Annotated in this window: 56 protein-coding genes and 1 tRNA gene (2 of these 57 running past the window's edge); 27 read left to right on the forward strand and 30 right to left on the reverse strand. The window is 68.2% G+C overall.

Features of this window, described 5'->3' with window-relative positions; translation table 11 throughout:
• Positions 1 to 285 carry the 5' portion of a DUF3576 domain-containing protein gene (locus J2W22_RS03280; RefSeq protein ID WP_307116828.1) on the reverse strand. The gene continues 153 nt to the left of window position 1, outside the view, so only the first 285 of its 438 coding nucleotides appear in the window; the start codon lies at positions 283 to 285; its stop codon lies beyond the left edge, outside the window.
• 225 nt (positions 286 to 510) lie between these two features.
• Here J2W22_RS03280 and J2W22_RS03285 point away from each other — a divergent pair, with 225 nt between their 5' ends.
• Positions 511 to 1242, forward strand: coding sequence for a hypothetical protein (locus J2W22_RS03285; RefSeq protein WP_307116829.1), 732 nt, complete (start codon positions 511 to 513; stop codon positions 1240 to 1242).
• Between the two features lie 157 nt (positions 1243 to 1399).
• Here the strand turns inward: J2W22_RS03285 and J2W22_RS03290 are convergent, their stop codons facing one another.
• Complete coding sequence (locus J2W22_RS03290) at positions 1400 to 1891, reverse strand: thiamine phosphate synthase (RefSeq protein WP_307116830.1); 492 nt, start codon at positions 1889 to 1891, stop codon at positions 1400 to 1402.
• 58 nt (positions 1892 to 1949) lie between these two features.
• Between J2W22_RS03290 and J2W22_RS03295 the strand changes: the two genes are divergently transcribed.
• A complete protein-coding gene (locus tag J2W22_RS03295) occupies positions 1950 to 2618 on the forward strand; it encodes a YggS family pyridoxal phosphate-dependent enzyme (RefSeq protein ID WP_307116831.1) in 669 nt (222 codons plus the stop codon).
• Complete coding sequence (locus tag J2W22_RS03300) at positions 2615 to 3277, forward strand: HAD family hydrolase (protein ID WP_307116832.1); 663 nt, start codon at positions 2615 to 2617, stop codon at positions 3275 to 3277. The genes J2W22_RS03295 and J2W22_RS03300 overlap by 4 nt, the downstream gene beginning before the upstream one ends.
• A 142-nt stretch (positions 3278 to 3419) precedes the next feature.
• Here the strand turns inward: J2W22_RS03300 and J2W22_RS03305 are convergent, their stop codons facing one another.
• The 6 genes from J2W22_RS03305 to J2W22_RS03330 form a co-directional block, all read right to left on the reverse strand.
• Positions 3420 to 3860, reverse strand: a complete 441-nt coding sequence (locus J2W22_RS03305; protein ID WP_307116833.1) for a hypothetical protein — start codon at positions 3858 to 3860, stop codon at positions 3420 to 3422.
• A complete protein-coding gene (locus J2W22_RS03310) occupies positions 3860 to 4597 on the reverse strand; it encodes a hypothetical protein (RefSeq protein ID WP_307116834.1) in 738 nt (245 codons plus the stop codon). Before J2W22_RS03310 ends, J2W22_RS03305 begins: the two co-directional genes overlap by 1 nt.
• 3 nt (positions 4598 to 4600) lie before the next feature.
• Positions 4601 to 5644 (reverse strand): GTP cyclohydrolase II, encoded by a 1044-nt coding sequence (ribA, locus tag J2W22_RS03315; protein ID WP_307116835.1) that lies wholly within the window; start codon positions 5642 to 5644, stop codon positions 4601 to 4603.
• Complete coding sequence (locus J2W22_RS03320) at positions 5641 to 6423, reverse strand: exodeoxyribonuclease III (protein WP_307116836.1); 783 nt, start codon at positions 6421 to 6423, stop codon at positions 5641 to 5643. The genes ribA and J2W22_RS03320 overlap by 4 nt, the downstream gene beginning before the upstream one ends.
• A gap of 224 nt (positions 6424 to 6647) precedes the next feature.
• On the reverse strand, positions 6648 to 7265 hold the full coding sequence (locus J2W22_RS03325; RefSeq protein WP_307116837.1) for a LolA family protein: 618 nt from the start codon (positions 7263 to 7265) through the stop codon (positions 6648 to 6650).
• 100 nt (positions 7266 to 7365) lie between these two features.
• Positions 7366 to 9708, reverse strand: coding sequence for a DNA translocase FtsK (locus tag J2W22_RS03330; protein ID WP_307116838.1), 2343 nt, complete (start codon positions 9706 to 9708; stop codon positions 7366 to 7368).
• A 176-nt stretch (positions 9709 to 9884) separates the two neighbouring features.
• On the opposite strand from J2W22_RS03330, the gene J2W22_RS03335 reads away from it, so the two are divergent.
• From J2W22_RS03335 to J2W22_RS03345, 3 genes are read left to right on the forward strand one after another with little or no spacing between them, the layout of a single operon-like run.
• Positions 9885 to 11102, forward strand: coding sequence for a UbiH/UbiF/VisC/COQ6 family ubiquinone biosynthesis hydroxylase (locus tag J2W22_RS03335; protein ID WP_307116839.1), 1218 nt, complete (start codon positions 9885 to 9887; stop codon positions 11100 to 11102).
• On the forward strand, positions 11099 to 11611 hold the full coding sequence (locus tag J2W22_RS03340) for a hypothetical protein (protein WP_307116840.1): 513 nt from the start codon (positions 11099 to 11101) through the stop codon (positions 11609 to 11611). The genes J2W22_RS03335 and J2W22_RS03340 overlap by 4 nt, the downstream gene beginning before the upstream one ends.
• Positions 11612 to 11629: 18 nt before the next feature.
• Positions 11630 to 12259 (forward strand): hypothetical protein, encoded by a 630-nt coding sequence (locus tag J2W22_RS03345; RefSeq protein WP_307116841.1) that lies wholly within the window; start codon positions 11630 to 11632, stop codon positions 12257 to 12259.
• Here J2W22_RS03345 and J2W22_RS03350 read toward each other — a convergent pair.
• Genes J2W22_RS03350 through J2W22_RS03360 form a run of 3 tightly spaced genes read right to left on the reverse strand, consistent with a single transcriptional unit; the run spans position 12256 to position 14170 of the window.
• Complete coding sequence (locus J2W22_RS03350; protein ID WP_307116842.1) at positions 12256 to 12651, reverse strand: hypothetical protein; 396 nt, start codon at positions 12649 to 12651, stop codon at positions 12256 to 12258. The genes J2W22_RS03345 and J2W22_RS03350 overlap by 4 nt on opposite strands.
• A complete protein-coding gene (locus J2W22_RS03355) occupies positions 12648 to 13271 on the reverse strand; it encodes an LON peptidase substrate-binding domain-containing protein (RefSeq protein ID WP_307116843.1) in 624 nt (207 codons plus the stop codon). The genes J2W22_RS03350 and J2W22_RS03355 overlap by 4 nt, the downstream gene beginning before the upstream one ends.
• Entirely contained in the window at positions 13268 to 14170 is a 903-nt protein-coding gene (locus J2W22_RS03360; RefSeq protein ID WP_307116844.1) for a tetratricopeptide repeat protein, read from the reverse strand. The genes J2W22_RS03355 and J2W22_RS03360 overlap by 4 nt, the downstream gene beginning before the upstream one ends.
• 177 nt (positions 14171 to 14347) lie before the next feature.
• Between J2W22_RS03360 and J2W22_RS03365 the strand changes: the two genes are divergently transcribed.
• The 5 genes from J2W22_RS03365 (at position 14348) to J2W22_RS03385 (ending at position 19645) form a co-directional block, all read left to right on the forward strand.
• Positions 14348 to 14422 (forward strand) — tRNA-Gly (locus J2W22_RS03365).
• 131 nt (positions 14423 to 14553) lie between these two features.
• Positions 14554 to 14955: a DUF2147 domain-containing protein gene (locus tag J2W22_RS03370; protein WP_307116845.1), complete on the forward strand. Its 402-nt coding sequence runs from the start codon at positions 14554 to 14556 to the stop codon at positions 14953 to 14955.
• A 96-nt stretch (positions 14956 to 15051) separates the two neighbouring features.
• Entirely contained in the window at positions 15052 to 15474 is a 423-nt protein-coding gene (locus tag J2W22_RS03375; RefSeq protein ID WP_307116846.1) for a DUF2147 domain-containing protein, read from the forward strand.
• A gap of 116 nt (positions 15475 to 15590) precedes the next feature.
• Positions 15591 to 16403, forward strand: coding sequence for a DUF72 domain-containing protein (locus tag J2W22_RS03380; RefSeq protein ID WP_307116847.1), 813 nt, complete (start codon positions 15591 to 15593; stop codon positions 16401 to 16403).
• Between the two features lie 278 nt (positions 16404 to 16681).
• Positions 16682 to 19645: a TonB-dependent receptor domain-containing protein gene (locus J2W22_RS03385; RefSeq protein WP_307116848.1), complete on the forward strand. Its 2964-nt coding sequence runs from the start codon at positions 16682 to 16684 to the stop codon at positions 19643 to 19645.
• A 60-nt stretch (positions 19646 to 19705) separates the two neighbouring features.
• Here J2W22_RS03385 and J2W22_RS03390 read toward each other — a convergent pair whose 3' ends face one another.
• The 6 genes from J2W22_RS03390 to hemC form a co-directional block, all read right to left on the reverse strand.
• Positions 19706 to 20815 (reverse strand): CaiB/BaiF CoA transferase family protein, encoded by a 1110-nt coding sequence (locus tag J2W22_RS03390; RefSeq protein ID WP_307116849.1) that lies wholly within the window; start codon positions 20813 to 20815, stop codon positions 19706 to 19708.
• A complete protein-coding gene (locus tag J2W22_RS03395; protein ID WP_307116850.1) occupies positions 20812 to 21330 on the reverse strand; it encodes a GNAT family N-acetyltransferase in 519 nt (172 codons plus the stop codon). The genes J2W22_RS03390 and J2W22_RS03395 overlap by 4 nt, the downstream gene beginning before the upstream one ends.
• Positions 21330 to 22514: an acyl-CoA dehydrogenase gene (locus J2W22_RS03400; RefSeq protein ID WP_307116851.1), complete on the reverse strand. Its 1185-nt coding sequence runs from the start codon at positions 22512 to 22514 to the stop codon at positions 21330 to 21332. Before J2W22_RS03400 ends, J2W22_RS03395 begins: the two co-directional genes overlap by 1 nt.
• A gap of 90 nt (positions 22515 to 22604) precedes the next feature.
• Positions 22605 to 23438, reverse strand: a complete 834-nt coding sequence (locus tag J2W22_RS03405; protein WP_307116852.1) for a hypothetical protein — start codon at positions 23436 to 23438, stop codon at positions 22605 to 22607.
• A 33-nt stretch (positions 23439 to 23471) separates the two neighbouring features.
• The gene (locus J2W22_RS03410; RefSeq protein ID WP_307116853.1) at positions 23472 to 24140 is read right to left on the reverse strand and encodes a uroporphyrinogen-III synthase; all 669 of its coding nucleotides are present in this window, start codon (positions 24138 to 24140) and stop codon (positions 23472 to 23474) included.
• Entirely contained in the window at positions 24137 to 25051 is a 915-nt protein-coding gene (gene hemC / locus J2W22_RS03415) for a hydroxymethylbilane synthase (RefSeq protein ID WP_307116854.1), read from the reverse strand. Before hemC ends, J2W22_RS03410 begins: the two co-directional genes overlap by 4 nt.
• Positions 25052 to 25294: 243 nt before the next feature.
• On the opposite strand from hemC, the gene tsaD reads away from it, so the two are divergent.
• From tsaD to J2W22_RS03430, 3 genes are read left to right on the forward strand one after another with little or no spacing between them, the layout of a single operon-like run.
• Positions 25295 to 26320 (forward strand): tRNA (adenosine(37)-N6)-threonylcarbamoyltransferase complex transferase subunit TsaD, encoded by a 1026-nt coding sequence (tsaD, locus tag J2W22_RS03420; RefSeq protein WP_307116855.1) that lies wholly within the window; start codon positions 25295 to 25297, stop codon positions 26318 to 26320.
• Positions 26317 to 27294, forward strand: a complete 978-nt coding sequence (locus J2W22_RS03425; RefSeq protein WP_307116856.1) for an NAD(P)H-dependent glycerol-3-phosphate dehydrogenase — start codon at positions 26317 to 26319, stop codon at positions 27292 to 27294. The genes tsaD and J2W22_RS03425 overlap by 4 nt, the downstream gene beginning before the upstream one ends.
• A gap of 11 nt (positions 27295 to 27305) precedes the next feature.
• Entirely contained in the window at positions 27306 to 27827 is a 522-nt protein-coding gene (locus J2W22_RS03430; protein WP_307116857.1) for a DUF1697 domain-containing protein, read from the forward strand.
• A gap of 205 nt (positions 27828 to 28032) precedes the next feature.
• On the opposite strand, the gene J2W22_RS03435 is transcribed toward J2W22_RS03430, so the two are convergent.
• A complete protein-coding gene (locus J2W22_RS03435; protein WP_307116858.1) occupies positions 28033 to 28185 on the reverse strand; it encodes a DUF1674 domain-containing protein in 153 nt (50 codons plus the stop codon).
• A 35-nt stretch (positions 28186 to 28220) separates the two neighbouring features.
• On the opposite strand from J2W22_RS03435, the gene J2W22_RS03440 reads away from it, so the two are divergent.
• From J2W22_RS03440 to purH, 4 genes are all read left to right on the forward strand, one after another.
• Positions 28221 to 29504, forward strand: a complete 1284-nt coding sequence (locus tag J2W22_RS03440; RefSeq protein ID WP_307116859.1) for an RsmB/NOP family class I SAM-dependent RNA methyltransferase — start codon at positions 28221 to 28223, stop codon at positions 29502 to 29504.
• A 39-nt stretch (positions 29505 to 29543) separates the two neighbouring features.
• A complete protein-coding gene (rpe, locus tag J2W22_RS03445) occupies positions 29544 to 30200 on the forward strand; it encodes a ribulose-phosphate 3-epimerase (RefSeq protein WP_307116860.1) in 657 nt (218 codons plus the stop codon).
• Positions 30197 to 31930, forward strand: coding sequence for a heparinase II/III family protein (locus tag J2W22_RS03450; RefSeq protein ID WP_307116861.1), 1734 nt, complete (start codon positions 30197 to 30199; stop codon positions 31928 to 31930). The genes rpe and J2W22_RS03450 overlap by 4 nt, the downstream gene beginning before the upstream one ends.
• Before the next feature lie 136 nt (positions 31931 to 32066).
• A complete protein-coding gene (gene purH, locus J2W22_RS03455; protein WP_307116862.1) occupies positions 32067 to 33638 on the forward strand; it encodes a bifunctional phosphoribosylaminoimidazolecarboxamide formyltransferase/IMP cyclohydrolase in 1572 nt (523 codons plus the stop codon).
• 46 nt (positions 33639 to 33684) lie between these two features.
• Here the strand turns inward: purH and J2W22_RS03460 are convergent, their stop codons facing one another.
• The 6 genes from J2W22_RS03460 to nadB form a co-directional block, all read right to left on the reverse strand.
• Positions 33685 to 35202 (reverse strand): lipopolysaccharide biosynthesis protein, encoded by a 1518-nt coding sequence (locus J2W22_RS03460; RefSeq protein ID WP_307116863.1) that lies wholly within the window; start codon positions 35200 to 35202, stop codon positions 33685 to 33687.
• Positions 35203 to 35210: 8 nt separating this feature from the next.
• Positions 35211 to 37967 carry a DNA polymerase I gene (polA, locus tag J2W22_RS03465; RefSeq protein ID WP_307116864.1) on the reverse strand — a complete coding sequence of 919 codons (2757 nt, stop codon included), beginning with the start codon at positions 37965 to 37967 and terminating at the stop codon, positions 35211 to 35213.
• Positions 37968 to 38017: 50 nt separating this feature from the next.
• Positions 38018 to 38710 (reverse strand): 2OG-Fe(II) oxygenase, encoded by a 693-nt coding sequence (locus tag J2W22_RS03470; RefSeq protein ID WP_307116865.1) that lies wholly within the window; start codon positions 38708 to 38710, stop codon positions 38018 to 38020.
• Positions 38711 to 38765: 55 nt separating this feature from the next.
• Positions 38766 to 39953, reverse strand: a complete 1188-nt coding sequence (locus J2W22_RS03475; protein WP_307116866.1) for a serine hydrolase — start codon at positions 39951 to 39953, stop codon at positions 38766 to 38768.
• 167 nt (positions 39954 to 40120) lie between these two features.
• Entirely contained in the window at positions 40121 to 41554 is a 1434-nt protein-coding gene (locus J2W22_RS03480) for a hypothetical protein (protein WP_307117983.1), read from the reverse strand.
• Complete coding sequence (nadB, locus tag J2W22_RS03485; protein WP_307116867.1) at positions 41551 to 43155, reverse strand: L-aspartate oxidase; 1605 nt, start codon at positions 43153 to 43155, stop codon at positions 41551 to 41553. The genes J2W22_RS03480 and nadB overlap by 4 nt, the downstream gene beginning before the upstream one ends.
• Positions 43156 to 43220: 65 nt before the next feature.
• On the opposite strand from nadB, the gene J2W22_RS03490 reads away from it, so the two are divergent.
• Positions 43221 to 44129: an alpha/beta hydrolase family esterase gene (locus tag J2W22_RS03490; protein ID WP_307116868.1), complete on the forward strand. Its 909-nt coding sequence runs from the start codon at positions 43221 to 43223 to the stop codon at positions 44127 to 44129.
• A 2-nt stretch (positions 44130 to 44131) separates the two neighbouring features.
• On the opposite strand, the gene J2W22_RS03495 is transcribed toward J2W22_RS03490, so the two are convergent.
• Complete coding sequence (locus J2W22_RS03495; RefSeq protein WP_307116869.1) at positions 44132 to 45199, reverse strand: sialidase family protein; 1068 nt, start codon at positions 45197 to 45199, stop codon at positions 44132 to 44134.
• A 13-nt stretch (positions 45200 to 45212) separates the two neighbouring features.
• Positions 45213 to 46136 (reverse strand): ABC transporter ATP-binding protein, encoded by a 924-nt coding sequence (locus J2W22_RS03500; protein ID WP_307116870.1) that lies wholly within the window; start codon positions 46134 to 46136, stop codon positions 45213 to 45215.
• A 64-nt stretch (positions 46137 to 46200) separates the two neighbouring features.
• Between J2W22_RS03500 and J2W22_RS03505 the strand changes: the two genes are divergently transcribed.
• From J2W22_RS03505 to J2W22_RS03515, 3 genes are all read left to right on the forward strand, one after another.
• The gene (locus J2W22_RS03505) at positions 46201 to 46434 is read left to right on the forward strand and encodes a zinc-finger domain-containing protein (protein ID WP_307116871.1); all 234 of its coding nucleotides are present in this window, start codon (positions 46201 to 46203) and stop codon (positions 46432 to 46434) included.
• Between the two features lie 18 nt (positions 46435 to 46452).
• Positions 46453 to 47880 carry a metalloprotease TldD gene (gene tldD / locus J2W22_RS03510; RefSeq protein ID WP_307116872.1) on the forward strand — a complete coding sequence of 476 codons (1428 nt, stop codon included), beginning with the start codon at positions 46453 to 46455 and terminating at the stop codon, positions 47878 to 47880.
• A 63-nt stretch (positions 47881 to 47943) separates the two neighbouring features.
• Positions 47944 to 48462 carry a hypothetical protein gene (locus J2W22_RS03515; protein ID WP_307116873.1) on the forward strand — a complete coding sequence of 173 codons (519 nt, stop codon included), beginning with the start codon at positions 47944 to 47946 and terminating at the stop codon, positions 48460 to 48462.
• 32 nt (positions 48463 to 48494) lie between these two features.
• Here the strand turns inward: J2W22_RS03515 and J2W22_RS03520 are convergent, their stop codons facing one another.
• Together J2W22_RS03520 and J2W22_RS03525 are read right to left on the reverse strand one after the other, a co-directional pair.
• A complete protein-coding gene (locus J2W22_RS03520; RefSeq protein ID WP_307116874.1) occupies positions 48495 to 48791 on the reverse strand; it encodes a CcdB family protein in 297 nt (98 codons plus the stop codon).
• The gene (locus tag J2W22_RS03525; protein ID WP_307116875.1) at positions 48791 to 49036 is read right to left on the reverse strand and encodes a type II toxin-antitoxin system CcdA family antitoxin; all 246 of its coding nucleotides are present in this window, start codon (positions 49034 to 49036) and stop codon (positions 48791 to 48793) included. The genes J2W22_RS03520 and J2W22_RS03525 overlap by 1 nt, the downstream gene beginning before the upstream one ends.
• Before the next feature lie 44 nt (positions 49037 to 49080).
• Here J2W22_RS03525 and J2W22_RS03530 point away from each other — a divergent pair, with 44 nt between their 5' ends.
• Genes J2W22_RS03530 through J2W22_RS03540 form a run of 3 tightly spaced genes read left to right on the forward strand, consistent with a single transcriptional unit; the run spans position 49081 to position 50764 of the window.
• On the forward strand, positions 49081 to 50007 hold the full coding sequence (locus J2W22_RS03530; RefSeq protein WP_307116876.1) for a DUF5996 family protein: 927 nt from the start codon (positions 49081 to 49083) through the stop codon (positions 50005 to 50007).
• A gap of 8 nt (positions 50008 to 50015) precedes the next feature.
• Positions 50016 to 50564 carry a pyridoxamine 5'-phosphate oxidase family protein gene (locus tag J2W22_RS03535; protein WP_307116877.1) on the forward strand — a complete coding sequence of 183 codons (549 nt, stop codon included), beginning with the start codon at positions 50016 to 50018 and terminating at the stop codon, positions 50562 to 50564.
• Positions 50564 to 50764: a putative signal transducing protein gene (locus J2W22_RS03540; protein WP_307116878.1), complete on the forward strand. Its 201-nt coding sequence runs from the start codon at positions 50564 to 50566 to the stop codon at positions 50762 to 50764. The genes J2W22_RS03535 and J2W22_RS03540 overlap by 1 nt, the downstream gene beginning before the upstream one ends.
• Before the next feature lies 1 nt (position 50765).
• On the opposite strand, the gene J2W22_RS03545 is transcribed toward J2W22_RS03540, so the two are convergent.
• Both J2W22_RS03545 and J2W22_RS03550 read right to left on the reverse strand, forming a co-directional pair.
• The gene (locus tag J2W22_RS03545) at positions 50766 to 51257 is read right to left on the reverse strand and encodes a hypothetical protein (protein WP_307116879.1); all 492 of its coding nucleotides are present in this window, start codon (positions 51255 to 51257) and stop codon (positions 50766 to 50768) included.
• Between the two features lie 163 nt (positions 51258 to 51420).
• A complete protein-coding gene (locus tag J2W22_RS03550; RefSeq protein ID WP_307116880.1) occupies positions 51421 to 52020 on the reverse strand; it encodes a TetR/AcrR family transcriptional regulator in 600 nt (199 codons plus the stop codon).
• Between the two features lie 61 nt (positions 52021 to 52081).
• On the opposite strand from J2W22_RS03550, the gene J2W22_RS03555 reads away from it, so the two are divergent.
• Both J2W22_RS03555 and crtY read left to right on the forward strand, forming a co-directional pair.
• Positions 52082 to 52696 (forward strand): glutathione binding-like protein, encoded by a 615-nt coding sequence (locus J2W22_RS03555; protein WP_307116881.1) that lies wholly within the window; start codon positions 52082 to 52084, stop codon positions 52694 to 52696.
• Positions 52697 to 52830: 134 nt separating this feature from the next.
• Positions 52831 to 53764, forward strand: partial view of a lycopene beta-cyclase CrtY gene (crtY, locus tag J2W22_RS03560; RefSeq protein ID WP_307116882.1) — the 5' portion only. Its footprint extends 230 nt past the window's final position; 934 of the gene's 1164 nt are visible here — the first part of the coding sequence; it begins with the start codon at positions 52831 to 52833; the stop codon falls past the right edge of the window.

Consider the following 53764-nt stretch of genomic DNA (forward strand, 5'->3'; position numbering starts at 1 on the left):
GCGGAGATCCTGGTCGAGGATCGTCACGGTCACCTTCATCCGCTCGGTCTGGACGTTCGGGTTCACATACCAGTCGGTCACGATCACGCCGCCATTGGAGTCCGTCTGGAGCAGCGGCATGAAGCTCAGCGTGTCGAGGCTGGCGCGCCACAGATAGGAATTCACGCCGATCGTGGTCACCTTCGAAGCGGCGAGATCGGCTTCGGGGCGCTTGTTGTGACCGCCGCACGCGGTGATCGAGAGAGCGAGCGACCCAAGGATCGCGGTGCGCAACAGGCGGTTCATCGTCACATTCCTACCAGGCGAGAAAAGTCGGGAGCATCTATAGTGGCGCATGTGGCGGGAGCAAGGCGGGAAGCCATGGCCCGAGTCGCACGTTTGAAACACTTCTGGTGAAAGGGCGCGCAACCGATTCTGTGGGTCTGATGCAACACTGGCACGAAATTTATGCCACCGGTGGAACGCATCTTCGGAATCGTGGTAGGACAAATTATCTAGGGGTGCATGAGAATGCGAGTCGGACGGACAAAGGCGGGAATTGGACTGGGGGCGCTGTGCGCTGCCGGCCTCCTGCTTGCGCCGGCGATTCAGGCGCAGACCAGCAAGGCTGACCGCGCCCTGGCCGCGAAGCGCAGCGCCGTTCCGGCGCGCGGCGGCATTGGCATCTTCACCCCGGCGGCGGCCGATCCGAAGCTCGCCGCGGTGCTCGCCCGCTCAGGCCTGCCCGAGGGCGCGTTCCGCTTCACCCCGGCCGAATCGCGCGGCAATGCCCGCGGCGTCACGGTCGCGGTCCGTGCCAGCTCGAGCCGCGCGCTACGCAGCCGCGACGTGACCCGCGAAGTCGCTGCCGCGGCGACGCCGGTCAACCTCGCGCCGATCTCCTACAATCTCGGCGTCTCGGTCGGCTGGAAGCGTCTCGCCGTCTCGGGCGACGTGACCCGCGTCGAGCTGGTCGACCAGCCCGGCAGCCGCGAGCGCGCCGATATCGGCGTCAGCTATACCGGCAAGCGCCTGAGCGGCCGCCTGAGCGCCACTTCGGACCGTCCGCTGGGCAACACCCCGGTGCTGATCGGCGACAAGCCGAGCTATTCGATCGACGTCGGCGGCAGCTATTCGCTGACCCGCAACCTCGATGTGACCGCGGGCGTGCGCTATCGCAGCGAGGAAGATCGCCTGCCCAAGCTCAACGAGAGCCGCCGCGAGAGCCAGGCGGTCTATGTGGGCACCGCCTTCCGCTTCTGACGGCTGAGGCGTAGTTCCCAGCCATCAGGCCTCACCGGCTTCCATCATGAGACAGGTTGTTCCCCGGCGAAAGCCGGGGCCCAGGGTCACAGGCGATTCGGACGAGAAACCCTGGGCCCCGGCTTTCGCCGGGGAACCAAGAAGGATTGGCGGGGGGTCAGCGCTTGCCTTTCGTCCAGGCGTCGATTGCCGCCCAGCCGTGAATCCCGAACGGCCTCAAGCTCTTCGCCCTCCGCGCGTCCATCCCGCCCAGCGCGATCACCGGCACCTCCAGCCCCCGCACAAGCTGCCCGAAACGCGACCGGCCAAGTGCCCGCGCGCCGGGGTGCGAGCGGGTGGCGAAGACCGGCGAGACGAACAGGGCATCGGCACCCGCGCGGATCGCCGCCACCGCCTCGCGGCGGTCATGCGCCGGCGCCGTACGGAGCCCGCGCCCGCGCCGGCCATGCACGCCGGCTTCGCCGCGCATCGGCGCGAGTCCCGCTCGGACCACCACCAGCCGCCGCCGTTTCGCTGCCCGGAGCACCCTGGCGAACAAGGCGCGCCGCTCGGCCGGCGGCAGGCCATAGTGGCGGAACACCACGCCGCTTCCCCGCGGCAGGCGGGCAAGCGCCTCCCAAAGGCCGTCGCCCATGCGTTCGTCGGTCATCAGCCAAAGGCGCGGCAGGGGGTGGCGGCGGGGCATCGCCCTGCCTATAGCGCGCTCCATGCCGATAGACGAAGCCAGCCAGCGCCTTGCCGATGTGCGCGCCCGAATCGCGCGTGCCGCGAAGATCGCCGGCCGCAAGCCCGACAGCATCACGCTGATCGCCATCTCCAAGACGCACGACGCCGACGCCATCCAGCCGCTGATCGACGCGGGCCAGCGGGTGTTCGGCGAGAATCGCGTGCAGGAGGCCGAGGGCAAATGGCCGAAGTTGCGCGAGACGACTCCTGATGTGGCGCTCCACCTGGTCGGCCAGCTCCAGTCGAACAAGGCCGAGGATGCCGTCGCGCTGTTCGACGCCATCCATTCGGTCGACCGGCCCTCGCTGGTCGCGGCGCTGGCCAGGGCGATGGACAAGGCCGGCAAGCGCCCCGCCTGCTTCCTCCAGGTCAATATTGGCGACGAAGACCAGAAGGGCGGCTGCCCGGTGCTCGAACTGCCGGCGTTGCTCAAGGAAGCGCGCGCCGCCGAGCTGCCGGTGCAGGGTCTTATGTGCGTGCCGCCGCTCGAGCTGGAGCCGGCGCCCTATTTCGCGCTGCTCGCCAAGATCGCGCGTGACCATGGCCTGGAGGGGCTCAGCATGGGCATGTCGGGCGATTTCGAGACCGCAGTGACGATCGGCGCGACCCATGTCCGCGTCGGCACCGCCCTGTTCGGAGCGCGCGCATGAAGTACGACGCCATCCTCTTCGATTTCGACGGCGTGCTGCTCGAAAGCGAATATGCCGGCAACAAGCAGATCGCCGCGTACCTCACCAGCATCGGCCATCCGACGAGCCCCGAGGACTCGATGGCCAATTTCATGGGCCTGTCGGGTGCCGACTTCCTGGGCGCGATCGAGAACTGGATCGGCCGCGCGATCCCCGACGACTTCCACACCAGCCGCGCCGAGGAAGATGCCCGGGTGCTGGAGGAGGGGCTTCCGGCGGTGGCCGGTGCGATCCGCTTCGTCGAGGGGCTGCCCGCCGGGCTGCCCCGCGCGATCGCCTCGTCGAGCTCGACCGAATGGATCGACCGGCATCTGCGCCATCTCGGCATCCGCGCGGCGTTCGGCGAGCATATCTATAGCGGCCGCGAGCATGTCAGCCGCGGCAAGCCGGCGCCCGACCTCTATCTCCACGCCGCCGCGGCGATCGGGGTGCCGATCGAGCGTTGCGTGATCCTCGAGGATTCGCCGGTGGGCGTCACCGGGGCGGTGGCCTCGGGCGCCGACGTAATCGGCCTGTGCGCGGGTTCGCACTGCGCGCCGGACCATGCCGAGCGACTGCGCGCACTGGGCGTGAAGCTGATCGCGCATGATTTCGACGAGGTCGAGCGGCTGCTCGGCTGAAGCGTCGGCGAGTACCATATCTCTCGTCACCCCGGACTTGTTCCGGGGTCCACCGTGCCGCGCGTGCTGGCCTGGAAACTCCTGTCCTGTGCTCAGCCTCCCGGTGGATCCCGGCACAAGGCCGGGATGACGGGGAAGGGGACTAGAAGCCCCGCGCTTCCCGGGCGAGCAGATAGTCCCGCAGCGCCATGGCGTCACTCAATGCATTGTGCGGCCGCTTGCTCAGCGCCGCGCTGTCGAAGCCGAAGGCGTCGCACAGCTCGAAGCGGATCCGGTCGATCGGATGGCGATGGCCGGGCGCGGCGATCAGCAGCGTCGCGGCATGGGCGATGTCCTCGGGCCAGTCGGCGACCAGCAGCGGATCGGGATCATTGCCCAGATAGGCGGCGAAGGCCCGCCCCATTTCCTCGCGACTGATCGGCACGGTATCGAGTGCCGGCAGGATATGCTCGGCGACCCAAAGCGTGGGATCGGGGCAGGGCAGCGCGGCGTAGAAGGGCGCACTGCCATCCTCGGGCACCAGCGCCAGCGCAATCAGCGGCCCGCCGAATCCGTTGAACTCGGTGTCGAGGAAATAGCGCATCAGGATTTCCGATCCAGTTCGGCCAGCGCGGTGTCGAGCAACCAGCGGTCTTCCTCTGCGACGCGTGACATCGCCTTTTCGAGCAATGCCCTGGTCTCGTCGGACAGAAGCAGGCCGGCGAAGGTGCGGCGGGCGTCGATGTCGACATCCTCCCAGAAAGCGCCGCGCACTTCGCCGTGCCGATAGAGCTGCTTGCCCTCCCATTGCAGCACAAGCGCGATCTGGAGCGCGGCATTTGGAGAGGGTTCGGCACGCCAGGCTTTGAAAAGCGGGGCAATCGGCTCGCCCAGAATGGCGAGCGCGGCGAGCCAATAGCTCGCATCTTCGCGTTCGTCGGAAGAGCGCACCCGCGTGAGGACGAATGCGGTGTGGAAGAAGCCGAGCACGGCCCGCCGGCGCTCGACCGGCCAGTCGTGCCAGCCCGCCATGACGAGCTTGTCGGCCATGATCGTCGGCTCGAACCCTATACCGCCGGGCTGATCGATCGAAAGCTCGAATATCCGCGGCACGAAGTGGCAATAGTCCCGCGCGTCGCCCACCGTGGTGATCGCCCAGCCGGCATAGGGGCCGATCTGCCCCTCGCCGAGCTGGCGCAGGGGCGCTGCGGTCAGCGTGCGCAGGATCGCCTTCGCATCGCGCAGCGGTGAGGCATCCAGTTTCCGCGGCGCCGGAAATTCGGCGAATGCGCGGTAACAGGCCTCGATCGCGTCGCGCAGGGCGGTCTCGGCTATGGCCATGCTCTAGAGCTGGTGCCCCGTGCGGTCGCGCTTGGTGGCGAGATAGCGCTCGTTGTGGGGGTTGGGCGGCAGGAAGTGCGGCACGCGCTCGGCCACCGTCACGCCGGCGGCTTCGAGTGCCGCGACCTTCTCCGGATTGTTGGTGAGCAGACGGATGCGGCGCTGGCCGAGCAGCGACAGCATCTTCGCCGCGGTGGCGAAGTTGCGGGCATCGATCGCGAAGCCGAGCCGGGTGTTGGCGTCGACCGTGTCGAAGCCCTGGTCCTGCAGCGCATAGGCGCGCAGCTTGTTGATCAGCCCGATCCCGCGCCCTTCCTGGCGCAGATAGAGCAGGATACCCCAGCCGCTCGCCCGGATCTCGCGGATCGCGGCTTGGAGCTGCGGGCCGCAATCGCATTTGAGGCTGCCCAGCACGTCGCCGGTCAGGCATTCGCTGTGCAGGCGGACGAGCGGCGGCTGGCCATTGGGCTCGCCGATCAGCAGCGCGACATGCTCGCCCGGCATCTCGTCGGTGCGGAAGGCGACGATTTCGCTGTCCTCGGCATCGAGCACGGGCAGGCGCGCGCGCGCGACGATGCGCAGGCGATCGGCATCCTCATGCGCGTCGATATCTTCGGGTGTGATCGCCTCCTCGCCGGCGGCCTTGCGGACGAAGAAGGCGGGCAGCAGTCCCGCCACCCGGGCGAGGCGCAGCGCAGCGGCGGCCAGCTCCGGCGCGACCAGCGGAATCGCGCGGAACGGACCCTTGAGCGGGGTGGCGAGGTCGAACTGGGGATCGGCCAGCGCGGTCGCGGTGTCGAAATCGAGCCAGGGCGCGCGCTCGACCAGCACCGGGGCGTCGGGCGTCGCGGCGTCGCGCTGGTTGGCCAGCTTGAGGGTGGCGGCGCGGCCGGCGGAGAGGAGGAGATCGGCCTGGCCGCCCTCGTCGAACGCCGCCAGCCGCCTGGCGTCAGCCGTTTCCACCGCCAACAAAGCAAGGTCACCGATTGCCACGGGCCAGCCCCGGCGCAGCGCATCGACGGCGCGGGCGGCGGCATGCGCGCTCAAAAGTCGAACTCGGTGACGATGGGGACGTGATCGGAGGGCTTGAGCCAGGAGCGGCAGGGCTCGCAGACCTTGTGGCTGGTCGCCTTCTCGGCGACGTCGCGGCTGGCCCACATATGGTCGAGCCGGCGGCCGCGGTCCGATGCGGCCCAGTCCTTCGCGCGGTAGCTCCACCAGCTGTAATAGCGCGCCGGGGCGGGGACGAAGTGGCGGCCGAGATCGACCCAGTCGTTCGCCGCCTGGAGCCGGCCGAGCGTCTCGACTTCGATCGGCGTGTGGCTGACCACGTCGAGGAGCTGCTTGTGGCTCCACACGTCGCTCTCCAGCGGCGCGACGTTGAAGTCGCCGGTGAGGATCGAGGGGACGCTCAGCCCCTCGGACCAGGCGATCATCCGCTCGAGAAAGTCGAGCTTCTGGCCGAATTTGGGATTGAGCTCGCGGTTGGGAATGTCGCCGCCGGCGGGGACATAGACATTCTCGAGCCGCACGCCATTTGGCAGCCGCACGCCGACATGGCGCGCCTCGCCATTGGCCTGCCAGTCGAACCGGTCATCCTCGACCACCGGCACGCGGGCGATGATCGCCACACCGTGATGCATGCGCTGGCCGTGCTTGATGATGTGGTCATAGCCGAGCGCACGGAAGGCGCCTTCGGGGAAGTCCCCGTCGATCACCTTGGTTTCCTGCAGGCACAGCACGTCCGGTGCCTCCTCGCGCAGGAACTGCTCGACGATCTCGATGCGGAAGCGGACGGAGTTGATGTTCCAGGAGGCGATCTTCATCGCGTGGGATTTAGGAGGTGTTTCGCCTGCGCACCAGTGGGTGAGCGCCGGACATGGAAAGGCCCTCGTCCCGGGGGCAATGGAACGAGGGCCGACCTAGCGTTCGTCACGCAGGCGGGAAGTGAGAATCCCGGGTAACAGGGGGAAAATCCCGGGTACGCCCCACATCCGCAAGACTGGTTCTAGGGCAGGCTACCTGTCGCCAGCATGAACGATGTTCAGCTTCAGCGCGGGCCCTGTTTCCGCGGGTCGTTCCAGCGGAACGCTCCGTCGCTGATATTGGCGTTGAACTGCTGGTTCGACAGCCGGATCGTCGTGCGATTGTTCTGCGAATCCAGCGCCACCCAGCCCTGGAGCATCAGCCCGGCCGGGGCCGAGGCACTCTTCTGGAAGATCAGGGTGATCCGGCCATATTCGGGATGGTCACCGTCGTGCACTTCGACCGAGACGACATTGTCGCTGCCGGTCGGCACCACCTTGGCGAACTTCGCGATGTCCTTTTTCGGGTTGAGCAGCACGGCGAGCGGCGAGTTGCCGATCGGCCAGCGCTCGACCTGGCGGACCTGGTAGTCGATGAAATAGAGGCTGCGCCCGTCCGCGACGATCAGCTGGGGCACGCCCTTCTGATACTGGAAGCGGATCTTGCCGGGGCGCTTGAGCGTCATCGTGCCGGTCAGAGTGCGGCCGTTGCGGTCGGTCTGCGCAAAGCCGGCGGTCATCGCGCTTACCGACTGGAGATGCTGCTGCACCTGGGCGAGCTCATTGGCCGGCGCAGGCGCCGCGGCCGAGACCAGGGCCGGCGCGGCGAGCGCGAGGCTGAAGGCGAGGGGCCGTGCAAACACGTGTCGTTTCTCCAAATTGCGGGGAAATGCCCTGGAATATGGGGCTTGAATGTCCCCTGAACCCCCAGCGCCCGCGTTTCGATCCGTTACGAGCGGTCCGTTACAGCTGCCGCCCGTCGGTATCCATCAGCACTTCGCGGCGGCCGACATGGTCGGGGCGCGAGACTAACTCGTCCTTCTCCATCCGCTCGACCAGCCGTGCCGCCGAATTGTAGCCCACCCGCAGCTGGCGCTGCAGCCAGGAGGTCGATGCCTTCTGGCTCTCCGCCACCAGCTGGATCGCGCGGCGATAGAGCTGGTCCTCCGGCGAATCGTCGCCCTCGGGCGCGCCGTCGAGGCTGAACCCGCCATCCTCGGGCTCCTCGGTGACCGCCGAGATATAGTCGGGCGTCCCCTGCGCGCGCCAGTGATCGGCCACCGCCTGCACCTCGTCGTCGCTGACGAACGGGCCGTGGACGCGGACCAGCTGCTTGCCGCCGGGCATGTAGAGCATGTCGCCCTTGCCGAGCAGCTGCTCGGCGCCCTGCTCGCCCAGGATGGTGCGCGAATCGATCTTGCTGGCGACGTAGAAGCTGAGGCGGGTCGGCAGGTTCGCCTTGATCACGCCGGTGATGACGTCGACCGAGGGGCGCTGCGTCGCCATGATCAGGTGGATGCCCGCGGCGCGCGCCTTCTGCGCGAGGCGCTGGATCAGGAATTCCACTTCCTTGCCCGCGGTCATCATCAGGTCGGCGAGCTCATCGACGATCACCACGATCTGCGGCAGCGGCTGCAGGTCGAGCGCCTCCTCCTCGTAGATCGGCTTGCCGCTGTCGGGGTCGTAACCCACCTGCACCTTGCGCCCGATCTTCTGGCCCTTGGCCTTGGCCTGGCGGACCTTGTCGTTGAACGAGGCGAGGCTGCGGACATTGGCATAGGCCATCATCCGGTAGCGGTCCTCCATCTGCTCCACCGCCCATTTGAGCGCGCGCACCGCCTTGGCGGGCTCGGTCACCACATCGGCGAGCAAATGGGGGATGTCCTTGTACATGCTCAGCTCGAGCATCTTGGGGTCGATCATGATCATCCGGCACTGGTCCGGGGTCAGCCGGTAGAGCAGCGACAGGATCATGCAGTTGAGACCCACCGACTTGCCCGAGCCGGTGGTACCGGCGACGAGGAGGTGGGGCATCGGCGCCAGGTCGGCGATCACCGCGTCGCCGGCGATGTTCTTGCCGAGCACCAGCGGCAGGGTGGCGCCCTGGTCCTCGAAGGTCTGGCTGGCGACCAGCTCGTGCAGGTTGACCGGCTCGCGGATCGCATTGGGCAGCTCGATGCCGATCACGCTGCGCCCGGGAATCGTCGCGATGCGCGCCGAAGTGGCGGACATGTTGCGTGCCACGTCGTCGGCGAGCTGGATCACCCGGCTCGCCTTGATGCCCGCTGCGGGCTCGAGCTCGTACATGGTGACGACCGGGCCGGGACGCACCTCGACGATCTGGCCCTTGACGTTGAAATCATCGAGCACGCTCTCGAGCAGCCGGGCGTTGCGCTCCAGCGCCGCCTTGTCGATCCCGGCATTCTTGTTGACCGGCGGCGGCTTGAGCAGGTCGATCGAGGGCAGCTGGTAGCTGTCCTTGAAGTCGAGGCTGGTCTGGGTCGGCGGCTTGGTGCGCAACGGCGCGGGCGCGACGTTGCGCTCGGCGATCACCGGGCCAGGGCGATTGTCGGGCACTACAGTCTTGCGCGGCTCGCGGCCCTCGCGGATCCGGGGCTCCTCGATGTCGCGCTCCCGCTCGCGTTCGCGCGGCTCGCGTGCCTCGGGGCCGCCGAGCAGCGCGGTCTTGCCCGGGCCCTTGAGGTTCGGGATGCTCGGCAGGCCCACCCGCTCGGGCAGCGAGAAGTCGAGGCTGCGCCACCAGATGAACAGGCCGATCAGGCCGCAGACGACACCTAGGCCGCGCCCGGCCCACAGGCTGATCGCCGGATCGCCGGCCAGGCCGATCAGCCATTTGAACAGCGCGGCGATGCTCAGGCCGATCACGCCGCCCCAGCCGCCGGGCAGCGTCAGCACTGCGTCGCTGGAGAAGAAGGAGAGGGCGGTGGCGAGGAAGATCACGCCGATGCCAACGCCGCGGAACATCGTCCCCCAATTGCCGACGGGGCGGTCCTTGAGCAGGCGATAGGCGACGATCAGCCCGACCGGCAGGAACAGCCACACGGCGGGGCCGAGCAGCGCATAGAACAGGTCGGAGACCCAGGCGCCGGGATCGCCCATCCAGTTGCGCGCCGGGCCGGCGGCGGCGGTGTTGAGCGAGGGATCGGTCGTGCGATAGCTGCCCAGCGCGACGCCGAGCGCCAGCATGCCCAGGAACAGGGCCGCTCCGCCGATCACCGCGCCGCTGCGGCGCGCGCCGGCCTTCATGGTTTCGCGCCAAAGCGGCGCTTGTGCCCGGGACGCCATGCCCAGCCTCCAGATTTTCAGGGGTGCGGGGGGAGTTAATCGCGCGACCGGACTCCGCCGTCAAGCGTTCCCGCCACGTTCCGCCGCATCCAATCCCTCCGTCATCTCTTGATTTCCCGCGTCATCCCTGCCTTCGCGGGGATGACGGGAAGGAAGCGAGGCGCTACGGCACCCCAATGGATCGCGCAGATGTCCTCATCCTTGGCGGCGGGCTGGTCGGCTCGGCGCTGGCCACCGCGCTCGACGCGCATGGCATTTCCTCGATCGTGGTCGATCCGGCGGACCCGGAGCAGATCCTCGCCGCCCGGCACGATGGCCGCGCCTCGGCGATCGCCAGCGCGCCGATGCGGATGTTCGAGGCGATCGGCGTCGCACCGCGGCTGGCCGGCAAGGGCTGCCCGATCCAGGGCATCCGCGTCTCGGACGGGTTAGAGCCCGGCAAGCTCGATTTCGCGCCCGGCGAAGGCGAGGGCGCGCTCGGCCATATGTTCGAGAACCGCATCCTGCGCACTGCGCTCTACGAGGCGGCGGTCGCGGCGCCGCTCGCCGATGTCCGCATGCAGACCCGCGCGCTTCACGTGGAACGGGGCGAGTTCGGCGTCACCGCGCAGCTCAGCGACGGCACCAGCGTCACCGCCCAGCTGTTGATCGGCGCCGAGGGCCGCAATTCCCCCACCCGCGAATCCGCCGGGCTCAACACCGCGCGCTGGAGCTACGATCATGCCGCGATGGTCGCCACGCTCGGCCATGAGCGCAGCCACGAGAACATCGCCTTCGAGATTTTCTACCCCGAGGGGCCCTTCGCGATCCTGCCGCTGCTCGACGACGAGAACGGGCATCGCTCGGCAGTGGTGTGGACGGTCAATGCCCGCGACGCCGCCGGCATGATGAAGATCTCCGAGCGCGCCTATCTCGCCGAGGCGGAGAAGCGGATGGGCGGCTTCCTCGGCAGGCTAGGCCCGCTCACCGCGCGCTTCAGCCATCCGCTCGGCTTCCACCACGCCGCCTGGATCACCAGCGACCGGCTGGCGCTGGTCGGCGACGCCGCGCACGGCATCCATCCGATCGCGGGACAGGGCGTCAATGTCGGCTTCCGCGACGTCGCGACTTTGGTCGAGGTACTGGTGGACGGCAAGCGCCTCGGCCTCGACATGGGCGATCCCCAGCTGCTCGCGCGCTATCAGCGCTGGCGCGGGCTCGACACCTTCATGGTCGCCGCCGCCACCGATGGCCTCACCCGTCTGTTCGGCATCCCCGGCAAGACCGCGAGTGCCGTCCGCCGCTTCGGCCTCTCCGCGGTCGACCGGCTGCCGCCGCTCAAGCACTGGTTCATGGCCGAGGCACGCGGCGAGAGCGGCGACGTGCCCAAGCTGCTCCAGGGCATGACGGCGTGATCGGCGCGCTCGCGCTGCTGCTGCTTGCCCCGAGCGAGACCTTTCCGGATCCGATTGGCCCGGCGGCGGAGGGCAAGCTGCAGTGCCACCGCCCTGATCGCGCGCGGCGAACCTGCCAGTCGCTCGCAGGCTATCGGCCGGACGGCAAGGGTGGGTTCCTGAACGATGCCGAGGTACTGCTCGCCCCCAACTCGCCGATGGTGATGCGCAGCGTGACGCCGGTGGTGATCCGAGATCATGCGGTCTGCGGCAGTCTTACGCGCAAGAGTCTCGCGGAAGCGGTGTTCTTGGAAGATGGCACGCCGGTCGAACCCGATCAGGCCGAGCGCGTCCGCGGTCTGCTCGCTCATGATCGTGAGGCCATATTCGACCGGGAGATCTGCACGCGATACCAGCCGGAGGGCGATCATCTCCGCGCCACCGCGACCCTGGACGGCGAATCGACCGACTGGCGGCCGATGCAGGTGATATGGGTGCGGCCGGACGAGGGATACCGCGTCGCCCATTGAGCCGAGGAGGAGGCGAGCATGTTCCCGATCCTGGCCTTGCTGTTCCTGCAGGCGGCGGAGCCGCCCGCACCGATCACCGCCGAGTTGGTCGAGATCGTTCCCGGCCCGAAGCGCTATTTCCATGCCGGCGAGGAGCGGGAAGGGTGTCCGGCACCGACCGCAGCCTGCCGCCGCAAAGGCTATGTCGTCGCCGGCGACCGGCTCATCGCCTGGGAAGCCAGAGGCACGCTCACCCACGTCACCTACCTTGCCCCCGGCTCGGACCGGCCGAGCGAAGGCTGGGTCGAGAGCGCCGCGCTGCGCCGGGTGCCGCTCGCCCCGCCACGCGCCACCGACTGGCTCGGCGGCTGGACGGGCTGGGAATCGGAGATCGACATCACCCGCGGCGCCAGGCCCGGCACGCTTCATATCGGCGGCAACGCCACCTGGGGTGGGCATGATCCCGAACGGGTGAAGATCGGCGCGATCAACTTCGGCATGTTTGGCGCGGACGTCCCGGCGCCGGGAGGCGACAGCCTCGCGCTTGCCGATTCGGGCGAGCCCGATTGCCGGATCGCGCTCCGGCTGCTCGGCCCCTATCTGCTCGCCCGCGACAATGATCGTTGCGGCGGCCTCAATGTCACCTTCACCGGGGTCTATCGGCGCTAGCGCACCGTTTCGCCCTGCTCGACCGCGATCCCGGCCTCGGCGCCGGTCTCGCGCGTCATGATGAAGCTGCCCGACCAGGTGCCCGGAATATCCCAGCGGCCATGGATCTCGGTGCCCTCCGCGTTGATCGCGCCGTCATAGAGCACCGTGTCGAACCCCTCGTCGCCGCTGTCGTAGAATTTGGTGAAGCGCACTGTCGCCCCGTCACGGCTGCCGTCCACCGTCGCGGTGAGATGCACCTCGTCCAGCCAGTCGTCGACTTCCTCGATCGTGCCCGAGATCAGGCCGCCGCTCTCGAGCAGCACGGCGTCGAACGGCACCGAGGGGCTGCCGTCAGGATAGTTGTAGATGCCGATCCAGCGGCCGCTGAGCGGCGTTTCCGCTGCGCTCATTGCAGCGTGCCGCTCTCGTCGCCGTCGTGGCGGCCGTAGAATTGCATCAGCTGGACGATCAGCTCGGATCGTTCGCTGAGCGTGTCCGCCTCGAGCAAGGCCTGTTTCGAGGCGGTGTCGAACGGGGCGATCTGGGCGATGCCGTTGACCAGCGATTCGTCGTCGAGCCGCGACACCGCTTCCCAATCGACCGCATAGCCCAGCCCATCGGCGAAGCGCCGCGATTCGATCTCCAGCGCCGCGCGCTCGGCCAGCGCGAGGATCTCGCTATCGCCCACCGTCTCCAGCTCGGCCTCGACCTGGCGGAACGGCGTCGTGACGTCGAGCTCGCGCAGCACGGCGAACCGGGCCAGCCCTTCGAGGACGATGTCGAACCGCCCGTCGTCCAGCGCCTCGACCTCGGCGATCCGGCCGACACAGCCGATGTCGAACAGGGCAGGCGGGCTGGCGCTGTCGCGCGGCTGGATCATCCCGATCCGCCGGTCACGGGCGAGCGCATCGGATACCATCGCCCGGTAGCGCGGCTCGAAGATGTGCAGCGGCAGGTGCATGCGGGGAAAGAGCAGCGCGCCGCCGAGCGGGAATACCGAAAGGCGCGCGATCTTCCCCGAGGCGATCATCCGAACAGGATCGCCGACAGCTTGCGGCGCTGTGCCGAGACCCAGGGATCCTCGAGCCCGACCGCCTCGAACAGCTTGAGCAGCCGCTGGCGTGCGGCGCCGTCGTTCCACGCGCGGTCGTCCTGCACCATGGCGAGCAGGGTCGCGGCGGCGCCGTCGCGGTCGCCCGAGGCCATCTGGCCGCCGGCGAGCTCGTAGCGCGCTTCCATGTCGCCGGTCGCCGCCTGGGCGGCGAGGCCGCTGAGGTCCTCGACCGGAGTCGCTTCCCTGGCGAGCGCGATCGCGGCGCGGGCCTGCTCGATCTCTGCGCCCTTGGCGTCCTCGGGCAGCGCTGCGAGCACCGCCTCGGCCTCGTCGGTCCGGCCCAGCGCGAGCAGCGCGCGGGCGCGGCCGGCGGCGATCTGCGCGTGTTCGGGCGCCAGTTCGGCGATCTGCTCGAAGATCGAGAGCGCGCGCTCGGCATCGCCCTCGGCCAGCACCTGCTCGCCCATCGCGATCAGCGGTTCCAGCTCGGCCTCCGCCTGGGCGTCGGCGCTGTCCACCGGGATCTGGCGCAGGATCTGGTCGAGCATCGTGCGCAGCTGCGATTCGGTGCGCGCCGAGCTGAGGTCGGCGACCAGCTGGCCCTGGAACATCGCATAGACGGTCGGGATCGAGCGGACCTGGAACTGGCTGGCGATGAACTGATTCGCATCGACATCGACCTTGGCGAGCGTCACGCCCTTGCCGGCATAGTCCGCGGCGACCTTTTCGAGCACCGGCGCCAGCGCCTTGCACGGGCCGCACCACTCCGCCCAGAAATCGATGATGACCAGGCTGGTCATCGAGGGCTCGACGACGTCGCGGCGGAATGCGTCGACGGCTTCCTTCTCCGCGGGGGTGAGTCCAAGCGTGGCCAAGGCGGTGCTCCTGAAAATGCACTGTTACGGTTGTGCGCTTATGTGGGCTTTCCGGGCGAAAGCGCCAAGCCTCTAAAAAAACTGCACGCTTGGGGTTGCCGACCCCAAAAGCCGGTGCTACTGGCCGCGCCTCACCCAGCCCGGTGGCGCTTCGCTGCCCCGGACTAGAACGCCAGAGCGGGCGTAGCTCAGGGGTAGAGCACGACCTTGCCAAGGTCGGGGTCGAGGGTTCGAATCCCTTCGCCCGCTCCAGCGTTTTCTGCCGGATTACCGGCACTTATCCAGGAAACTTGAGAGAACGCTCTGGCGCGCGGTGACGTATGCTCGCGCTATGCCATGGGATGGCTTGCGCAGTTGCGGGTCGCGGTGACAAAGTGTTTCCGATGATCGCACGGCTCGCTCTGGCGCTTGGCGCCGCCCTTCTCGTCTCCGCCGCCCCGCTTCCCGACGGGATCGAGGGCGTCTGGCGCAATCCGCACAACAGCGTCCACATCCGCTACGAATCCTGCGGCAAGGGCGCGATCTGCGGCACCGTCGTCTGGGCGAGCGACAAGGCCATCGCGGATGCGAAGCGCGGCGGCACCGACAGCCTGATCGGCACGCAGATCTTCCGCGACCTCTACAAGGCCGGGCCGAATCGCTGGAAGGGCCGGGTGTTCGTTCCCGATATCAAGAAGACGTTCTCGGGCACGGTGACGATCGAAGGCGACAGGATGATCGGCCGCGGCTGCCTGTTGCTCGGCGTCGGCTGCAAGTCGCAGACCTGGTCGCGAATCACCGAGTGATTCGGAACGCTGGGTTTCCATAAGCGCCTCTTGTTACGCGGGCGCACGCTTTCCACTTCAGCGGGCATACAGGTTCCAACCGCAAGAAGTCCCGCCATGTTCGGTAAAATTCTTCGGGCGATTCTGCCCGCGTTCGTGCTGTTCTCGCTCGCGTCTCCCGCTTCGGCCGGTTCGCCGCCCGACGCGCCGATCGCCAGCGAATGGCGCAATCCCAGCAACAGCGTCCATGTCCGCATCGATAATTGCGGCGGCGCGGTGTGCGGCACGGTCACCTGGGCGAGCGACAAGGCGATTGCCGATGCCAGGCGCGGCGGCACGAATCAGCTGATCGGCACCCGGTTGTTCCGCGATCTCAAGCCCGCCGGCCCCGGCAAGTGGAGCGGCAAGGTGTTCGTCCCCGACATCCGCCAGACCTTTTCGGGCACGATCCAGTTCCAGGACGGCGACAAGATGGTCGGCAAGGGCTGCGTGCTGTTCGGCATCATCTGCAAGGCGCAGACCTGGTCGCGCGTGCGCTGAATCTGTTTGGAAATGCGCGAGGGCGCATTTCGAGACGGTGCCGGCCCGCTCCCCCACAACTGTTTGAAAGCAGCCTTCGGGCTGGCAGCCCCGACCGGAACGTTTAGGGTACCTGCATGAGCAACGCACCCATTCGAGTCGGCATCGGCGGCTGGACCTTCGAGCCCTGGCGCGGGACCTTCTATCCCGAGAAGCTCTCCCAGAAGAAGGAGCTCGAATATGCGTCGCGCCAGCTGAGCGCGATCGAGATCAACGGCACCTATTATTCGAGCTTCAAGCCCGCAACCTTCGAAGGCTGGGCGAAGACGGTGCCCGACGGCTTCGTCTTCGCGGTGAAGGGCTCGCGCTTCTGCACCAATCGCAAGGTGCTGGCGGATGCCGGCGAATCGGTCGCGAAGTTCGTCGGCCAGGGGATCGTCGAGCTGGGCGATCGGCTCGGGCCGCTGATGTGGCAGTTCATGGCCACCAAGAAGTTCGATGCCGCCGATTTCGGCGCGTTCCTCGATCTGCTTCCGCGCGTGCATGAAGGGGTGAAGCTCCGCCACGCCGTCCAGGTACGGCACGAGAGCTTCGCCGTGCCCGAGTTCGTCGATCTGTGCCGAAAGGCCGGGGTGGCGATCGTCTATGCCGATTCGCCGCAATATCCGGCGATCGCCGATATCACCGGCGATTTCGTCTATGCCCGGCTCGAGGCCGGTGAGGACGAGAATGTCTTCTGCTATCCCGAGGGCGATCTGCCGCGCTGGACCGATGCGGCGCGGACCTGGGCCGCGGGCGGGCGTCCCGAAGGCCTTCCCTATGTCGAGGGGCGCAACCCGCCGGCCACGCGACGCGAAACCTTCATCTTCTTCATCCATGGCGGCAAGGTTCGCGCGCCGGCGGCGGCGCAGGAGCTGATCCGCCGGCTCGACGAGTCGAATCCGGGCTGAGATCAGCCGCGGGTCCGGCCTTTTCGGCGCCCGAATCCGTCGCATTTCCGCCATTTTCCGGGGGCGGCTGCGCGGACTCGAAATGTCGCGGACACACCCCGGTAAAGATGCGTGCCTTTCGGGATACAGGCCGAAGGCAAAGCGCAACCCCCTATCATCGCCCGCTTTACGCGCGAATCTCCCGCTTTCATCCCGGCGCCAGCGTGCATGCCGTCCCCCGGCATGTGCCTGTTCGTAACCCGCGCGGCGTTTGTGCGGGACAGTATGAAAAGGGTATCATGTTTACGCGTAATATCGCTCGCACGCTGCGTGCAGGGACTGCGCTCTCGGCGCTGACCCTGGCCACCGGCCTCCTCGCCGTCCCCGCCTTCGCGCAGGACACCGCCCCCACCCCCACCGACCAGACCGCCCCGGAAACCCCGGCGGCCGACGAAGCCCCCGAAATCGTCGTCACCGGCTCGCTGTTCGCGACCAAGGTGACCACCTCGCCGGTGACCACCGTCACTGCCGAAAACCTTGACCAGCGCGGCATCAGCACCGTCCAGGACGGCCTGCAGCGTCTCGCCGCCAACAATGGCCCGACGCTCACCAACAGCTTCTCGGCCAACGGCGCGTTCGCCGGCGGCGCCTCGGCGATCTCGCTCCGCGGCCTGTCGACCAACTCGACCCTGGTGCTGTTCGACGGCCTGCGCGCGGCCTATTATCCGCTCGCCGACGATGCGACCCGCAACTTCGTCGACCTCAACACGATTCCGGACGACATCGTCGACCGCGTCGAAGTGCTGAAGGACGGCGCTTCGTCGAGCTACGGCGCCGACGCGATCGCGGGTGTGGTCAACATCATCACCAAGCGCCAGTTCAAGGGCCTGTCGGCCCGCGCCGAAGCCGGCGTCTCGCAGGACGGCGTCGGTGCCACCCAGCGCTTCTCGGTCACCGCGGGCACCGGCGATCTCGATAGCGACGGCTTCAACGCCTATGTCAGCGGCTTCTACTACCATGCCGACCCGGTCTACACGCGCGACCTGCGCGCACCGTTCAACTCGGACGACAAGACCGGAATCGGCGGCCCGAACGACCTCGTGAACGGCGACAATTTCGCGTCCACCTACGCCGGTTCGAATCTCTACGTCGCACCGAGCGCGGGCGGCCGGTACCAGCTGCTCGGCGGCGGCTGCGCCAATGGCAGCCTGATCCAGACCACCGCTGCGCAGCAGACTGCCGACGGCCATGAGCAGCTGCCGACCTCGCTCTGCCAGCAGGACATGACCAACCGCTACGGTGTGGTCGCCCCGCAGGTCGATCGCTTCGGCATCACCGCCCATGTCGCCAAGACCTTCGGCGATTCGGCCGAGGCCTATCTCGAGCTGAACTTCCAGCAGTCGCGCAGCCAGTATAGCGGCACCGCGTCGACCATCTACGCCAACGCGCCGGCGGGCATCTTCAATGCGCCCTATTCGACGCGTGGCAGCGGTGCGAGCTTCGCGCCGGGCTCGGGCGCGCTGACGCTTCCGGTCTATGTCTGCGCCGCGCGCGTGAACTGCACCGCGGCCAATGGCACGCTCAACCCGAACAACCCGTTCGCGGCTACCGGCGACACGGCGACCCTGATCGGCGCAATGCCGAACTTCACCCGCTATGACGAGACGCGCAGCCGCGTGTACCGCGCAGCCGCCGGCATCAAGGGCAGCTTCGGCGACGACTGGAACTACAAGGTCGACGCCACCGCGATGCACACCGACCTGCGTCGTTCGTTCAGCGGCTATGTCTACATCCAGCACCTGCTCGATGTGATCGCCGACGGCTCGTACAACTTCGTCAATCCGTCGGCGAACAGCCAGGCGATCCAGGACTATCTGGCGCCGAGCTTCAACAGCGATGCGTCCTCGGATCTCTACCAGGTCCAGGCGAGCGTGAACAAGGCGCTGTTCCAGCTTCCGGGCGGCCCGGCGCAGATCGGCTTCGGCGGATCGTTCTTCTACGAGGCGGTCGACGCCCCCTCGGCGAACAGCGACATCAACGGCCCGACCCAGCGTTACTTCACGATCAACGCGTTCGGCACCAAGGGCAACCGCACGGTCACCTCGGGCTTCGGCGAGCTCAGCCTGCCGGTGCTCAAGCAGGTCGAGCTCAACCTCTCGGGCCGCTATGACCACTACTCGACCGGTCAGGGCTATTTCTCGCCGAAGGTCGGCGCGAAGTTCACCCCGTTCGACATGCTGACGGTGCGCGGTACCTGGTCGCGTGGTTTCCGTATCCCGTCCTTCGGCGAAGCCAATGCGCTGCCGACCACGGGCTATGTCAACAACACGGCCGGCCTGTTCAACGATGCGTATCTGGCCCAGTATGGCTGCACCACCGGCAACTTCAGCACGGCCTGCCCGCAGTATCTGCGCAATGCCAGCTACGGCGCGACGACGCTCGCCTCGCCGGACCTGAAGCCGGAGAAGTCGCGCAGCATCACGCTGGGCGCGGTGTTCCAGCCGATCCGCAACGTCTCGCTCTCGGTCGATTACTTCAACATCAAGAAGACCGACGCGATCACGTCGCTCTCCTCGGCGGCGGCGCTGCGTGCCTATTATGCCGGCCAGCCGATCCCCGACGGCTACACGATCATCCCGGACGCGGTTGATCCGGCCGTGCCGGGCGCGCTGCCCCGCGTGGCGTTCGTCGAGTCGCACTATGTCAATGCCAACACCCAGAAGGCGGAAGGCATCGACTTCGGCGCGAACGGTCGCTTCAACTTCGGTGACGTGACCTGGACGACCAACCTGGATGCGACGCTCATGCTCGAGCTCAGCACCACGCTGGCCGACGGCACCCGCCAGACCTATGTCGACACGCTCGGCAACTACAACCTGACCGCAGGCACCGGCACCTTCCGCTGGAAGGGCAGCTGGCTGAACAGCTTCGCGTTCGGCAACTATGCCGTCACCGGCACGGTGAACTACACCTCGGGCTATGACCTCTCGGCCATGGACCAGGACACCGGCTACAAGGACTGCGGCCTCGCGCCGTCGCCTGCGTACACCGGCTGCCGCGTGAAGAGCTACATCACGTTCGATCTGAACGCGACGGCCAAGATCGCCGACAAGTTCACGATCTACGCGAACGTGCTCAACCTGTTCGATCGTCTGCCCGACGTCGATCCGGTCACCTATGGCGCGTATCTCTACAACCCGGTCCAGGCCGGCGACGGCATCTATGGCCGCCGCTTCACGGTCGGCGCCAAGCTCAACTTCTGAGCTTGCGGGGTCCCGCTTAGGGAGAGGAAGGGCGGTCCCGAAAGGGGCCGCCCTTTTTCGTCAGGGGCGTCTGGGGCTGGCGCTGTCCGCCACCATGCGCTCGCCGTCGATCGTGATCGGCGACGCGATGCCGGGCAGCCCGTCGCGCACGATCTTCATGCCGCGGGCGATCACCTGCGGGTCGGCGAACACTTCGTCCACCGTGTTGATCGGCCCCGCCGGCACGCCCTCGGCCTCAAGCGCCTCGTACAGGTCGGCCTTGGCCCATTGCCGGATCGCCGCCTCAAGCAGCGGAAGCAGGATCTCGCGATTTGTCACCCGCGCGGGATTGGTCGCGAAGCGCGGGTCGCTACCATAATCGAGCCCCAGCACCCCGCAGAGCTTGCGGAACTGCGAATCATTGCCGACCGCGATGATCAGCTCGCCGTCCTTCGCCTGAAAGGCTTGGTAGGGCACCAGGTTGGCATGGCCGTTGCCCATCCGGTGCGGCACTTTGGCGGGATTGGCCATCCAGTTGAGCGCCTGGTTGGCGAGCACGCCGACCTGGGTATCGAGCAGCGCCATGTCGATATGCGCGCCCTCGCCGGTAACATCGCGCCTGCGCAGCGCCGCGAGGATTGCCACCGCCGAATAGACGCCGGTGAAGATGTCGGCATAGGCGATGCCGGCCTTTTGTGGCGCACCGTCGGGCTCGCCGGTCAGCGACATGAAGCCGCCCATCCCCTGGATGATGAAGTCGTACCCGGCGCGCGGCGCATAGGGTCCGGTCTGGCCGAAGCCGGTGATCGAGCAGACCACCAGCCGGGGATTCAGCGTCCGCAGCGACGCCGGATCGAGCCCGTATTTGACCAGCCCGCCAACCTTGTAATTCTCGATGACGACGTCCGCATTGGCGACCAGCGCGCGCACCGCCGCCTGGCCCTCGGGCGTGGCGATGTCGATCGCCTGGGCGGTCTTGCCGCGGTTGCAGGCATGGAAATAGGCGGCGTCGCGGTTCTCGCCGTCGGCATCGTGGAGGAAGGGCGGCCCCCAGTGGCGGGTGTCGTCGCCTTCGCCTGGCCGCTCGATCTTGACCACCTCGGCGCCCAGGTCGGCGAGTAGCTGCCCGCACCAGGGCCCCGCGAGGATCCGCGCCAGCTCGACGACCTTGATGCCCTCGAGCGGCTTCATGCCCGGCTGATCTCGTAGATGACGTGCGGCTTCATCTCGCCGGCCATCAGCCGCTCGACCGTGCCCGGCCGCGCTACCCCGCCGATCTTCTCCATCGCCTTGCGCGAGCGGATGTTACCGACGCCCACGGTGAACACCGCGGTGCGCACGAAGCGGTGGATATGGTCGAGCATCAGCCGCTTGATCTCGCGATTGTAGCTGCCGCCCCAATAGTCCCGGGCGAGATAGGTCCAACCGATCTCGATCTCGTCGGCGGCTTCGTCCCAATTGTCGAAGCGCGACGATCCGATCACCTTGTCCGCGGCCTTGTCGATTATGGTCAGCGCCCCGCCGCTGGCGATGCCGGCGTCGAAATAGGCGCGGAACACCGGCTCCTGCCAGCGGTCATGCGCGGGATGGACCTCCCAGACGAGCGGATCGGACGCCACCGCGAACAGCGCGTCCCAGTCCGCCGGCGTGCTGGGGCGGAGCAACACCCGCTCGCCCTCAAGGATCGGCTGGCGCTCGGGCGGCATCAGAACGCCGCGATCCCCGTGATCGCACGGCCCAGGATCAGCCCGTGCACGTCATGGGTACCCTCGTACGTGTTCACCGTCTCCAGGTTGATCGCATGGCGCAGCACATGGAACTCGGCCGAGATGCCGTTGCCGCCATGCATGTCGCGGGCGACCCGGGCGATATCGAGCGCCTTGCCGCAATTGTTGCGCTTGATGATCGAAATCGCCTCGGGCGCCAGCGTACCCTCGTCGAACATCCGGCCGGCCCGCAGCGCCGCCTGCAGACCGAGCGCGATCTCGGTCTCCATGTTGGCGAGCTTGAGCTGGACCAGTTGGTTGGCGGCGAGCGGCTTGCCGAACTGTGCCCGGTCAAGCGTGTACTGCCGCGCCGCGTGCATGCAGGCCTCGGCCGCGCCCATCGAGCCCCAGGCGATGCCGTAGCGCGCGCGGTTGAGGCAGCCGAACGGACCCTTGAGCCCCTGCACCTCGGGCAGCAGCGCATCCTCGCCCACTTCGACCCCGTCCATCACGATCTCGCCGGTGATGCTCGCGCGCAGGCTCAGCTTGCCCTCGATCTTCGGCGCGGACAGGCCCTTCATGCCCTTCTCGAGCACGAAGCCCTTGATCCCGCCGCCATGCGCCTCGCTCTTCGCCCAGACGACGAAGACGTCGGCGATCGGCGAGTTGGTGATCCACATCTTTGAGCCGGTCAGCTTGTAGCCGCCGTCGATCTTGGCCGCGCGGGTGCGCATGCCGCCCGGGTCGGAGCCGGCATCGGGCTCGGTCAGGCCGAAACAGCCGACCCATTCACCGGTCGCCAGCTTGGGCAGGTATTTCCGCTTCTGCTCCTCGGTGCCGTACGCGTTGATCGGGTGCATCACCAGGCTGGACTGCACCGACATCGCCGAGCGATAGCCCGAATCGACCCGCTCCACTTCGCGCGCCACCAGGCCATAGGAGACATAGCCGAGCCCCGCGCCGCCATAGGTCTCGGGGATCGTCGCGCCGAGCAGGCCGAGCGCGCCCATCTCCGACATGATCTCGCGGTCGAAATGCTCGTCCAGATAGGCCCGCGTCACTCGCGGCAGCAACTCGCCCTGCGCATAGTCGCGCGCGGCGTCGCGGACCATCCGTTCCTCATCGGTCAGCTGCGCATCGAGCCCGAAGGGGTCTGCCCAGTCGAACCGGCCCATCTCTGCCATTTTCTCGTCCTCTCCAGATTGGTCTTCGCCGTCCTAGTCGCTCGCGCGCCCGAAACCTGTCGGGATGACGGCATGGGGTATGCGGTGCGGCTATCCCGCCTGGGCGGGAGGCGCCGGCGGCGGCACGTCCATCGCCGCGCGCTCGATGTCGGTCAGTGCCATGCGTGCCGCGACATAGCGCCGGGCGGCACCGGTCCAGCTCTCGGCGACCGAGACGCCGGGCAGGTGCGCCACTTCGGCCAGCGCCGCCTCGACATCGCCGCGGTCGAGCGCGCGCCGGGCGCGGCGCAGCCGCTCTGCGGGCAGCGGGCTTGGCGTGTCGGCCTGGCGCAGCACCACCAGGTTGCCGAGCATCCGGCGCACCCGGTTCCACAGGCTGTCATTGGGATCGTTGGAAAGGCGCGGCGCCAGCGTGTCGAGGGCCAGACGGAGGTCCTCGAGCGTCACCGGCTGGGCGGCGGCGCGCAGGATCGCGGCGACCGCCTCGCTGTTGCGCTCGCCGAAGCGGGCGCGCAGCTGGTGCTCGAGCGGCCCGAGCGGCTGGCCGCGCTCGATTGCGCGGCGCACCGCGAAGACCACCATCATCCGCTCGGCGCGGGTGGCATAGGCGGCGGCGTTCCGCGAACTCGCATCGGAATCGCGGATGCGCAACTCGATCTGGTCGAGCTTGCCGGCGAGCATCGTCTCGCGCGCGCTCAGCGTGGCAAGGTCGGTGCCCGGCGGCAGCGCCGGGATCGCCGCCTGCGGGGTGGTGGGGGCAGGGGCGGGCGCCGGGGCCGTGTCCCGTGGGGAAAGCCCGCCGGCCAGCCCGACGGCGCCGATGGTCACACCGATGCCGCCCGCGAAGGCGATCATGCCGATCAGGCTGGCACTGCGCCACCAGGGAATGCGCTGGGGCGGGGGCGCGAGGGTCTCGTCGCTCATAGGGGCCCTTATTCGCCGCGCGGCGTCGCGCGGTCAATCGGCGAGCTGCAATGCGAGCGCTATCAGCGTGTCGGGATGCGTGTCCGGGGCGATCTCGACCTGCCTCCAGCCGGCCCCCGCCGCTTCGGCCGCCCGCGCGCTGATCGCCGCGATGCTGGTGATCGCGCGGTGATCGGGGGCGACCAGTTCGGCCAGCCGCGCCCCGGCCCGGGCCGACTGGACCAGCGCGACCGCGCCGCGCAGCCGCACCGCCTGGTCGGGCACGATGGCGAGCGCCTCGCTGGCATAGACGGTGATCGCCTGCGCCACCACGCCGCCGGCATCGAGCATCCGCTCGCGCCCGCCGAGCAGCAGCGCGCGCGTAACGCCCATCGCCTCCGCCGCCGCGACCAGCTCGGCCGCGCCGCCTTCACCGACATGCACCACGTCGAAGCCGAAGCGCCGCGCCGCCTCGGCGGTCACCTTGCCCACCGCATGCACCGGCAACCCGAGCAACGCACTCAGCTGCGCCCCGCCATGGCGCACCGCATTGGCGCTAGTCAGCAGCAGCGCGTCGAACTGGCTGTTATCGGGCGCGGTCCAGTCGATCGGTCCGGCGGCGAACAGGGGCAGCCGGATCGCCGTCCGTCCCGCCGCCTCGATCGCCGCCGCAGTCACGCGGTTGCCTGGCTCGGGCCGGAGCACGGCGATGGCGCGGCTCATCCCTCGAACAGGCGGCGCACCGCTTCGGGCGCGCGGTCGAGCAGGTCGCGGGCCAGCGCGGCGGGCAAGGCAGGGTCGAGCGGCGCGCCCTCGATGCTGCCATGGACATGCGCGCTGCCATCCTCGCTCAGCAGCTCAGCCTCCAGCGTCAGGATACCGCCCTCGATCACCGCCAGCGCGGCGACCGGCGAATGGCAATCGGCCTTGAGCGCGGCGAGCAGCGCGCGCTCGGCGGCGACGCAGCGATGCGTCACGGCATCGTCGATCGCGCCGACCAGTTCGCGGGCATGTGCGTCGTCGGCGCGGATTTCCACCCCCACCGCGCCCTGGGCCGGGGCGGGGAGCAATATGTTGGTCGGGATCTCGGTGCCGACGTCATGGCGTCCCAGCCGCTCCAGTCCCGCCGCCGCCAGCAGCGTCGCATCGGCCTCGCCCGCCGCCAGCTTGGCCAGCCGGGTATCGACATTGCCGCGGAACAGTATGGTGGAAAGGTCGGGGCGCAGCCGGCGGATCTGGGCGGCGCGGCGCGGCGAGCTGGTGCCGAGCACGCCGCCCCGGGGGATCGCATCGATCGACGCGGCGCCGACCAGCCGGTCGCGCACATCGGCGCGCGGAAGCATCGCGGCGATCGCAATCATGTCGGGCCGGATGGTCTCGACATCCTTCATCGAATGGATCGCGGCATCGATCTCGCCGTTCAGCAGCGCCCGGTCGAGCTCCTTGGTCCACAGCGCCTTGCCGCCGATCTCGGCGAGCGCGCGGTCCTGCACCTTGTCGCCGGTGGTCTTGATCACGACGATCTGGAAGTCGGACACCGCCAGCCCATGTGCGGCGATAAGCGCATCGCACACCATCTCCGCCTGTACCAGCGCAAGCGGCGAACCGCGGGTTCCCAGTTTGAAAACGGCCATGCCGGTTCCTTAGTGGCTCGTGCAGCGCTTGTCGAAGTGGACACTTTCGTTCGCGCAACGACGCAACGGCGCAACGATCGTTGGAATTGCCGCGAAGCGGCGGGCATGCACCGCTCGGATGGAGGCTTTCGGGCGCCCGGAGGGCAGGGCCCGTCGCGTCGTCGCGTCGTTGCGCGAACCAGAACTTCGACAACGCGCCCGTGAGTTACTAGATGCGCAAACAACGGAGTACGAAGAACCACTATGGCCCTGATCCTCGGCCTCGAATCGAGTTGCGACGAAACCGCTGCCGCCCTGGTCACCACCGACCGGCAGGTGCTGGCCCACAAGCTCGCCCGGCAGGAAGCCGCGCACCGTCCCTATGGCGGCGTCGTGCCGGAGATCGCCGCGCGCGCGCATGTCGAGGCGATCGGCCCGCTGATCCAGGGCGCGTTCGAGGAAGCCGGCGTCACCCTCGCCGATGTCGACGCGATCGCCGCCACCGCCGGCCCCGGCCTGATCGGCGGCGTCATGGTCGGGCTGGTCACCGGCAAGGCCCTGGCGTTGGCGGGCAACAAGCCGCTGATCGCGATCAACCATCTCGAAGGCCACGGTCTCTCCCCGCGGCTCACCGATCCCGACCTCGAATTCCCCTATCTCCTGCTGCTCGTCTCGGGCGGCCATTGCCAGCTGCTGCTGGTCGAGGGGGTGGGGCGCTACCAGCGCCTCGCCACCACGATCGACGATGCCGCGGGCGAGGCGTTCGACAAGACCGCCAAGATGCTCGGCCTGGGCTTTCCCGGCGGCCCGGCGGTGGAGGAAGCCGCATCGCGCGGCAATCCCAAGGCCGTGCCGCTGCCGCGTCCGCTGCTCGGCTCGCCCGAGCCGCATTTCTCCTTTGCCGGCCTCAAGAGCGACGTCGCCCGCAAGGTCGGGCTCTACAGCGCCGAGGATATTGCCGCCTCCTTCCAGCAGGCGGTGGTCGATTGCCTGCTCGACCGCACCCGCCGGGCGATCGCCCGGGTCGATGCGACGGCCCTGGTCGTCGCCGGCGGCGTCGCGGCGAACAGAGCGGTGCGCGGCGCTCTGGAACAACTGGCCGCGGAAAGTCGCATGCGCTTCGTCGCGCCGCCGCTCTGGCTGTGCACCGATAATGCGGCGATGATCGGCTGGGCGGGAGCCGAGCGCTTCCTGGCGGGTTTCAGCGATCCGCTCGATACGCCGGCGCGCGCGCGCTGGCCGCTCGATCCGGAGGCGGAGAAGGTCCGCGGCGCGGGAGTGAAGGCATGAGGATAGGCGTTATCGGTGGCGGCGCCTGGGGCACGGCCCTGGCCCAGGTCGCGGCACGCGGCGACCGCGAGGTGCTGCTCTGGGCGCGTGAGCCCGAAGTGGTCGACAGTGTGAACATCGACCACCAGAATGCGCTGTTTCTCCCTCAGGTGCCGCTGAGCCCCGCCATCCGGGCAACCCGCGACCTTGGTGAGCTTCGGGATATGGAGGCTCTGCTGGTGGTCGCCCCCGCCCAGCATGTCCGCGCCGTTCTGTCCGAGACCCCGGTGGGAAGCACCCCCCTGGTCCTCTGCGCCAAGGGGATCGAGGCCGGCACCAAGCTGCTGGTCGGCGAGGTCGCCCACCAGGTCGCCCCCAAGGCCCCGCTGGCGGTGCTCTCCGGCCCGACCTTCGCCCATGAGGTGGCCGCGGGCAAGCCGACCGCCGTCACCCTGGCCTGCGAGGACGAAGGCCTGCGCACCCGCCTCGCCGATCGCCTGGCGAGCCCGGCCTTCCGCACCTATGGCTCGGCCGATGTGGTCGGCGCGGAGATCGGCGGCGCGGTCAAGAACGTCCTCGCCATCGCCTGCGGCGTGGTAGAAGGGGCGGGCCTCGGCCTCAACGCCCGTGCCGCGCTGATCGCCCGCGGCTTTGCCGAGATGACCCGCTTCGGCATGGCTCGCGGCGCCCAGGCCGAGACGCTCACCGGTCTCTCGGGGCTCGGCGACCTCGTCCTCACCTGCTCCTCGACCAATTCACGCAACTTCTCGCTCGGCCTCGGCCTCGGCCAGGGCCGCAGCGCCGCCGAGCTGATGGCCGATCGCAAGACCGTCGCCGAGGGTGCCTTCACCGCGCCGGTGCTGCGCGAGGCGGCCCGCGACGCCGGGATCGACATGCCGGTCACCGAAGCGGTCAACGCCCTGCTCGAAGGCGCGCCGGTGGCCGAGGTGATCGAGGCGCTGCTCAGCCGCCCGCTGCGGGAGGAAAAGGCGTGAAATGGGCGGCGATGCTCCGAGGGATCAACCTCGGCAAGCGCCAGCTCAAATCGGCCGAGCTCAAGGCCGTCGTCGAGGGCATGGGCTTCACCGAGGTCAGGACGATCCTCGCCTCGGGCAATGTCGTGTTCGAGGCGGGCGAGGCGAAGCCCGAAGCGCTGGAGCGCGATCTCCACGCCGCGCTGGAAAAGGCGACCGGGCTCAAGTCCGATGTCTATGTGCGCAATCGCGTCGATCTCGAGAAGCTGGCCGAAGCCAATCCCTTCCCGAAGGAAGCCGAAGAGCGCCCGAGCTTCCTGGTCGTCAGCTTCCACCGCGAATCGCCCGACCAAGCGGCGATCGACAGGTTGCTGGAAAGCTATGACGGCCCCGAGCGCATGGTGATTATCGGCCGCGAGCTGTTCACCGATTTCCCGGACGGCCAAGGCCGCTCGAACCTGATCCCGGCGATGCAGAAGGCGAAGCTGTCGCACGCCAATACCGGGCGCAACTGGAACACCGTGCTCAAGCTGCTGGCGGCGGTCAGCGACTAATTCCCGTCATCCCGCACTTTCCTTCGTCATCCCCGCCTGCGCGGGGATGACGATTGAGGAAGTCCTCAGCTCGCCACCACTCCCAGTTCCCCGGCGAAGGCCGGGGCCCAGTTTCAACGAAGCGGGTGAGGCGCGTCAGCCTATCGAAAGGCGTGGCAGCTGGACCCCGGCCTTCGCCGGGGAACGGATAGGGATGCCGACGCCTTTAAAAGTCGACCGCCACGCCCTTGCGCTCCCAATCCCCGTACCGAGTCGGGTCGAGCGCATCGGGTTCCTTCTCCGCCGGCGCCGGCTTGGGCACGGGCGGGCTGGGCGTCAGATACGCGGGCGGTTTCACATTTGCGGGGCGCTGGGCCATAGGCTGCAGATCGTCCTTCCAATCCACGAGGTCAAGTGAAGCCCCCGCGTCGCCCCAATCCCCGCCAGAACGCGCCCGACGGTCCCGGCGTCCCTACCCGCCGTGCGGCGCTGAAGCTGCTCGACGCGGTGCTCCGGCGCGGGCTGGCGCTCGAACAGGCGCTCGATTCGGCGGCACAGGGCCTGGCGCCCAATGATCGCGGCCTCGCCCATGCCATCGCCGCCGAAGTGCTGCGCCGGCTGCCCGATCTCGACGCGCTGATCGATTCGGCGACCAAGCAGACCCTGCCCGAGGATGCCAAGGCGCGCTTCGCGCTGCGCATCGCGCTGGTCCAGGCGCTGGCGCTGGGCACGCCGGGCCATGCCGCGATCTCCACCGTGCTGCCTTTGGTCGATGGCGGCCCGCGCAAGCTCGTCCACGGCGTGTTCGGCACGCTGGTGCGCCAGGGCGTGACCCTGCCCGAGCCGCCGACCCTGCCCGATGCGGTGGCGCTGCGCTGGCACGCCGCCTGGGGCGACCAGATGATCGCCGATGCCGAACAGGCCATCGCCGTGCCGCCGCCGCTCGACCTCACTTTGCGCGACCCCGCTGTCGTGCCCGACCTGCCCGGCACCAGCCTGATCCCCGGCCATCTCCGCCTCGACGAGAAGGGCCCGGTGGCGATGCTCGAAGGCTTTGCCGAGGGCGACTGGTGGGTGCAGGACCTCGCCGCCTCGCTTCCTGCCCGGCTTATCGGCAAGGGCGCAGGCACCGCGCTCGACCTGTGCGCCGCGCCCGGGGGCAAGACGCTCCAGCTCGCCGCCGCCGGCTGGCAGGTGACCGCGGTCGACATCTCCGAAAGTCGTCTGGCGCGACTTCACGAGAATCTCGAGCGCACGGGGCTGGAGGCAGAGGTGGTCGATGCCGATCTGCTCAAATGGCAGCCCGGTGCGCCGGCCGATGCCGTGCTGCTCGACGCGCCGTGCAGCGCCACCGGCATCTTCCGCCGCCACCCGGACGTGCTCCACCGCGTCCGCCCCAGCCTGATCCGCGAGATGGCCGAGCTGCAGGGCAGGCTGCTCGCCCGCGCCGCCGATTGGGTGAAGCCCGGCGGCACGCTTGTCTTCTCCACCTGCTCGCTCGAGCCGGAGGAGGGCGAGCAGCAGCTGGAGGCCTTCCTCAAGGCGCGGCCCGACTATGCGATTCTGCCGGTGAAGCCCGAGGAGCTTCCCGATGGCGTCATGCCACGCGAGGACGGCAGTCTGCGGCTGCTTCCGGGAACGCTGGCCGATGCCGGCGGGTTGGACGGGTTCTTCATCGCGAGGATGCGCCGCACCTAGCTGGTTGCGCGCGAGTCGCCCCATGCTAAGGGTTCGCGCATGGCCGTCCGCATCGCACCTTCGATCCTCTCCGCTGATTTCGCCAAGCTGGGCGAGGAAATTCGCGCCATCGACGCCGCCGGCGCCGACTGGATCCATGTCGACGTGATGGACGGGCATTTCGTGCCCAACATCACGATCGGCCCGGGGGTGATCAAGGCGCTGCGCCCGCACACCGCCAAGCCGTTCGACGTGCATTTGATGATCGCGCCGGTCGATCCGATGCTCCAGGCGTTCGCGGACGCCGGCGCCGACTGCATCTCGGTGCACCCCGAATCCGGCCCGCATCTCCACCGCACGCTCCAGACGATCAAGGGCCTGGGCAAGCGCGCCGGCGTGGTGCTCAACCCCGCGACCCCGGTGGAATCGATCGATTACGTCATGGACCTGATCGACCTGGTCCTGGTGATGAGCGTGAACCCCGGCTTTGGCGGGCAGAAGTTCATCGAGAGCCAGCTCGGCAAGATCGCCGAGCTGCGCAAGCGGATCGACGCCAGCGGCCGCGCCATCGACCTCGAGGTCGATGGCGGCATCGATCGCGAGACCGCGCCGCGCGCCATCGCCGCGGGCGCCGACGCGCTCGTCGCGGGCACCGCCACCTTCACCGGCGGGCCGGGCCAATATGCCGCCAACATCGCTGCGTTGCGAGGCGGGTGAGCGATGACGATATCGGCTCCGGCGCCGACGGAGTCGAGCAGGGCAAGCGGCTCATCCGCACGGGCGGCGAACGCGGCCTCAGCCTGGCCGAGCGCATCTCCGAGCGTTTCCAGCGCCTCGCCTGGCGGACTCCGCTCCACAATATGCGCCTGAAGGGCCGGCACCCGCTCAAGCTGATCGCGGTCGGCGAGGACCCCTTTTTCGGGGACGTCGAGCGCGGCAATGCGCTGCTCGACGGCTATGTCCTGTTCCGTGGCGAGCAGCGCTCGATCACCGGGCTCGATTTCGCCCGGCCGGACTGGTCGGCGGCGATGGGGGACTATCTCCACGGCTTTGGCTGGCTGCGCGACCTGTCGAGCGTCACCACCCGGGTGACCGCCGCGCCGATCGCCGAGGGGCTGATGCAGCGCTGGCTGGCGGTGCATGGCGACAAGGTCTCCGAGCCGGCCTGGCGCGCCGATCTGGTCGGCAAGCGCATCCTCGCCTGGACCGCGCACGCGCCGCTGATCCTTTCGGCCAACGACCTGGTCTATCGCTCCTCGGTGCTGCACGCGCTGGCCAAGGGGGCGCGTCATCTCGATCGCGCCGCCGATCGCGTGCTGCTCGGCACGCCGCGCATCGCTGCCTGGTGCGGGGTGCTGGTCGCCGGACTGATGATCCCGGGCGGCGATCCGCGCCGCTCCTTCGGCGAGACCGGGCTGCGCCGCGCGCTCGAACAGTCGATGTTCGACGATGGCGGCACCGTCGGGCGCTCGCCATGGGGGCAGCTCGAGGCGATCCAGCTGCTGACCATCCTGTCCAGCGCCTATGAGGCGCGGCGGCTCGAGCCGCCGGCGCTGGTTTCCTCGGCGCTCAACCGCATGGTCACCGCGCTGCTCGGCGTCTGTCACGGCGACAAGGGGCTGGGCAGCTGGCAGGGCTCGGCGCCGGTGCCGGGTGCGCTGATCGAGCAGGCGGTCGAGGCGACCGGCGTGCGCACCCGTCCGCTCAAGCAGGCGCGCGAATGGGGCTATCAGCGGCTCAATGCCGGCAGCACGGTGCTGATCATCGACGCCGCGCCCCCGCCTTTGGCGCGATTGGCAGCCGGCGGATGCGCGTCAACGCTCGCTTTCGAACTTTCCGACGGCGCGAACCGTATCGTGGTCAATTGCGGCGGCTCCGCCATGGCCAGCCAATCGCTCCCGAGCGCACTCACCGAAGGGCTCCGCACCACCGCGGCGCACTCCACTTTGACGCTGGCGGACAGCAACTCGACCGCGATCCACCCCGACGGCTCGCTGGGTCGCGGCGTGGTCGAAGTCGAGCTGGCCCGCACCGAGAGCGAGAATGGCAGCCGGATCGAGGCGAGCCACGATGGCTATGTCCGCCGCCTCGGCTTCACCCATCGCCGGCTGATCGCGCTGGGCGGCGACGGGCGCGACGTCCGCGGCGAGGACATGCTGCTCCCCGCCGACAAAAGGAAGCGCAAGGCCAGCACCCCCTTCGCGATCCGCTTCCACCTGGCGCCGCAGGTCGAGATCTCGCCCACCGCCGACGGCCAGGCCGCGATCCTGCGCCTGCCGAGCGGCCAGCTCTGGCAGTTCCGCTGCAAGGGCGGGGCGCTGGGGTTCGAGGATTCGATCTGGATCGACGGTGCGGGCAAGCCGGTGGCGACGAAGCAGCTGGTCATCACCGGCGAGTCGCTGGCTGGCGGCGCCAATGTCAGCTGGCTGTTCCACCGGGCGAAATAGCAAATTCCCCTTCCGCTTGCGGGAGGGGTTGGGGCCCTCCGCCTCGACAGTTACAGTCCTCCGCCGGCCCCTCCCGCAAGCGGAAGGGGAGATAAAGGTTGCGCCCAGCCCTCCGATCCGTAGAGGGGCATGCCGCATGGACCAGATCAAGATCAGCCGTGCGCTACTCTCCGTCTCCGACAAGACCGGGATCGTCGAACTCGCAACCGCGCTTGCCGCACAAGGTGTCGAACTCGTCTCGACCGGGGGCACCGCCACCGCGCTGCGCGATGCCGGACTGAACGTTCGCGACATCTCCGATCTCACCGGCTTCCCCGAGATGATGGACGGCCGCGTAAAGACCTTGCACCCCAAGGTCCATGGCGGCCTGCTCGCGGTGCGCGGCAATGCTGAGCACGAAGCATCGATGGCCGAGCATGAAATCGGCCCGATCGATCTCGTCGTGGTCAATCTCTATCCCTTCGCGCAGACCGTGGCGCGCGGCGCCGATCGCGAGACGATCATCGAGAATATCGATATCGGCGGCCCGTCGATGGTCCGCTCGGCCGCGAAGAACCACGAGAGCGTCGCGATCCTCACCGATCCGGCCGATTATCCGCTGGTCCACGGCGCCACGACGACGCTCGAGCAGCGCCGCAAGTTCGCGGCCAAGGCCTATGCCGCCACCGCCGCTTATGATTCGATGATCTCGAGCTGGTTCGCCTTCGCCGATCAGGGCGAGGCCTTCCCGGAGACGCTCAACCTCAGCCTCAAGCGCGGCGCTTCGCTGCGCTATGGCGAGAACCCGCACCAGTCGGCGGCCTTCTATGCCGCGACGGGCCCCTCGACCCTGGGCATCGGCCAGGCGCGCCAGCTCCAGGGCAAGGAGCTGAGCTACAACAACTATAACGACGCCGATGCGGCGCTCGAGCTGGTCAGCGAATTCCGCGACGGCCCGCCGACCGCGGTTATCGTCAAGCACGCCAACCCCTGCGGCGTGGCGAGCGGCGCGACGCTGGCGGAGGCCTATGCCGCCGCCTTTGCCTGCGACACGGTCTCGGCGTTCGGCGGCATCATCGCGGTCAACCGCCCGCTCGATCGCGCCACGGCCGAGCAGATCACCTCGATCTTCACCGAAGTCGTGGTCGCGCCCGGCGCGGACGAGGAAGCGCTGGCGCTGTTCGCCGCGAAGAAGAACCTCCGCCTGCTGCTTACCGACGGCCTGCCCGATCCGGCACGGAACGGCCTGATGGCCAAGGCGATCACCGGCGGCTGGCTGGTCCAGAGCCGCGACAATGGCATCGTCGGCCCGGCCGAGCTCAAGGTCGTCACCAAGCGCCAGCCGACCGAGCAGGAACTCGCCGACTGCCTGTTCGCCTGGACGGTGGCCAAGCACGTCAAGTCGAACGCGATCGTCTATGCCAAGGACGGCTCGACCGCTGGCGTCGGTGCCGGCCAGATGAACCGCCTGGAGAGCGCCCGTATCGCCGCGTGGAAGGCCAAGGACGCCGCCGACAAGGCCGGCTGGGCCACGCCGCGCACGATCGGCTCGGCAGTCGCCTCGGACGCCTTTTTTCCCTTCGCCGACGGCCTGCTTGCTGCGGTTGAGGCCGGGGCGACCGCGGTGATCCAGCCGGGCGGCTCGATCCGCGACGAGGAAGTCATCGCCGCTGCCGACGCGGCCGGCCTGGCGATGGTCTTCACCGGCATGCGCCACTTCCGGCACTGATCAGTAAAACCGTCATCCCGGCGAAGCCGGGATGACGGCTATGGGTTCAGATCTTCTCTTCGGTCGGCAGCGTCGCTTCGCCCGCGCGCGGCATCTTGCGAAACAGCGCCTTGTCCTCCGGGCCGAAGCCGAACTTGATGATCACGAACAGATAGGTGACCAGGATCGCCGGCATGCCGAGGCTGAGCTCGGCCCATTCGGCGCTCTTCGGCAGCGACGTGAAGGCGCCGCCGACCAGGCAGGCGATCGCGATCGCCGCGAAGAAGCTTGGCCGGATCGAGACGACCGGCGCGCCGGTCAGCCGATAGAGCAGGGCCGCCTTCACCGCCGATCCGATGGTCAGCGAAACGGCAAGCGCCAGGGCCGGCCCTGCGGCCTGCACCGGTTCGGGCCAGCCCTGCTCGCGGGCGATGAAGACGAACACGAAGCTCAGCACGATCTGGAGCAGCAGCACGCAGACCGAGATCGCCAGGTTCTTGTGGCGGGCGATATAGACGAGGCCGGTCTCGCAGACCGCGCCGGTCGAGGCGAGCACCTCGGCGACGAGCAGGATGCACAAGGCGCCGGCACCGATCACGAATTCCTTGCCGATCAGCCCCATCACGCCTTCGGCGGGGATCGAGAACATCACTGCCAGCGCCGCCTGGGCGCTGGTCACCCAGAAGCCGACCTGGCGGACCTGCTTGGCGACCGCCGCCCTGTCATCCTCGGCCAGCGCCTTGGTGACCACCGGCCCCAGGATCGGATCGAAGCTCGACTTGAGCCGTTGCGGCACCGAGGCGACCTGCTGCGCCATGTAGTAGATGCCGACCACCGCCGGGCTGAACAGCAGCGCCAGGATGAAGCGGTCGACATTGCGAGTCGCCCATTCGATCGCATCGGCGCCAGCGAGCGGCGCATTGGCCCGGGCGAGCCACCAGATCGAACTTGGCCGCGGCCGCCAGCCATGGGGCAGGCCATACTCCTTGACGAAGGGCACGATCGAGGCGGCGAGCGCGGCGATCATCGACAGCACATAGGCATAGATCAGCCCGTCGCGCGCCGAGACATAGGAGAAGCCCCAGGCGGCGATGCTGATCGTCCAGGGCTCGATGATCGCGCGCGCCGTCACCGCCGCGCCGATATTGTGGCGATAGGCGCAGGCGGAAAGCGCGACGTCGGACAATGCCGGGCACAGCACGACCAGCGCGATCAGCGGCTCGAGGCCGGTCACCTGGCTGTTCGGGAACATTGCCTGGGGGAAGAGGATCAGCACTCCGCTGGCGAGCAGCGAGGCGAGCAGCGCCACCACCATCGCGTCCCAGGCGACATGGGCATGTGGCCGGTCGGTATCGGCCAGCGCCTGGGCCAGGCCGCGCTTGAGGCCGAGCGTGGCGAGCAGGGCCGCGACCTCGATCACCAGCACTGCGATCGCATAACGGCCGACAATGTCCGGGCCATAGGCGCGGCCGGCGATGAACAGGAAGGGCAGCCGCGCGGCGAGGCGCAGGATGAAGCCCAGGATATTTGTCCGCCCGCCCTTGGCGAGCGCGTTGATGTCCTCGCCGCCCGACGGCGCGGTCATGGTCTCGCTCAATGCGCGGCGCCCCAGCTCGGGCCCACGCCGATCTCGACGCCGAGCGGCACGGTCAGCTTCACCGCCGGCTCGGCCGCGGTCGCCATCACCTGCTGGATGATCGGCTTCGCGGCCTCCACGTCACCCTCGGGCAGCTCGAACACCAGTTCGTCGTGCACCTGGAGGAGCATCTTCACATTATGTAGACCGGCCTCGGCCAGCGCCGGGCCCATCCGGGCCATCGCGCGCTTGATGATGTCGGCGCTGGTGCCCTGGATCGGCGCGTTGATCGCGGCGCGTTCGCTGCCGGCGCGCTCGTTCGGATTCGAGGCCTTGAGGCGCGGGAAATGCGTCTTCCGGCCGAACAAGGTGGTGGTGTAGCCGCGCGCCTTCGCCTCGTTGAGCGTGTCGGCAATATAGCGGTTGATGCCCGGGAAGCGCTCGAAATAGCGGTTGATCATCGCCTGCGCCTCGTCGGGCGTCACGTCGAGCCGTCCGGCCAGGCCCCAGCGCGAGATGCCGTAGAGGATCGCGAAGTTGATCGTCTTGGCGCGGCCGCGGGTGTCGCGATTCACTTCGCCGAACAGCTCCATCGCGGTGCGGTTGTGGATGTCCTCGCCCTGCTCGAAGGCATCGCGCAGCGCCGGCACGTCGGCGATATGCGCGGCGAGGCGCAGCTCGATCTGCGAATAGTCGGCCGAGAGGATCACATTGCCCGGTTCGGCGACGAACGCGTCCCGGATTTGTCTGCCGGTCTCTGTGCGGATCGGGATGTTCTGGAGATTGGGGTCGGTCGAGCTGAGCCGCCCCGTCTGCGCGCCGGTCAGCGAGTAGCTGGTGTGCACGCGCCCCGTCGCGGGGTTGATCTGCGCCTGCAGCGCGTCGGTATAGGTGGACTTGAGCTTGGTGAGCTGGCGCCAGTCGAGCACCTTCACCACCATTTCGCGGCCCGGCGAATCCTTGTCCGCCGCGATCCGCTCCAGCTCGTTGACGTCGGTGGAATAGACGCCCGACTTGCCCTTGCGACCGCCCTTGATCCCCATCTTGTCGAACAGCACGTCGCCCAGCTGCTTGGGGCTGCCGATGGTGAACTTGAACCCGGCGATGCCGTGGATCTCTTCCTCCAGCGCCGCGATCTGGTGCGAGAAGTCGGTCGAGAGCCGGTGGAGCACCTGCGCGTCGACCTTGATGCCCTCGCGCTCCATGCCGGCGATCACCGAGACGAGCGGCCGGTCGACCATCTCGTAGACGCGGGTCGAGCCTTCATAGGCCAGCCGCGGCTTGAACCGGCGCCAAAGCCGCAGCGTGACGTCGGCGTCCTCGGCGGCGTAGCGGGTTGCGGCCTTGAGATCGACCTGGCCGAAGCCGAGCTGGTTCTTCCCGGTGCCGACCACGTCCTTGTAGGCGATGCAGCTGTGCGAAAGGTGGGTCGCGGCGAGCTCGTCCATGCCGTGGCCGTGCAGGCCGGCGTCGAGGTCGAAGCTCATCACGATCGTGTCGTCATAGGGCGCGACGTCCATCCCCGCGCGGCCCAGCACGATCATGTCGTATTTCAGGTTGTGCCCGATCTTGAGGACCGCCGGGTCCTCGAGCAGCGGCTTCAGCTTCGTGATCGCTACTGCGCGGTCGATCTGGACCGGCTTCTCGGCGAACATGTCGGTGCCGCCATGGCCGAGCGGGACATAGCAGGCCTTGTTGGGCTGGAGCGCCATCGAGACGCCCACCAGCTCGGCGCGAGTGGCGTCCACCCCGGTGGTCTCGGTGTCGATCGCCACCCAGCCCTGGTGCCGCGCAGCCGCGATCCACTGGTCGAGCGCGGCCTCGTCTGTGACGGTCTCATACCCGTCGTGGTTGCAGGGCGGGTCTTCCTCCAGACCGGGCGTCTCATGCGTCTCGACCGGCGCGTCGGCGACGGCGGAAAGCCGGTTGAGCAAGGTGCGGAAGCCGTGATGCTCGAGGAACGCGCGCAGCGGCGCGTCGGGAATGCCTTGCAGCGCGAAATCCTCGAGCGGCTCGGGCAGGGGCACGTCGCTGGAGAGCTCGACCAGCTGGCGCGAGAGCCGGGCCATCTCGGCATGCTCGATCAGATTGTCGCGCATCTTGGACGGCTTCATCGACGGCGCCGCCGCCAGCACCGCCTCGACCGTGCCGAATTCCTGGATCAGCTTGGCGGCGGTCTTGGGGCCGATGCCCTTCACGCCGGGGACATTGTCGACGCTGTCGCCCATCAGCGCCAGCACCTCGCCCAGCTTCTCGGGGAGGACGCCGAACTTCTCCTCGGTGTCTGCCGGGCCCAGCCGCCGGTTGTTCATCGTGTCGAGCATGTCGACCGAGGGATCGGTCATCAGCTGCATCAGGTCCTTGTCGGAGCTGACGATGGTGACGCTCCAGCCCTGCGCCAGAGCTGCCTTGGTATAGCTCGCGATCAGGTCGTCCGCTTCCCAGCCGGCTTCCTCGATGCAGGGCAGCGAGAAGGCTCGGGTCGCGTCGCGGATCATCGGGAACTGGGGGACCAGGTCCTCGGGCGCGGGCGGGCGGTGCGCCTTGTACTGGTCGTACAGCTCGTTGCGGAAGGTGTGCTCGCTCTTGTCGAGCACCACCGCCATGTGAGTCGGGCCGTCGGCCTTGTTCAGCTCGTCGACCAGCTTCCACAACATGGTCGTATAGCCATAGACGGCGCCTACCGGCTCGCCATGCTTGTTGGTGAGCGGCGGCAGCCGATGATAGGCGCGGAAGATATAGCCGGAGCCATCGACGAGATAGAGATGAGGCATTGCCGCGCCGGGATAGCCGAGGCCGTGCCCTTAACAAAGCCCGCTTTGTTTCACTTTGCGTCGTGAAAGATGATTCCGAGCGTATGGCGCTGCCCCGAGCGCAGTTCGCTGACGCCATGACGTAGCGTCACCCGGTAATCGCCGCGGCTGCCGCGCACCGGCCGCTGGTTCACCGCGAAGATCACCGCATCGCCCTGCGCGAGCGGCACCACCGAAGCACGCGACTGCATGCGCGGGCGCTGCTCGGTCAGCACGAACTCGCCGCCGGTGAAGTCGCGGCCCGGCGCGGAGAGCAGCACGGCGAGCTGGAGCGGGAAGACATGCTCGCCATACAGGTCCTGATGCAGGCAGTTATAGTCGCCCTGCCCGTAGCGGAGCAGCAGCGGGGTGGGGCGCAACTGCCCTGCGTCGTGGCAGCGGACGAGGAAGTCGGCATGCGCCGGCGGGAAACGGTGGGCGAGCCCCATGCGGTGGTGCCAGAGATTGGCGATGGCGGCGAGCGGCGGGTAGAGCCCGGTCCGCAGCGCCGCGACCATGTCGGGCAGCGGATAGGCGAAATAGCGATATTCGCCGCGGCCGAAGCCGTGCCGCGCCATCACCACCCGGCTGCGGAATCCCGCCTCCTCGTCATAGCGCGCGGCGGTCGCATCGCACTGGTCGGGGGAGAGCAGGCCGGGCAGCACCGCCCAGCCCTGCGTGTCGAGTGCCGCGGTGATCGCGGTCCAGTCATATCGGTCGAGCATGGCGGCGGACTAGCGCGCGGCGTTGCCGCACGCCTTCCGGCTTTTGCTTCCGAACTTACTTGCTGCTGGTGAAGGCCTTCCAGGCCGGATCGGCATTGTCCTCAGCGGGCAGACCGGCGCCGTGATTGGCGACGATCGCCTGCGCCACCGCCTGCATCAGCAGCTGGCGCTCGCGGATCGGGCGGCGGGTGTCGCCGATCATCACGGCGAGCGCATAGGATTTGCCGTCGGGCGCGGTCAGGATGCCGACATCGTTGAAGCCGGCGGTGCGCGCGCCCAGATCCTGGCCGGTGCCCGTCTTGTGGCCATAGACCCAGCCAGCCGGCACCGCGCCGTGCACGCGGGCGCGGCCGGTCCTGGCGCCGTCCATCGTCTGGAGCAGCCAGGCGGTCGAGCTCGGCGAGAGTAGCTCACCCCGCTTCAGCCGGGCAAGCGCCACCGAGATCGCGCCGGCGGCGGCGCCATCGGGCGGATCCTTTACATAGGCTTCGTATGCCGACAGCCGCACGGCGGGCGACAGGCGCGAGCGCGCGACCGCAAAGGCGTTGCCCATCGAATATTCGGGCTTCCACGCCAGCCCCGCAGTGCCGGCCTGGAGCAGCTTCTCGCCCGGACCGAAGCGCACGCCGGTGATCCCCTTGCGCGCGAGGAAGGAACGGATCGCGTCGGGCCCGCCGACCAGCCGCAGCAGTTTGTCGTTGCAGGTGTTGTCGCTCATCTGCATCGCGCGGCGGACGATCTCGCCGACGGTGGCCGTGTAGCCGGCATCGCCCTTCACGAGCGCGGCGACCGGCTGGTGGAACAGGGTGAAATCGGCGCGGGTGATGGTGAGCGGATCGTCGAGGCGGATCTTGCCCTGGTCGACCGCGTCGAGCACGGTCATCGTCACCCACAGCTTGGAGACGCTCTGCTGCGGCATCGGCCGCGCGGCGTCGTTCGATGTGACGATCCAGCCGTCCTGCACGCTGGTCACCGCCACGCCGACCAGCCCGTCGAAATTGCGGGTGATGCCGTCGATCGCGTTGACCAGTCCGTGCGGCGCGCGCGCAGTCGGCTTCCAGGCATTGGCGCTCGGCTTGGCACCGCCATCCCAGGGGAAGGCAAAGCTCACGCCGTACGTGGCGGGCATATAGGTGGCGAGCGACGGATCGCCGTGCACGGTGCAGCCGACCAGCATCGCGGGCCCAAGCCCGGCTACCGTCACTGCCCGTTGAAACGCCGAGAAGTCCTCAAACTTGAACACTTTAATACGACCCCTTGCCCCGCCGGAAACCATGCGGCGGATGTGTTTCGCGGGAAAGTCCGCGCAACGCCGGGTTGCGACGAATGCTAATCTTGTAGCGGTGAAGCGTGAATGCAGCGGAAACGCACCGCTATTTTTGAGGGAAACGCTGGGAAAATCCTGAGGTTTCAGTTGTTGGTGGCACGCAACCAGGCGTTGAGCGTCGGGATTGCCGGATCGGCCATGCAGCTGCCCGTCCGGCGCAGCACGCAGCCGGGCGCATCGGTGATCCCGGGCGCCGCGCAGAACTCCAGCCGATACTGGCTGGGCAGCTCGGCGAGGTGCGCGCGCGCCGTGACCACGACGTCGAAGGCCCCGGCGTGGCGCGCAGCCTCGCCCGGTGTTTCGATCCGGTAGATCGGCGTGGCGCGGCGATACAGGGCATAGGCGCCGGGCACGGTCTCGCGCGGGCGATAGAGCGCCAGGCCACAGGTCTGCGGCGGGCGGCCCGCCCGTTCGAGTGCGGCGGCGAGATCGGCCTCCAAGGTCCAGTTCGGACGGAAATACCCCATGGCCAGTCCCGCGGAGGCCAAGCTCCACAGCGCCAGCGCACCCGCTGTCGCCGGCACCAGCCGGTGACGGGGCAGGCGACGCAGCAGCTCGGCGCTGCCGATCGCGGCAAGGATCACCAGCAGCGCGCTGCTCGCCAGCACGAAGCGATATTCCTTGTGCGCGATCAGCGAATGGAAGGCGAGATGGACCAGCGCCACCCAGAGCAGCGCCGGGTAGCGCTTCGCGCCCAGCCAGGCGAGCATCAGGATCGGCACGATCGCCAGGTTCCAGTTGGCGGCAAGCAGCGAGACATAGCCCGTGACAGGCATCGTGCCATACTCGTTGGCGCGGCCCTCGATCAGGTTGATCCGCGCCGCCTCGATCATCCAGCGGAAGGGCACCGCGCCCATGGCCAGATTGGCCAGCGCATCGATCGCAAGCGCACCGCAGCCGCCCGCGACCATCGGCAGCCAGGCGCCGCGCCAGTCCTTCCGCGCCGTCAGGATCGCCAGGGTCAGCAGCGCCGGTGCATATTGGATGCGGGCGACGAAGCAGAGTCCCATCAGCAGCCCTGCGACCGCGAACTGGCGTGGTCCGGGCGTACGGCGGGCGAGCAGCAGCCAGATTGCGCCCATCAGCAGCGCCAGCCCGATCGGCTCGGACAGGGCACGGGGCGCGAAATAGACCAGCTCGAACCAGGTCGCCGCCACGAAGCCCGCCACGATCCCGTGCAGCCGCGATAGCCGGAGCCCCAGCGACACCGCGCTGCCGACGATCACCAGCGACAGCGCCGCCAGCGTCAGGCGGACGAAGAGCAGATGCAGCGTCGTATCGGGCGAAAGCGCGTGCCCCAGCCCCATCGGCAAAGCGAGCAGCTCGGGGATCAGCCAGCTGCGAAGGCCGGCACGAAAGTCCCAGGTCTGAACCCAAGGTCCGGCGACAAGGTGCCAGGCAGGCTCGAGATATTGCCAGATCTCGTCGAACCAGTTGACCATGAACGGAATCGAGGCGGCGGCGCGCAGTATAGCCGCCAGCAGGAGTACACCCCAGAAGATCCGTTTGGCGGTCAGGGCACCAGCACCGTGTCGATCGCCTCGGGCAGCGTCTCGGGATAGTCGAGATTATAGTGCAGCCCGCGGCTCTCCTTGCGATGCAGCGCCGATCGGACGATCAGGTCGGCGCTCTCCAGCAGGTTGCGCAGCTCGATCAGGTCGGGCGTCACGCGGAAATGGCCGTAATAGTCCGCCACTTCCTCGCGCAGCATCTTGATCCGGTGTGCCGCGCGCTCGAGCCGCTTGGTCGTCCGCACGATGCCGACATAGTTCCACATGAAGCGGCGGATCTCGGTCCAGTTCTGCTTGATCACCACTTCCTCGTCGGAATCGGTGACGCGGCTCTCGTCCCATGGGCGGATCGCCGGGGGCGGGGCGAGATCGCCCCAATGCGCGGCGATGTGACTGGCCACCGCCTCGCCGAACACGAAGCATTCGAGCAGCGAGTTGGAGGCGAGGCGGTTGGCGCCGTGCAGCCCCGACTGGCTGACCTCGCCCGCCGCATAGAGATTGGGCAGGTCGGTGCGCCCGTCGCGATCGATCACCACGCCGCCACAGGTGTAATGCTGGGCCGGGACGACCGGGATCGGCTCCCTGGTCATGTCGATGTCGAGGTCGAGCAGCCGGGCATGGATGGTCGGGAAGTGATGCTTCACGAACTCCGCGCCCATATGGCTGATGTCGAGATGGACATAGTCGAGGCCGAGCCGCTTGATCTCATGGTCGATCGCGCGGGCGACGATGTCGCGCGGCGCAAGCTCGGCGCGCGGATCGAGATCGGGCATGAAGCGCTTGCTCGCCTCGTCGCCGGCATCGGGGGGCAGGAGCAGCCGCCCACCTTCGCCGCGCACGGCCTCGGTGATCAGGAAGTTCTTGACTTCGAGATTGTAGAGGCAGGTCGGGTGGAACTGCATCATCTCCATGTTCGAGATGCGGCATCCCGCACGCCACGCCATGGCGATGCCGTCTCCGGTCGCGCCCCTGGGCGCAGTGGAGAACAGATAGGTCCGCCCCGCGCCGCCGGTCGCCAGCACCGTGGCGCGGGCGGTGAACAGCTCCACCCGGTTGGTCCGCCGGTTGAAGGCATAGACGCCCCAGACATTGCCTGCGCCCGAATAGCGCTCTTCATGCCGGCTGGTCGCCAGGTCGATCACCACCTGGTCGGGCACCAGGGTGATGTTCGGATTGGCCTGCGCCGCCTTGAGCAGGGCGGTCTGCACCGCGAGTCCGGTGGCGTCGTCGACATGGACGATGCGGCGATGGCTGTGCCCGCCCTCGCGGGTCAGGTGCAGCGCACCGCCCTCGGTGTTGAACGGTACCCCGATCTCGGCCAGCCGCCGGATCGCCGCGGGCGCGTTCTCGACCACCATCTCCACCGTCGCGCGGTCGTTCAGCCCGGCGCCGGCGATCATCGTGTCCTCGATATGGCTCTCGAACGTGTCGCCTGGCTCGAGCACCGCGGCGATGCCGCCCTGCGCCCAGGCGGTGGAGCCCTCGGCGAACCCACCCTTGGCAAGCACGGTCACCTTGAAATGCTGGGCGAGGTTGAGTGCCGCGGTCAGCCCGGCCGCGCCGGAGCCGATCACCAGGACGTCGCTGCTATGGGGGTCTTGCGCCATTTTTCTTCCGCTGGTTCGCGCCCGGACTAGGCGCTAGGCGGGGGTGCTGGCAACGGGAGAGAGATATGCGTCGACAAAGCCTGGGTTTGATGGCGGGCCTGATCGCTGCGCTATGGGCCGCACCCGCTGCCGCCGCCGGCTGCACTCTGGGCACGCCCGGCGCCACCGTGCGGGTCGCCATCGGCGATACCGGGCGCTCGGCGATGCTCCATCTGCCCAGCGGCTTTTCGCGCGCGCGGCCGGCGCCGCTGGTGATGCTGCTCCATGGCAGCGGCGGCACCGGCAAGGCGATGCTGGAGAGCTCGAAGCTTGCCACCGCCGCCGACGCGCACGGCTTCATCGTCCTCGCCCCCAATGCCGGCATCCCGGTGGAGAAGGGGTTCGTCTGGAACATTCCCGGTGTACCCAGTGTCACCGGCAAGATGCCCGGCGCAGAGGACGCCGACGACGTCACCTTCCTCAAGGGCGCGATCGACTGGCTGGCGGCGAACCGCTGCATCGACCGGACTCGGGTCTACGCCACCGGCCTGTCGGGCGGCGGGCGGATGAGCAGCTGGCTCGGCTGTGTCGCCGCCGATCGCTTCGCCGCGATTGCCCCGGTGGTCGGCCTGCGCGCCGGCAACCCGCTGGCGACCGACAGGCGCGTTCCCGATCCCGCCACCTGCCAGCCTTCCAAGCCCATGCCGGTGATCGCCTTTGCCGGCGATGCGGACAAGACCAACCCGATCCAGGGCGGCGGTGCCGGCTATTGGCAATATACGATGGCGACGGCGCTCGGCCGCTGGTCCGATCTCGATGCCTGCCGCACCGGCCCGGCGCAGCGCGACATTGATGAGAAGCGCTATGAGGTCCGCTATGCCGCCTGCCGCGAGGAAGCGGAGGTGATCGGCCGGATCACGCGTGGCGCGGGCCATGTCTGGGTCGCGGACAATGATGCGATGTGGGCCTTCTTCGCCAAATACCGGCGGCGCTGACTCTAGCCTGCCAGGCGCGCCGGATCGACCACGACGTGGCGGATCCGCTGCCGGTTCCAGGTATAGGTGATGTGCACCAGCCCGTCCGCCGACTGGATCACCGCCGGATAGGCATAGCCTTCGGGCAGGGGCTCAGTCTCCAGCGTCAATGCCGGGCGCCAGTGCACCCCGTCGCGCGAGATCGCGATGTTGAGCGGATAGCGTCTGCCCTTGCCGGGCGTGTCGGGCTGCTGCGCGGCATGGTTGTAGACGATCAGCTGGCGCCCGTCCTTCAGCGTTACTGCATCGGTGCCCGAATTGGGGTTGGGCAGATCGACCGCGAACAGCTTTCCCCAGCTCTTCCCTTCATCGGCGGACTGGGCAGCGACCAGCACGCCCTGGCGCGAACGGGCGATCGCCTCCAGCTTGCCGCCAGGCAGGAACAGGATGCTCGGCTGGATGGCATCGAAGCGCGCCTCGGGATCGACGGGTACCGGCGCCGTTTGGGTCCAGCTCCGGCCGCTATCCTCGCTGCGCTCGAAATGCAGCTTCCATTCCCAGGTCGAGCCATTCTCGGTGCTCGACGGCGCGAGCCACGCGCCACTGCGCAGCACCACCGGCTTGTTCTTGATCGGGCCGAGCATGCCCTCCGGCAGCCGCTGCGGCTTGCTCCAGCTGCGCCCGCCATCGGGGGAGGTGACAACCATGCCCCACCAGCTCTGCGGGCTCGGGCCGAGCTTGTAGTAGAGGTGCAGCGGCCCGGCCGGATCCTGGAACAGCACCGGATTCCAGGTGGGCAAGCGGGTGCCGTCGGGCTGGATGCCGTTGGCGACAGACCTTGGCGTCTCCCAGCCCTTTGCGTCGCGTCGCGCGAACCAGATCTCCACATCGGGACTGCGCTCGTGCGTGCCGCCGAACCAGGCCGCGGCAAGTGCGCCGTTACGGGTCTGGACGATCGTCGAGGCATGGCTCTGGGGATAGGGCGCTTGCTGATAGACGAACTCGCGCAGAAGCACCGCGTCCCGCCGCGGCGCGGCCCATGAGGACGCCGAGACCGGCAGCGCCAGGGCGAGCATCAGCATGCGGATCATCGCCAGGCCAGCTTCAGCCGTTCGCCGCCCGGGTCAGGTTCAGGAACACATCCTCCAGGTCCGCCTCGCGGGTCGAGACGTCGACGATGCCGAGCCCCGCGCCCTGCACCGCGCCCAGCACTTCGCCGGCATTCGCCTGGTCCTTGCGATAGGTGATGACCAGGGTGCGCTCGCCCTTCATCTCCACCTTCTGGAAACAGGCATTGGCCGGCGGCGTCGCCACGTCGCGGTCGACGGTGACCTCGACCACCTTCTCCTGCGCCATGCCGACCAGCTCGCGGGTCGGCTTGTTGGCGATCAGCTTGCCATGGTTGATGATCGCGATCCGGTCGCAGAGCTGCTCGGCTTCCTCGAGATAATGGGTGGTCAGCACCACCGTGACGCCGCGCTGGTTGAGCTCGCGGACATAGGCCCAGAGCTGCTGGCGCAGCTCGACGTCGACACCGGCGGTCGGCTCGTCGAGGACGAGGACGGGCGGCGAATGGACCATCGCCTTGGCGACCATCAGCCGGCGCTTCATCCCGCCCGACAGCGTGCGCGAATAGGCGTCGGCCTTGTCCTCCAGATGGACGGCGCGCAGCAGCGCCATCGCATCGAACCTGCCCTTGGGCACGCCGTAGAGCCCGGCCTGGATCTCCAGCGTCTCCTTCGGCGTGAAGAAGGGATCGAAGATGATCTCCTGGTTGACGATGCCGATGCTCGCCTTGGCGTTGCGCGGATGCGCGTCCACGTCGAAGCCCCAGATCGACACCGAGCCGCCGCTCTTGTTGACCAGCCCCGCCAGGATGTTGATCAGCGTCGACTTGCCCGCGCCGTTCGGCCCGAGCAGCCCGAATATCTGTCCCCGGGGCACGTCGAAGGTCACCCCGTCCAGGGCGCGCTTGCCGCCCTGATAGGTCTTGCAGAGATCCTGGATCGCGATCGCAGCCTGAGTCATGCGCACCGCATAAGGCTGCGCGCGGGCGATTGCGAGCCCTCGCAGTGCTTGCTATCGGCGACTCATGACCGCGCAACAGCCCGAACTGATCCGCACCGCCTCCGCCCGCGTCGCCTGTGACGGCACCGGCCCCGGCCTGCCCGCCGCGCTGGGCCATCCGCGCGTGTTCCTGCAGATCGACGAGCATGGCTATGTCGATTGCGGCTATTGCGACCGCCGCTTCGTGCTGATCGGCGGCCCGGCCGACGGCGCCGACCAGAGCCAGCTGCCCGACCACCCGGCTGGCGCCAGCATTTAAAGCGCCTATATCGGCGGGATGAGCATTCCCTCCGATCCGCGCAGCTATATCTATCGCGACTCGCTCGATCCCGAGACCGCCGCGAAGCTTACCGCCGAGGCGCTGGCCAGCGCCGAGGATGGCGAACTCTATCTGCAATATCGCAAGACCGAGGCGTTCGGCTTCGACGATGGCCGGCTGAAGACCGCCTCGTTCGACACCCAGTCGGGCTTCGGCCTGCGCGCCGTCTCGGGCGAGACCACCGCCTTCGCCCATGCCAACGAGATCTCGCCCGCCGCAATCCGCCGCGCGGCCGAGACGATGGCGCTGATCGATCCGGCCAAGCAGGGCAAGGCCCCGCCGCCCCAGGGCAACAACCGCCATCTCTACACCCATCAGGACCCGCTCGACCTGGTGCCCTTCGCCGACAAGGTGAACCTCTGCCAGTCGATCGATGCGGCGGCCCGCGCCCGCGATCCGCGCGTCCAGCAGGTCTCTGTCGGGCTCACCGGCTCGTGGAGCGTGGTCGAGATCGTCCGGCCCGACGGCTTCATCGCCACCGATGTCCGCCCGCTCGTCCGCCTCAACGTCTCGATCGTCGTCGAGCAGAACGGCCGGCGCGAGACCGGCAGCTTCGGCATGGGCGGCCGCACCCTCTACGACAATCTCTTCCAGCCCGAGACTTGGAACCGCGCGATCGACGAGGCGCTGGCCCAGGCGCTGGTCAATCTCGACGCCGTCGATGCGCCGGCCGGTGACATGACCGTGCTCTGTGGCCCCGGCTGGCCCGGCGTGCTGCTCCACGAAGCGGTGGGCCACGGCCTCGAAGGCGATTTCAACCGCAAGGGCACCTCGGCCTTTTCCGGGCGGATCGGCGAGCGCGTCGCGGCGCCGGGCGTCACCGTGGTCGATGACGGCTCGATCCTCGACCGTCGCGGCTCGCTGTCGATCGACGACGAAGGTACGCCGACGCGCGAGACCATCCTGATCGAGGACGGCATCCTCAAGGGCTATATGCAGGACCGGCTCAACGCTCGGCTGATGGGCGTCGAGCCCACCGGCAACGGCCGGCGCGAATCCTTCCAGCATGCCCCGATGCCGCGCATGACCAATACCTTCATGAAGGGCGGCAAGGACGATCCGGCCGAGCTGCTCAGCCGCGTCAAGAAGGGCATCTTCGCCAAGTCGTTCGGCGGCGGCCAGGTCGACATCGTCTCGGGCAAGTTCGTCTTCTCCTGCACCGAGGCCTATCTGATCGAGAACGGCAAGCTCGGTGCCCCGATCAAGGGCGCGACTTTGATCGGCGACGGCCCCACGGTGCTGAACAAGGTCACCGGCATCGGCAACGACTTCGCGCTCGACGAAGGCGTCGGCATGTGCGGCAAGGGCGGACAGAGCGTCCCAGCCGGCGTCGGCCAGCCGACCCTGCTGGTCGAGGGGCTGACCGTGGGCGGCACTGCGGCCTGACGCGAAAAGGGGAGGCGGCCAATGGGGTGGTTTTCGAGAGCGAGGAAGCTCGAGGACCGCACCATGGAAATCCTCGGTCGCCACATCGACCGGGACTTCACCGTCTATCCCCTCGGCGAAGGCGCGGCGTTGGCGGGCGAAGTGCGGGCACTGGGCGAGCGTTTCGGCGTCGCCTTTCCCGATTCGATCGTCGCCCATCTGAGCGGCCGCTTCCCGGGTACCATCCTGCTCGCCTCCGAACAGGTCTGGCCGCGCCCGCAACCGCTCGACGTCGCGCCCTTCTGGCAGTTCCTCTACGGCGTCCACAGCTTCACGCCGCTCACCACCAGCGAGGACTGGATGCGGCTCGATCTGGTCGCGCGCGATTTCCAGGCCGCGAGCGGGCACCGCGCCGTGCCGGTCCTCAAGCGGATCGGCGACGCCAATCTGATGTGCGTCGATTCGAACGGCAATCTGCTCGACTATGATCACGAGCAAGGCGGCCTGACTCCGACCGGCCTCGACTTCTGGGATCTATTCGAACGCGAAGTCCGCGAACTGGTCGAACGCAGGCACCGACTGGTGCGGGAGCGGGCGGGGTGAACGCTGCGCTGGACCGATCGGATGACGGCAGTTCAGACCCCGCCCAGCAACACGTCGATCGCGCCGATGATCCTGAAGCGATGCTGCGCCAGCGATGCGACCAACTCGCGCAGATCCGATGTCCGGATTGCCGCCGCGAGTTCGGTCATCAGTATCAGTTCCTCGCCCTCGACATCGAAGCGGGGATGCAGGCGCGGTGTGGTTGGAGCAGCGGCCTCCTGCCGCATCAGTGGTACGACCAGGCGCGTTCCGATCTCCGCGAAGATGTCAGCCTGAACGTCGAGCACCAGGCCGCCGCCCTGCATGCGATAGACGTCGAATTGCGCCATCAGAACTGGCGGTATTTTTCGAGCGGCAAGCCGTTCTCTTCGACCCAGCGATTATGCGCGTCGATCCACTCGCGATTCTCTTCCGTCCATTTCCGGTTGCGCTCGGCCTTCGCCGCGTCCCGCAGCGCGGCTTCGCAGATTTGCGAGAGGTTGATCCCCACCTCGCGCGCCGCGGCGACCACGCCGGTGTCGAGCGAGAGATTGACAGCCTTGCGCTTGCCGGAGGAAAGGGCATCATGCTTCATGCGCAAGAATTATGCGCATGGGTAATGCGCGTCAAGGAGCCCATATGATCCTCCCCGAGCTCGACTGGACCCGCTGGCGCGAGACCGCTCAGCATCTCCACCTCGTCACCCAGATCATCGGCAAGGTCCGCCTCGCCCGGACGCCCTGGCTCAACCATAGCTGGCACGTGGTGCTCTATCCCGCGGCCTGGGGGCTCACAACCGGCCCGGTCCCCTGCGACGATGCCACCCTGCAGCTCGACCTCGACCTGCAGGCGAGCGAGCTGCGCCTGTCCACCGACAGCGGGGGCGAGGCGGTGCTGCCGCTCGTGCCGGGCAGTATCGCCGATTTCCATGCCGCGCTGATGGCGGCGCTCGCCGCGCTCGGCACGCCGGTCGCGATCAACGGCACGCCCAGCGAGATTCCCGACGCAATCCCCTTTGCCGATGACGTGGCCGAGCGCCCCTGGGATGCCGATGCGGTGCGCGATTTCCACCGCGTGCTGCTCTGGGTCGACCGCGTCTTCCAGCAGTTCCGCACCGGTTTCCTCGGCAAGGCGAGCCCGGTGCATTTCTTCTGGGGCAGCTTCGATCTCGCGGTCACCCGCTTCTCGGGCCGTACTGCGCCGAAACATCCCGGCGGCTTTCCCGGCCTGCCCGATGCCGTGACTTGCGAAGCCTATAGCCATGAGGAAGCCAGTGCCGGCTTCTGGCCGGGCAGCGATGCGTTTCCGAGGCCGGCCTTCTATGCCTATGGCTATCCGGCGCCCGATGGCTATGCGGACGCCAAGGTGCCGGCTCCGGGCTATTTCGACGCAAATCTCGGCGAATGGCTGCTCGACTATGACGCGGTCCGCACCGCCGAGGATCCACGCGCGACTTTGCTCGGCTTCCTCCAGGCGACCTATGACGCGGCCGCCGATCTCGGCGGATGGGACCGTGCACATCTCGAATGCGTGCCGGGCGTTCCCCGCAAGCCGCGCATCGTCTAGAGCTGGGCATGGCCGAGTTCTTCGATGCGCTCACCGACAGCCACCGCGCCTTCATCGCGCGTCAGCCGATGTTCTTCGTCGCGACGGCGGCGGCCGAAAGCCGGGTGAACCTCAGCCCCAAGGGCATGGACTGTTTCCGCGTGCTCGGGCCGAACCGCGTCGCCTATCTGGACGTCGCCGGATCGGGCAACGAGACGCATGCCCATCTCGTCGCCGATGGCCGCATCACGATCATGTTCTGCGCCTTTGACAGCCCGGCGCTGATCCTGCGCCTCTATGGCCGGGGCCGGCCGGTGCTGCCGCAGGACCCGGAATGGGCTGGGCTCGCCGCGCATTTCACGCTGCTGCCCGGCACGCGCCAGATCTTCGATATCCGCGTGGAAAGCGCACAGAACAGCTGCGGCTGGGGCGTGCCGCACATGGAGTTCGAGCGGGAGCGCGAAACGCTCAGCAAATATCATATCAAGCACGGCGCCAAGGCACGTTTCGCCAAATATGCCGTGCGCACCCACAGCATCGACGGGCTCCCCGTCCGCAACCCCAGCGAGGAACCCTGATGGCACTTGTCGAACTCGGCCGCTTCGACCGGCAGGAAGCCTTTATCGTCCAGGGCCGGCTGGAGGATGAGGAGATCCCCAGCTTCGTCTTCGACGCCGGCACCAGCATCGCCGATGGCTCGTATCTGCTGATCCCGGTCCGTGTGATGGTCGACGACGAGGATCTGGCGCGGGCGCGCACGATCCTCGACGCCGCCTAGCTCAGGAAACGACCTCCACCGGGATCGTCGCGATTCCGGTGTCGCCGCAGGAAATCGCGACCGCCTTGTACTTGGGCTGGGAGTTCCTGATCTCCGCCTTCACCTCCTGCGTCGTGATCACCTGTTGGACCGGGCCTGTCGGCGCCGTCGCGACCAGGGTGAAATGCTGGGTCGGGGGCAGGGCCTTGTCGAGAGGTCCCTGGTTGAGCACCACCGTCCATCCGCTCGTCGGGGTAGTCGCCTGTCCGGTGACGTGCAGTGTCGGGCTCGATCCCGGTCCGGGCATCGTGTCGACCCACGCCTTCCAGTCCTTGGTCGTGACCTTGGCGCAGTCATTGGTGACGGCAACATCCGCCGCGGCCGACACATTGCCGCTGTCGTTGACGATCTCGTTGACCGTGGTCGCGGGCGCGGTCTTGTTGGCGTCCGGCGCCGTGCAACTGGCGGCCAGTGCCGCGACCATGGCCAGGCAAGGCAAGGTTATGCGCTGCATGTTCGTTCCTCCCCCTTGGGTTTTCGAGGCAAGAAGACTGCGCGCATGGGGAGAGGAGTCAAACGACTTCGCCGCCGAAATGGACGATGCGTGCAAGTCGTTCGATTGCATATTGATAATAAAGCCAAGATTTATGCTGGCAGTGGCTGGATAGGCGCAAGGATCAGGTCAGTAGCAATGCCGTCACTTTCTTGGCGATCGCGATCAGTTCGGCGCGGGGCGTGCCCGCCCGGGCACGGGTACTCAGCGAATGGATCACCGAAGAGGCGATCTGCGCATCGCCGCGCGGATCGGCACTGCCGGCCTGGGCCATCAGTTTCTCGATCCATCCGTCCTGCAGCGCCACGAACGCCGCCAGCGCCGTGCGGATGTCGGCGTCCATCACTGCCTCGGTTGCGGCGGTGTTCACTGCGATGCAGCCCGACGGGCCATGTTCGCCGGTCAGAAAGCCCTCGATCGCGCCGATGAACAGCGCCTTGAGCATCTTCTCGCGCGGATAGTTCACCCCGTGGAGTGCCGCGAAGGTCAAATCGACCACTTCGTGGGTGCGGGCCAGGCCGGCCAGGTACAGCGCCTTCTTGTCCCCGAACGCCGCATAGAGGCTCGGCCGATTCACGCCGGTAGCCGCCGCAAGCTCGTCGAGCGAGGTGTTGGCATAGCCGAGCGTGCGGAACCGCTGGGAGGCCGCGCGCAGGGCCGCCTCCTCGTCGAACTTGCGCGGACGGCCGCGTCCGCGTGGCGCTATTTTTGTATCGGTTCGCATTAAATTCCTTGACCTGGTCATTTTTGTGCGAGATCGTACAAAAATACAAGGGAGACTCGTCATGAAGCTCTATTTCACCCCCTTCGCCTGCTCGCTGGCGGCGCGCATCGCGCTCGAGGAAGCCGGGCTGGATGCCGAGTTCGTCCAGGTGCCCAAGGATCTGCGCCTGCCCGACGGTCGCGATTTCACCGAGATCTCGCCGATGGGCTATGTGCCCGCGATCGAGACCGGCACCGGCTTCGTGCTGACCGAAGGGCCGGCCGTGCTCACCTATATCGCCGAGTTGGCGCCCGAGGGCTCGCTCAGCTTCACCGGCTTCTCCGACGCACATTACCGGATGCTCGCCTGGCTCAACTTCATCAGCACCGAGCTGCACAAGGCGGTGTACATGCCGATCCTCGGCAAGGGCTATTCGGAGGCCGAGCAGGCCGCCGCCCGCGCCCGCCACGCCAAGCCGTTCGCGGTGCTGTCCAGGCATCTCGAAGGCCGCGATTTCCTCGACGACCGCTTCACCGTCGCCGATGCCTATCTGCTCGCGGTGCTCAACTGGAGCGAGTTCTCGAAGGTGCCGCTCGCCGACTGGCCGGTGCTGGCGGCCTATCGCGAGCGGCTGCGCGCCCGCCCGGCGGTGGCGCGGGCGATGGCCGCCGAATGGCCCTTGCTCAAGGCTGCCTGATCTCTCTCGGGCTCCGGGCGAGGCCGCATCACGGTCTCTCCCACCACGCCTGCCCCTTCCGCCCCATGTCCACATGGTGTGCGGGAGGGGCATTTTTGTTGGAATCGGGCGAATCGCTCGGCTAGGCCTGTGCCATGCCCGCAACGATCAACTGCGACGTGGCGATTGTCGGCGGGGGCCTTGCCGGCGGGCTGATCGCGCTCGCGCTGCGCCGGAAGCGGCCGGACTGCGATGTCCGCATCGTCGAGGGCGGCGGCCGGATCGGCGGCAACCATCTCTGGTCCTTCTTCGCCAGCGATGTCGTGCCCGCGGACCGCTGGCTCACCGCGCCGCTGGTCGGCCATGGCTGGCGGAGCTACGACGTCGCCTTCCCGGCGGTCTCGCGCACGCTGGGCACGGGCTATTATTCGATCGAATCGCGCCGGCTCGACCAGGTGGTCCGCGCCGAGCTGCCCGAGCAGGCGGTGATGACGCGCCGCAAGGTGCTCGCCGCCAGCCCCACCGCCGCGGTCCTCGCCGATGGCGACCGGATCGAGGCGAAGGGGGTGATCGACTGCCGCGGCCCCGCCGACCTCGCCGCGCTCGAGTGCGGCTGGCAGAAGTTCCACGGCTGCGAGCTCCAGCTCGCCGCGCCGCATGATCTCGCCCGGCCGATGATCATGGACGCAACCGTCGAGCAGCTGGACGGCTATCGCTTCGTCTATGCGCTGCCGTTCAGTCCCACCTGCGCCTTTGTCGAGGACACTTACTACAGCGATACCCCCGATCTCGATTCCGCCACGCTCGGAAACCGTATCGGGGGGTACGCCCAAAGCCGCAACTGGCAGCTCGATCACGTCGTCCGCGAGGAATCCGGCGTGCTTCCGGTCGTGATGGGCGGAAGCTTCACGGACTATTGGCAGGCGGGCGGCAACAAGGTCGCCAAGGCGGGCAGCCGCGCCGGGCTGTTCCATCCGCTGACCAGCTACACGCTGCCCGATGCGGTGCGCACCGCCACCCTCGTCGCCGCGGCCAGCGACCTGAGCGGCGCGGCGCTGCACCGCCTGCTCCACGATTTCGCCCGATCGA

Origin of the sequence: Sphingomonas kyeonggiensis (assembly GCF_030812785.1) — a bacterium.
GTDB lineage: Bacteria > Pseudomonadota > Alphaproteobacteria > Sphingomonadales > Sphingomonadaceae > Sphingomonas > Sphingomonas kyeonggiensis_B.

Excerpts from the sequence above, each read along its gene's own strand:
- J2W22_RS03470 (WP_307116865.1), bottom strand. The coding sequence starts at position 38,710 with ATGCTCGACCGATATGACTGGACCGCGATCACCGCGGCACTCGACACG.
- J2W22_RS03435 (WP_307116858.1), bottom strand. The coding sequence starts at position 28,185 with ATGGCCCAGCGCCCCGCAAATGTGAAACCGCCCGCGTATCTGACGCCC.
- tsaD (WP_307116855.1), top strand. The coding sequence starts at position 25,295 with ATGGCCCTGATCCTCGGCCTCGAATCGAGTTGCGACGAAACCGCTGCC.
- J2W22_RS03345 (WP_307116841.1), top strand. The coding sequence starts at position 11,630 with ATGTTCCCGATCCTGGCCTTGCTGTTCCTGCAGGCGGCGGAGCCGCCC.
- J2W22_RS03500 (WP_307116870.1), bottom strand. The coding sequence starts at position 46,136 with ATGACTCAGGCTGCGATCGCGATCCAGGATCTCTGCAAGACCTATCAG.
- J2W22_RS03545 (WP_307116879.1), bottom strand. The coding sequence starts at position 51,257 with ATGCAGCGCATAACCTTGCCTTGCCTGGCCATGGTCGCGGCACTGGCC.
- J2W22_RS03335 (WP_307116839.1), top strand. The coding sequence starts at position 9,885 with ATGGATCGCGCAGATGTCCTCATCCTTGGCGGCGGGCTGGTCGGCTCG.
- J2W22_RS03430 (WP_307116857.1), top strand. The coding sequence starts at position 27,306 with ATGCTCCGAGGGATCAACCTCGGCAAGCGCCAGCTCAAATCGGCCGAG.
- J2W22_RS03320 (WP_307116836.1), bottom strand. The coding sequence starts at position 6,423 with ATGAAGATCGCCTCCTGGAACATCAACTCCGTCCGCTTCCGCATCGAG.
- J2W22_RS03505 (WP_307116871.1), top strand. The coding sequence starts at position 46,201 with ATGACCGCGCAACAGCCCGAACTGATCCGCACCGCCTCCGCCCGCGTC.
- J2W22_RS03385 (WP_307116848.1), top strand. The coding sequence starts at position 16,682 with ATGTTTACGCGTAATATCGCTCGCACGCTGCGTGCAGGGACTGCGCTC.
- J2W22_RS03395 (WP_307116850.1), bottom strand. The coding sequence starts at position 21,330 with ATGCCGCCCGAGCGCCAGCCGATCCTTGAGGGCGAGCGGGTGTTGCTC.
- rpe (WP_307116860.1), top strand. The coding sequence starts at position 29,544 with ATGGCCGTCCGCATCGCACCTTCGATCCTCTCCGCTGATTTCGCCAAG.
- J2W22_RS03290 (WP_307116830.1), bottom strand. The coding sequence starts at position 1,891 with ATGACCGACGAACGCATGGGCGACGGCCTTTGGGAGGCGCTTGCCCGC.
- J2W22_RS03410 (WP_307116853.1), bottom strand. The coding sequence starts at position 24,140 with ATGAGCCGCGCCATCGCCGTGCTCCGGCCCGAGCCAGGCAACCGCGTG.
- J2W22_RS03490 (WP_307116868.1), top strand. The coding sequence starts at position 43,221 with ATGCGTCGACAAAGCCTGGGTTTGATGGCGGGCCTGATCGCTGCGCTA.
- J2W22_RS03330 (WP_307116838.1), bottom strand. The coding sequence starts at position 9,708 with ATGGCGTCCCGGGCACAAGCGCCGCTTTGGCGCGAAACCATGAAGGCC.
- J2W22_RS03405 (WP_307116852.1), bottom strand. The coding sequence starts at position 23,438 with ATGAGCGACGAGACCCTCGCGCCCCCGCCCCAGCGCATTCCCTGGTGG.
- J2W22_RS03355 (WP_307116843.1), bottom strand. The coding sequence starts at position 13,271 with ATGATCGCCTCGGGGAAGATCGCGCGCCTTTCGGTATTCCCGCTCGGC.
- J2W22_RS03310 (WP_307116834.1), bottom strand. The coding sequence starts at position 4,597 with ATGGCCATAGCCGAGACCGCCCTGCGCGACGCGATCGAGGCCTGTTAC.
- J2W22_RS03350 (WP_307116842.1), bottom strand. The coding sequence starts at position 12,651 with ATGAGCGCAGCGGAAACGCCGCTCAGCGGCCGCTGGATCGGCATCTAC.
- J2W22_RS03425 (WP_307116856.1), top strand. The coding sequence starts at position 26,317 with ATGAGGATAGGCGTTATCGGTGGCGGCGCCTGGGGCACGGCCCTGGCC.
- polA (WP_307116864.1), bottom strand. The coding sequence starts at position 37,967 with ATGCCTCATCTCTATCTCGTCGATGGCTCCGGCTATATCTTCCGCGCC.
- J2W22_RS03555 (WP_307116881.1), top strand. The coding sequence starts at position 52,082 with ATGAAGCTCTATTTCACCCCCTTCGCCTGCTCGCTGGCGGCGCGCATC.
- J2W22_RS03520 (WP_307116874.1), bottom strand. The coding sequence starts at position 48,791 with ATGGCGCAATTCGACGTCTATCGCATGCAGGGCGGCGGCCTGGTGCTC.
- J2W22_RS03390 (WP_307116849.1), bottom strand. The coding sequence starts at position 20,815 with ATGAAGCCGCTCGAGGGCATCAAGGTCGTCGAGCTGGCGCGGATCCTC.
- J2W22_RS03550 (WP_307116880.1), bottom strand. The coding sequence starts at position 52,020 with ATGCGAACCGATACAAAAATAGCGCCACGCGGACGCGGCCGTCCGCGC.
- J2W22_RS03540 (WP_307116878.1), top strand. The coding sequence starts at position 50,564 with ATGGCACTTGTCGAACTCGGCCGCTTCGACCGGCAGGAAGCCTTTATC.
- J2W22_RS03285 (WP_307116829.1), top strand. The coding sequence starts at position 511 with ATGCGAGTCGGACGGACAAAGGCGGGAATTGGACTGGGGGCGCTGTGC.
- tldD (WP_307116872.1), top strand. The coding sequence starts at position 46,453 with ATGAGCATTCCCTCCGATCCGCGCAGCTATATCTATCGCGACTCGCTC.
- J2W22_RS03525 (WP_307116875.1), bottom strand. The coding sequence starts at position 49,036 with ATGAAGCATGATGCCCTTTCCTCCGGCAAGCGCAAGGCTGTCAATCTC.
- hemC (WP_307116854.1), bottom strand. The coding sequence starts at position 25,051 with ATGGCCGTTTTCAAACTGGGAACCCGCGGTTCGCCGCTTGCGCTGGTA.
- purH (WP_307116862.1), top strand. The coding sequence starts at position 32,067 with ATGGACCAGATCAAGATCAGCCGTGCGCTACTCTCCGTCTCCGACAAG.
- J2W22_RS03375 (WP_307116846.1), top strand. The coding sequence starts at position 15,052 with ATGTTCGGTAAAATTCTTCGGGCGATTCTGCCCGCGTTCGTGCTGTTC.
- J2W22_RS03305 (WP_307116833.1), bottom strand. The coding sequence starts at position 3,860 with ATGCGCTATTTCCTCGACACCGAGTTCAACGGATTCGGCGGGCCGCTG.
- J2W22_RS03300 (WP_307116832.1), top strand. The coding sequence starts at position 2,615 with ATGAAGTACGACGCCATCCTCTTCGATTTCGACGGCGTGCTGCTCGAA.
- J2W22_RS03460 (WP_307116863.1), bottom strand. The coding sequence starts at position 35,202 with ATGACCGCGCCGTCGGGCGGCGAGGACATCAACGCGCTCGCCAAGGGC.
- nadB (WP_307116867.1), bottom strand. The coding sequence starts at position 43,155 with ATGGCGCAAGACCCCCATAGCAGCGACGTCCTGGTGATCGGCTCCGGC.
- J2W22_RS03295 (WP_307116831.1), top strand. The coding sequence starts at position 1,950 with ATGCCGATAGACGAAGCCAGCCAGCGCCTTGCCGATGTGCGCGCCCGA.
- J2W22_RS03380 (WP_307116847.1), top strand. The coding sequence starts at position 15,591 with ATGAGCAACGCACCCATTCGAGTCGGCATCGGCGGCTGGACCTTCGAG.
- J2W22_RS03535 (WP_307116877.1), top strand. The coding sequence starts at position 50,016 with ATGGCCGAGTTCTTCGATGCGCTCACCGACAGCCACCGCGCCTTCATC.
- J2W22_RS03530 (WP_307116876.1), top strand. The coding sequence starts at position 49,081 with ATGATCCTCCCCGAGCTCGACTGGACCCGCTGGCGCGAGACCGCTCAG.
- J2W22_RS03400 (WP_307116851.1), bottom strand. The coding sequence starts at position 22,514 with ATGGCAGAGATGGGCCGGTTCGACTGGGCAGACCCCTTCGGGCTCGAT.
- J2W22_RS03370 (WP_307116845.1), top strand. The coding sequence starts at position 14,554 with ATGATCGCACGGCTCGCTCTGGCGCTTGGCGCCGCCCTTCTCGTCTCC.
- J2W22_RS03515 (WP_307116873.1), top strand. The coding sequence starts at position 47,944 with ATGGAAATCCTCGGTCGCCACATCGACCGGGACTTCACCGTCTATCCC.
- J2W22_RS03495 (WP_307116869.1), bottom strand. The coding sequence starts at position 45,199 with ATGATCCGCATGCTGATGCTCGCCCTGGCGCTGCCGGTCTCGGCGTCC.